This window comes from Paraburkholderia sp. J63 (assembly GCF_905220245.1).
In the GTDB taxonomy this organism is placed as follows: domain Bacteria; phylum Pseudomonadota; class Gammaproteobacteria; order Burkholderiales; family Burkholderiaceae; genus Paraburkholderia.
The window spans coordinates 1-56,812 of sequence record NZ_CAJMZF010000005.1 but is presented as its reverse complement, the minus strand read 5'-3'; the positions used below and the strand labels follow the sequence as shown (position 1 = coordinate 56,812).

Annotated in this window: 51 protein-coding genes and 1 other RNA gene (1 of these 52 cut by a window edge); 29 read left to right on the top strand and 23 right to left on the bottom strand. The window is 65.8% G+C overall.

Features of this window, described 5'->3' with window-relative positions; genetic code table 11:
- The 4 genes from U5775_RS07550 to U5775_RS07535 all read right to left on the bottom strand — a co-directional run.
- On the bottom strand, positions 1-1,139 hold the 5' portion of the coding sequence (locus U5775_RS07550) for a DegT/DnrJ/EryC1/StrS aminotransferase family protein (protein ID WP_322057503.1). 37 nt of this gene lie to the left of the window's left edge; 1,139 of the gene's 1,176 nt are visible here — the first part of the coding sequence; its start codon is at positions 1,137-1,139; its stop codon lies beyond the left edge, outside the window.
- Between the two features lie 107 nt (positions 1,140-1,246).
- Entirely contained in the window at positions 1,247-1,618 is a 372-nt protein-coding gene (locus tag U5775_RS07545; protein ID WP_322057502.1) for an SMR family transporter, read from the bottom strand.
- Positions 1,619-2,000: 382 nt separating this feature from the next.
- Complete coding sequence (locus U5775_RS07540; RefSeq protein ID WP_322057501.1) at positions 2,001-3,692, bottom strand: glycosyltransferase family 39 protein; 1,692 nt, start codon at positions 3,690-3,692, stop codon at positions 2,001-2,003.
- A gap of 159 nt (positions 3,693-3,851) precedes the next feature.
- Positions 3,852-4,226, bottom strand: coding sequence for an Mth938-like domain-containing protein (locus tag U5775_RS07535; protein WP_322057695.1), 375 nt, complete (start codon positions 4,224-4,226; stop codon positions 3,852-3,854).
- 520 nt (positions 4,227-4,746) lie between these two features.
- Here U5775_RS07535 and U5775_RS07530 point away from each other — a divergent pair.
- The 6 genes from U5775_RS07530 (at position 4,747) to U5775_RS07505 (ending at position 11,229) form a co-directional block, all read left to right on the top strand.
- Positions 4,747-5,985 carry a pyridoxal phosphate-dependent aminotransferase gene (locus tag U5775_RS07530; RefSeq protein WP_415913532.1) on the top strand — a complete coding sequence of 413 codons (1,239 nt, stop codon included), beginning with the start codon at positions 4,747-4,749 and terminating at the stop codon, positions 5,983-5,985.
- 99 nt (positions 5,986-6,084) lie between these two features.
- A complete protein-coding gene (locus tag U5775_RS07525; RefSeq protein WP_322057500.1) occupies positions 6,085-7,416 on the top strand; it encodes a homoserine dehydrogenase in 1,332 nt (443 codons plus the stop codon).
- A 21-nt stretch (positions 7,417-7,437) separates the two neighbouring features.
- Positions 7,438-8,889, top strand: coding sequence for a threonine synthase (gene thrC, locus U5775_RS07520; protein ID WP_322057499.1), 1,452 nt, complete (start codon positions 7,438-7,440; stop codon positions 8,887-8,889).
- 293 nt (positions 8,890-9,182) lie between these two features.
- Complete coding sequence (glp, locus tag U5775_RS07515) at positions 9,183-10,451, top strand: gephyrin-like molybdotransferase Glp (protein ID WP_415913540.1); 1,269 nt, start codon at positions 9,183-9,185, stop codon at positions 10,449-10,451.
- 10 nt (positions 10,452-10,461) lie between these two features.
- Entirely contained in the window at positions 10,462-10,719 is a 258-nt protein-coding gene (gene moaD / locus U5775_RS07510; RefSeq protein WP_322057497.1) for a molybdopterin converting factor subunit 1, read from the top strand.
- 30 nt (positions 10,720-10,749) lie between these two features.
- Entirely contained in the window at positions 10,750-11,229 is a 480-nt protein-coding gene (locus U5775_RS07505; protein ID WP_322057496.1) for a molybdenum cofactor biosynthesis protein MoaE, read from the top strand.
- Positions 11,230-11,347: 118 nt separating this feature from the next.
- Here the strand turns inward: U5775_RS07505 and U5775_RS07500 are convergent, their stop codons facing one another.
- Complete coding sequence (locus U5775_RS07500) at positions 11,348-11,908, bottom strand: group III truncated hemoglobin (RefSeq protein ID WP_322057495.1); 561 nt, start codon at positions 11,906-11,908, stop codon at positions 11,348-11,350.
- Between the two features lie 216 nt (positions 11,909-12,124).
- Here U5775_RS07500 and U5775_RS07495 point away from each other — a divergent pair, with 216 nt between their 5' ends.
- The gene (locus tag U5775_RS07495; RefSeq protein WP_322057494.1) at positions 12,125-12,619 is read left to right on the top strand and encodes an Rrf2 family transcriptional regulator; all 495 of its coding nucleotides are present in this window, start codon (positions 12,125-12,127) and stop codon (positions 12,617-12,619) included.
- A gap of 277 nt (positions 12,620-12,896) precedes the next feature.
- Positions 12,897-15,494, top strand: coding sequence for an ATP-dependent chaperone ClpB (clpB, locus tag U5775_RS07490; protein ID WP_322057493.1), 2,598 nt, complete (start codon positions 12,897-12,899; stop codon positions 15,492-15,494).
- An 87-nt stretch (positions 15,495-15,581) separates the two neighbouring features.
- Here clpB and U5775_RS07485 read toward each other — a convergent pair whose 3' ends face one another.
- A complete protein-coding gene (locus U5775_RS07485; RefSeq protein WP_322057492.1) occupies positions 15,582-16,196 on the bottom strand; it encodes a GIY-YIG nuclease family protein in 615 nt (204 codons plus the stop codon).
- Between the two features lie 237 nt (positions 16,197-16,433).
- On the opposite strand from U5775_RS07485, the gene U5775_RS07480 reads away from it, so the two are divergent.
- Positions 16,434-16,742: a type II toxin-antitoxin system RelB/DinJ family antitoxin gene (locus U5775_RS07480; protein ID WP_322057491.1), complete on the top strand. Its 309-nt coding sequence runs from the start codon at positions 16,434-16,436 to the stop codon at positions 16,740-16,742.
- A 5-nt stretch (positions 16,743-16,747) separates the two neighbouring features.
- On the top strand, positions 16,748-17,020 hold the full coding sequence (locus tag U5775_RS07475) for a type II toxin-antitoxin system RelE/ParE family toxin (RefSeq protein ID WP_322057693.1): 273 nt from the start codon (positions 16,748-16,750) through the stop codon (positions 17,018-17,020).
- Between the two features lie 86 nt (positions 17,021-17,106).
- On the opposite strand, the gene U5775_RS07470 is transcribed toward U5775_RS07475, so the two are convergent.
- The 3 genes from U5775_RS07470 to U5775_RS07460 form a co-directional block, all read right to left on the bottom strand.
- Positions 17,107-17,547, bottom strand: a complete 441-nt coding sequence (locus U5775_RS07470) for a YidB family protein (RefSeq protein ID WP_322057490.1) — start codon at positions 17,545-17,547, stop codon at positions 17,107-17,109.
- 146 nt (positions 17,548-17,693) lie between these two features.
- On the bottom strand, positions 17,694-18,299 hold the full coding sequence (locus tag U5775_RS07465) for a helix-hairpin-helix domain-containing protein (RefSeq protein WP_322057489.1): 606 nt from the start codon (positions 18,297-18,299) through the stop codon (positions 17,694-17,696).
- Between the two features lie 257 nt (positions 18,300-18,556).
- Positions 18,557-20,578: a sigma-54-dependent Fis family transcriptional regulator gene (locus U5775_RS07460; RefSeq protein ID WP_322057488.1), complete on the bottom strand. Its 2,022-nt coding sequence runs from the start codon at positions 20,576-20,578 to the stop codon at positions 18,557-18,559.
- Positions 20,579-21,100: 522 nt separating this feature from the next.
- Here U5775_RS07460 and U5775_RS07455 point away from each other — a divergent pair.
- The 5 genes from U5775_RS07455 (at position 21,101) to lipA (ending at position 26,520) form a co-directional block, all read left to right on the top strand.
- Entirely contained in the window at positions 21,101-22,174 is a 1,074-nt protein-coding gene (locus tag U5775_RS07455) for an ATP-NAD kinase family protein (protein ID WP_322057487.1), read from the top strand.
- A gap of 126 nt (positions 22,175-22,300) precedes the next feature.
- Positions 22,301-23,278, top strand: a complete 978-nt coding sequence (locus U5775_RS07450) for a thiamine pyrophosphate-dependent dehydrogenase E1 component subunit alpha (protein WP_322057486.1) — start codon at positions 22,301-22,303, stop codon at positions 23,276-23,278.
- Between the two features lie 46 nt (positions 23,279-23,324).
- The gene (locus tag U5775_RS07445; protein WP_322057485.1) at positions 23,325-24,329 is read left to right on the top strand and encodes an alpha-ketoacid dehydrogenase subunit beta; all 1,005 of its coding nucleotides are present in this window, start codon (positions 23,325-23,327) and stop codon (positions 24,327-24,329) included.
- A gap of 4 nt (positions 24,330-24,333) precedes the next feature.
- Positions 24,334-25,455 carry an acetoin dehydrogenase dihydrolipoyllysine-residue acetyltransferase subunit gene (locus U5775_RS07440; protein ID WP_322057484.1) on the top strand — a complete coding sequence of 374 codons (1,122 nt, stop codon included), beginning with the start codon at positions 24,334-24,336 and terminating at the stop codon, positions 25,453-25,455.
- A gap of 3 nt (positions 25,456-25,458) precedes the next feature.
- A complete protein-coding gene (lipA, locus tag U5775_RS07435) occupies positions 25,459-26,520 on the top strand; it encodes a lipoyl synthase (RefSeq protein ID WP_322057483.1) in 1,062 nt (353 codons plus the stop codon).
- Between the two features lie 93 nt (positions 26,521-26,613).
- Here the strand turns inward: lipA and U5775_RS07430 are convergent, their stop codons facing one another.
- From U5775_RS07430 to trxA, 8 genes are all read right to left on the bottom strand, one after another.
- A complete protein-coding gene (locus U5775_RS07430) occupies positions 26,614-27,981 on the bottom strand; it encodes an MATE family efflux transporter (protein ID WP_322057482.1) in 1,368 nt (455 codons plus the stop codon).
- Positions 27,982-27,988: 7 nt separating this feature from the next.
- Positions 27,989-29,743, bottom strand: a complete 1,755-nt coding sequence (locus U5775_RS07425; RefSeq protein ID WP_322057481.1) for a glycosyltransferase family 39 protein — start codon at positions 29,741-29,743, stop codon at positions 27,989-27,991.
- Between the two features lie 282 nt (positions 29,744-30,025).
- Positions 30,026-30,289 (bottom strand): type B 50S ribosomal protein L31, encoded by a 264-nt coding sequence (locus tag U5775_RS07420; RefSeq protein WP_322057480.1) that lies wholly within the window; start codon positions 30,287-30,289, stop codon positions 30,026-30,028.
- A gap of 165 nt (positions 30,290-30,454) precedes the next feature.
- Positions 30,455-31,300, bottom strand: coding sequence for a M90 family metallopeptidase (locus tag U5775_RS07415; protein ID WP_322057479.1), 846 nt, complete (start codon positions 31,298-31,300; stop codon positions 30,455-30,457).
- 32 nt (positions 31,301-31,332) lie between these two features.
- Positions 31,333-32,889 carry an MFS transporter gene (locus tag U5775_RS07410; protein WP_322057478.1) on the bottom strand — a complete coding sequence of 519 codons (1,557 nt, stop codon included), beginning with the start codon at positions 32,887-32,889 and terminating at the stop codon, positions 31,333-31,335.
- Positions 32,886-33,548 (bottom strand): MerR family transcriptional regulator, encoded by a 663-nt coding sequence (locus tag U5775_RS07405; RefSeq protein ID WP_415913531.1) that lies wholly within the window; start codon positions 33,546-33,548, stop codon positions 32,886-32,888. The genes U5775_RS07410 and U5775_RS07405 overlap by 4 nt, the downstream gene beginning before the upstream one ends.
- A 187-nt stretch (positions 33,549-33,735) precedes the next feature.
- A complete protein-coding gene (gene rho, locus U5775_RS07400) occupies positions 33,736-34,998 on the bottom strand; it encodes a transcription termination factor Rho (protein ID WP_133194006.1) in 1,263 nt (420 codons plus the stop codon).
- A 306-nt stretch (positions 34,999-35,304) separates the two neighbouring features.
- Entirely contained in the window at positions 35,305-35,631 is a 327-nt protein-coding gene (trxA, locus tag U5775_RS07395; protein ID WP_027818380.1) for a thioredoxin TrxA, read from the bottom strand.
- A 395-nt stretch (positions 35,632-36,026) separates the two neighbouring features.
- Between trxA and ffs the strand changes: the two genes are divergently transcribed.
- An RNA gene (gene ffs, locus U5775_RS07390) (signal recognition particle sRNA small type) lies at positions 36,027-36,125 on the top strand.
- Here ffs and U5775_RS07385 read toward each other — a convergent pair.
- The gene (locus U5775_RS07385) at positions 36,121-36,273 is read right to left on the bottom strand and encodes a hypothetical protein (RefSeq protein WP_322057476.1); all 153 of its coding nucleotides are present in this window, start codon (positions 36,271-36,273) and stop codon (positions 36,121-36,123) included. The two genes, ffs and U5775_RS07385, sit on opposite strands and share 5 nt — an antisense overlap.
- Before the next feature lie 163 nt (positions 36,274-36,436).
- On the opposite strand from U5775_RS07385, the gene U5775_RS07380 reads away from it, so the two are divergent.
- From U5775_RS07380 to U5775_RS07365, 4 genes are all read left to right on the top strand, one after another.
- Positions 36,437-38,920 (top strand): DNA polymerase III subunit gamma/tau, encoded by a 2,484-nt coding sequence (locus U5775_RS07380; RefSeq protein ID WP_322057475.1) that lies wholly within the window; start codon positions 36,437-36,439, stop codon positions 38,918-38,920.
- A 90-nt stretch (positions 38,921-39,010) separates the two neighbouring features.
- A complete protein-coding gene (locus U5775_RS07375; protein WP_069267501.1) occupies positions 39,011-39,337 on the top strand; it encodes a YbaB/EbfC family nucleoid-associated protein in 327 nt (108 codons plus the stop codon).
- A 186-nt stretch (positions 39,338-39,523) separates the two neighbouring features.
- Positions 39,524-40,120, top strand: coding sequence for a recombination mediator RecR (recR, locus tag U5775_RS07370; RefSeq protein ID WP_322057474.1), 597 nt, complete (start codon positions 39,524-39,526; stop codon positions 40,118-40,120).
- A gap of 99 nt (positions 40,121-40,219) precedes the next feature.
- On the top strand, positions 40,220-41,473 hold the full coding sequence (locus tag U5775_RS07365; RefSeq protein ID WP_322057473.1) for a CaiB/BaiF CoA-transferase family protein: 1,254 nt from the start codon (positions 40,220-40,222) through the stop codon (positions 41,471-41,473).
- A gap of 94 nt (positions 41,474-41,567) precedes the next feature.
- On the opposite strand, the gene U5775_RS07360 is transcribed toward U5775_RS07365, so the two are convergent.
- The gene (locus tag U5775_RS07360) at positions 41,568-42,539 is read right to left on the bottom strand and encodes an NADPH:quinone oxidoreductase family protein (protein WP_322057472.1); all 972 of its coding nucleotides are present in this window, start codon (positions 42,537-42,539) and stop codon (positions 41,568-41,570) included.
- 345 nt (positions 42,540-42,884) lie between these two features.
- Here U5775_RS07360 and surE point away from each other — a divergent pair, with 345 nt between their 5' ends.
- Genes surE through U5775_RS07335 form a run of 5 tightly spaced genes read left to right on the top strand, consistent with a single transcriptional unit; the run spans position 42,885 to position 47,596 of the window.
- Positions 42,885-43,646, top strand: coding sequence for a 5'/3'-nucleotidase SurE (surE, locus tag U5775_RS07355; protein ID WP_322057471.1), 762 nt, complete (start codon positions 42,885-42,887; stop codon positions 43,644-43,646).
- The gene (locus tag U5775_RS07350) at positions 43,643-44,785 is read left to right on the top strand and encodes a protein-L-isoaspartate(D-aspartate) O-methyltransferase (RefSeq protein WP_322057692.1); all 1,143 of its coding nucleotides are present in this window, start codon (positions 43,643-43,645) and stop codon (positions 44,783-44,785) included. The genes surE and U5775_RS07350 overlap by 4 nt, the downstream gene beginning before the upstream one ends.
- A 5-nt stretch (positions 44,786-44,790) precedes the next feature.
- On the top strand, positions 44,791-45,684 hold the full coding sequence (locus U5775_RS07345) for a peptidoglycan DD-metalloendopeptidase family protein (RefSeq protein ID WP_322057691.1): 894 nt from the start codon (positions 44,791-44,793) through the stop codon (positions 45,682-45,684).
- A 12-nt stretch (positions 45,685-45,696) separates the two neighbouring features.
- Positions 45,697-46,773 carry an RNA polymerase sigma factor RpoS gene (rpoS, locus tag U5775_RS07340; RefSeq protein ID WP_322057470.1) on the top strand — a complete coding sequence of 359 codons (1,077 nt, stop codon included), beginning with the start codon at positions 45,697-45,699 and terminating at the stop codon, positions 46,771-46,773.
- Between the two features lie 43 nt (positions 46,774-46,816).
- The gene (locus U5775_RS07335; RefSeq protein WP_322057469.1) at positions 46,817-47,596 is read left to right on the top strand and encodes a 3'-5' exonuclease; all 780 of its coding nucleotides are present in this window, start codon (positions 46,817-46,819) and stop codon (positions 47,594-47,596) included.
- A gap of 51 nt (positions 47,597-47,647) precedes the next feature.
- On the opposite strand, the gene U5775_RS07330 is transcribed toward U5775_RS07335, so the two are convergent.
- The 3 genes from U5775_RS07330 to U5775_RS07320 all read right to left on the bottom strand — a co-directional run bounded on the left by U5775_RS07330 (position 47,648) and on the right by U5775_RS07320 (position 49,289).
- On the bottom strand, positions 47,648-48,547 hold the full coding sequence (locus U5775_RS07330; protein ID WP_322057468.1) for an endonuclease/exonuclease/phosphatase family protein: 900 nt from the start codon (positions 48,545-48,547) through the stop codon (positions 47,648-47,650).
- 82 nt (positions 48,548-48,629) lie between these two features.
- Positions 48,630-48,977: a hypothetical protein gene (locus U5775_RS07325; RefSeq protein WP_322057467.1), complete on the bottom strand. Its 348-nt coding sequence runs from the start codon at positions 48,975-48,977 to the stop codon at positions 48,630-48,632.
- A 105-nt stretch (positions 48,978-49,082) separates the two neighbouring features.
- Entirely contained in the window at positions 49,083-49,289 is a 207-nt protein-coding gene (locus U5775_RS07320; RefSeq protein ID WP_322057466.1) for a hypothetical protein, read from the bottom strand.
- Between the two features lie 388 nt (positions 49,290-49,677).
- On the opposite strand from U5775_RS07320, the gene rlmD reads away from it, so the two are divergent.
- Positions 49,678-51,033, top strand: a complete 1,356-nt coding sequence (gene rlmD / locus U5775_RS07315) for a 23S rRNA (uracil(1939)-C(5))-methyltransferase RlmD (protein WP_322057690.1) — start codon at positions 49,678-49,680, stop codon at positions 51,031-51,033.
- A 122-nt stretch (positions 51,034-51,155) separates the two neighbouring features.
- Here the strand turns inward: rlmD and U5775_RS07310 are convergent, their stop codons facing one another.
- Positions 51,156-51,995, bottom strand: a complete 840-nt coding sequence (locus U5775_RS07310) for an outer membrane protein assembly factor BamD (RefSeq protein WP_415913530.1) — start codon at positions 51,993-51,995, stop codon at positions 51,156-51,158.
- Positions 51,996-52,093: 98 nt separating this feature from the next.
- Here U5775_RS07310 and U5775_RS07305 point away from each other — a divergent pair, with 98 nt between their 5' ends.
- The 3 genes from U5775_RS07305 (at position 52,094) to phaC (ending at position 56,656) form a co-directional block, all read left to right on the top strand.
- Positions 52,094-53,398 (top strand): RluA family pseudouridine synthase, encoded by a 1,305-nt coding sequence (locus U5775_RS07305; protein WP_322057464.1) that lies wholly within the window; start codon positions 52,094-52,096, stop codon positions 53,396-53,398.
- Positions 53,395-54,285, top strand: a complete 891-nt coding sequence (gene pgeF, locus U5775_RS07300) for a peptidoglycan editing factor PgeF (RefSeq protein ID WP_322057463.1) — start codon at positions 53,395-53,397, stop codon at positions 54,283-54,285. Before U5775_RS07305 ends, pgeF begins: the two co-directional genes overlap by 4 nt.
- Positions 54,286-54,811: 526 nt before the next feature.
- A complete protein-coding gene (gene phaC, locus U5775_RS07295) occupies positions 54,812-56,656 on the top strand; it encodes a class I poly(R)-hydroxyalkanoic acid synthase (RefSeq protein ID WP_415913529.1) in 1,845 nt (614 codons plus the stop codon).
- Positions 56,657-56,812 lie beyond the last annotated feature (156 nt).

Genomic DNA, 56,812 nt, shown 5'->3' with positions numbered 1-56,812 from the left:
TCGTCGATGGCGCGGCACACGCGGGCCACGTCGGCGACGCTCATCTGCGTGAAGAGCGGCAGCGTGACCGTGGTCGCGCCGAACCGCTCGGCGTGCGGGAACATGCCCGCGGTAAAACCGCGCTCGCGATAGAGCGTGAAGAGGTGGATGGCCGGGTAGTGCACGCCCGAGCCGATGCCGCGCTCCTTGAGCTGCTCCATGAAGCCCGCGCGGTCGAGCGTGAGCTTCTCGAGCGGCAGCGTGATCTGGAACATGTGCCAGTTGCTGTTGGTGAAGTCGGCGACCGGCAGGCCCATGCCGAGCTTCACCGCGGCGCTGCCCTCGAAGCCCGTGAAATAGGCGTGCGCGAGCTTGCGGCGCTGCTCGGTGAAGCGCTCGATGTGCTTGAGCTGGCCGAGGCCCACGCGCGCCGCCACGTCCGTGAGATTGTACTTGCCGCCGAGCAGGTCGCAGTCCATGCCGTCGAAGCCCGTGCGCGTGATGCCCTGCAGGCGGTACTTGCGGGCGAGTTCGGCTTCGTCCTCGTTGTTGAGCACGAGCGCGCCGCCCTCGATCGACGTGAGGTTCTTGTTGGCGTGGAAGCTGAACGAGACGATATCGCCGATCGCGCCGATGCGCTTGCCGTTCCAGGTCGAGCCGAACGCCTGCGCGGCGTCTTCGATCACGCGCAGCTTGTGCTGGCGCGCGATGGCGTAGAGCCGGTCCATGTCGACGGGCAGGCCCGCGAGGTAGACGGGAATGATCGCCTTGGTGCGCGGCGTGATGGCGGCTTCGAGCTTGTCGAGGTCGATGTTGCGCGTGACGGGGTCGATGTCGGCGAACACGGGCGTCGCGCCTACTTCGTAGACCACGTTGCTCGTGGCCACCCACGAGGCGGGCGTCGTGATGACCTCGTCGCCGGGGCCCACGCCCGCGATGCGCAGGCCGATCTCGAGCGTCGCGGTGCCCGAGTTGAAGGTGCGCACCGGGCGCCCGCCGCAATATTCGGAGAGCGCCGCCTCGAACGCCTGGTTTTGCGGACCGGTCGTGATCCAGCCCGAGCGCAGCACGTCGGCGACGCCCGCGATGGTTTCTTCGTCGATCTCGGGCTTGACGAACGGCAGGAACGAAACGGGGGTGTGCGCGGATGACTCGGTCATAGGGGCTTGGCTCGTGAGAACGTCAGAAAAAGTCAGAATTCGGCTGCGGTGGCGCGAAAGGCAAGAAAGCGCGCCTCGATGCGTGCCCGGCTGGGCGGCGGCGTGCCCTAGCTGCGCGCGAGCACGTACACGCCGATCAGAATGATGCCGATGCCGACGAGGCGCTGCACGCTCAGTGCCTCGCCGAACAGATACCATGCCGCAAACGCGTTGACCACGTAGCCGAGCGAGAGCATCGGGTAGGCGATCGAGACGTCCACGCGCGAGAGTCCCACGATCCACACGACCACGCTGAACACGTAGCAGGTGAGCCCGCCGATGATCGGCAGTTGCGTCGCGAGCTTCCAGCCGATGGGCAAGATGTTCGCACGGGTGAATTCGAAGTGTCCAACGGCATTGACACCGGCTTTCAGCAACAGTTGCGCGCAGGCATTGAGGCTGACGCCGGCGAGGATGCAGATGAGGGAAATCGGATTCATCGTGTCGGATGGCTAATGGGTGGCTAAGTGAATTTGGGGTGGGATTGCGGCGCGCTTGGCCGGACGCTGGCGGGGCGGGCGCGCGGCTCCGGCGGGTTGGCTCCGGTCAGCCGGCGTTGCGGTTTCGACTCTCGTCTGCGGCGCGCGCTTGAGCCAGCCGGTGCCGGTTCATGGGTGCGCTCTCCGGGTCCTGGCCCTGAACCGCTGCGAACAGGCAGGCGTCCCACCGGGACCCGTTGCCTGCGCCGGTTGTCCGTGAGGGCGGCCTTCGCAGCCACAGTCGCAAGACCGGTCTCACAAAATGGCCCGCCACGCGCTCACGCTTTCGGCGCCCAGCATTATCGCTCATGCGCGGAGCATGGCCGCCGCAAACCCTGAATCGTCAGGATTGCGGCTTCTCGACGATCACGCGGCGCGTATCGCGCGCGATCACCTGCATCGGGAAGCCCTGCGCGGCCAGTTCGTCGTAGCGCTGCACCGGCATCAGCGCGAGGGCGTAGCGCTCGGCCTTCCAGCGCTGCTCCCAGTCGGCAATGGTCGGCACCCATTTTTGCGGCTCCTCGGAGATGCCGAAGGCCAGCTCGTCGGTGACCTGCACCATCGTCATCGTGTGGCGCACGTAGAACGGCATCGTATGGTCGAGCACGCCCACCGAATAGAACGGCGTATCGGGTGGCAGTTTGGCGATGGCCGCGCGCACGGCGGGCGCGAGCGGCGCGCCCGAGCTGAGCGTGCCGAACACGTCGTGCCCCGTGCCCGCGATGGTCGCGAGCAGCAGCCACGCGGTGCCGAGCGCCACGGCCGGCGCGCTCGCGCCCGTCTCGGGCGTGCGTTTCGCGCGGGCGAGGCGCAATCCGATCATGGTGGCGATGAAGGCGACCGCGGCGGCGGCGAACACCCAGACCTGGAATTCGCGATAGAGCGCGTTGGGGTTGCGCGAGTCGCCGAGGCGCGTGAGCACGAAGGAGCCTGCCATCAGCACGACGGCGAGGAGCGCGTAGCCCGCCAGGTGGCGGTTCCACTGCTTGCGCGTCATGAGCGGCAGATACAGGCCGATGACGAGCGCAAGCGGCGGCGCGATCGGCAGCGTGTACGAAATCAGCTTCGAGTGCGAGGCGCTGAAGAACAGGAAGATGAACGCGCTCCAGATCAGCATCAGCGTGACGGGGGCGAAGCCGTTGGGCTGTTTCGGCGCGCGCAGCGCATGGCGCACGCTTTGCACGCTCACCGAGAGCCACGGCAGGAAGCCCACGAGGATCACGGGCACGAAGTACCAGAACGCGCCGGGGCGGTTCTGCGCCGGCGTCAAATAGCGCTGGAACTGCTGGACGATGAAGAAGAAGTTGAAGAATTCCGGATTGCGCTGCTGCACCAGCACGAACCACGGCGCGACGATCGCGAAAAAGACAATCAGGCCGCTCACGAGATACAGCCGCTTCCAGAGCGCCCAGTCGCGCGCGAGCACGGTGTAGAGCACCAGCACGGCGCCGGGCAGGATCAGGCCGATCAGGCCCTTCGAGAGCACGGCGAGCGCCATCGAGCCCCAGCAGACCCACATCCACAGGCGCGCCGAGCGCGTGGACAGGTTCGGGCGCTGGGCGAGCAGCAGCGCGCAGAGCGTGAGCTCCATCCAGAACGACAGGGCCATGTCGAGCGTGTTGAAATGGCCCATCAGGTTCCAGTAGGGCGCGCAGGCGAGCACGAGCGCGGCGAAGAAGCCCGTGGCGGCGTTGAAGACGCGCGCACCGGTGAAGCCGATCAGCAGCACGCCCGCGAAGCCCGTGAGGGCCGTGTAGAGGCGCGCCTGCCATTCGCCGAGACCGAACCATGCGAACGTGAGCGCGTTCATCCAGGTTTGCAGCGGCGGCTTCTCGAAATACTTGTAGCCGTTGTAGCGCGGGGTGATCCAGTCGCCGCTGGCGAGCATCTCGCGCGCCATTTCAGCGTAGCGGCCTTCGTCGCTCGGCAGCAGATGGCGCCAGCCAAGCGGCACGAACCAGATCACAGCGAAAGCGACGATCAGGAGCAGGATCGCGCTGCGATTGAGCGGCAGCCTCGAGGGCGTATCGTTCATGTTTCCAGCCTGTTCTTGTTGATGTTGCGGTCGGTCAGGCAGCGCGGCGCCCGCGGGTGGCGGGCGCGCGCAACGCCTGCGCGGCGCGCAAGTGTACTACGGCGCGCGAGGCTTACCTGAAGGCGAGCTTAAGGCGGACTTGAAGCGGCGCGAGGCAGGTCAGCTTTCGATCAGAAGCGCGGCGGCCACGCGCCGGCCTTCGGCCATCAGGATGTTGTAAGTGCGGCAGGCGGCCTTGAAGTCCATCGCCTCGACGCCGATGCGCTTCGCGCTCAGCGCCGCGGTCAGGCGCGGATGCGGAAACTGCAGCCGCTCGCCGCTGCCGAACACCACCACCTCGGGGTTGAGCGGCAGCAGCATCGCGAAGAGTTCGGGGGTCAGGGCGTCGAACGCATTGACCGGCCAGGGCACGACGGGCGAGTCGGGCATCACGATGATGCTGCCGGTGTGGCGCTGGAGATTGATTTCGACATAGTCGGCGCCGTAACCGGTGACGGTGTTCAGCGCGCCGCTGGAGTCCTGGTGTAGTTTCAAAACTCGGTTCCGGAAGGTCTCGGTTCGGGAGAGGCGCAGCCAGGGTGCATGGCGCATCCTGGCCGCCCGGCCGGGCAATCTGCGCGTGTCGAGGGCATCGACAGTATCGGGACGGCCTCGCGGCGGTCGCGCCCCGATTTCGTCTCCTCCGCGGCGGGACGGGCTCGCGCGGCGGATTGCGCATTGCGGAAGTCGGCCAAAATCCGCTAAATTATAGCTTTTTAGCGGCTGCGACGCCGGACCCCGCCCCAAAGTGCCCCGGAGCCGGCCGCGAGCCCTCCGTGTGCGCCTGCTGCATCCGCATCACGCCATCCGCCCGCATCATCCACCGAAGGGCGAACGCAGTCACAAGCTGCAGGCAGGCTGCCAACCCGTACAATCCGTGCAACTCGTGCATGGCGTGCCGCTCCTGCAAGGCTCGCGGCCCCGCGCGCCGTCTGTTCTGCACCGATCCACCCCGTCGCAGCCCGATTCAGCTTTTAGACTGCTCTTAGACCCGCTTCTGGACCCACCGCCCGCCGTGAAACCGATCCTCAAATCCAACAAGCTGCAGAACGTTTGCTACGACATCCGGGGGCCGGTGCTCGAGCATGCCAAGCGCCTCGAAGAAGAAGGCCATCGCATCATCAAGCTGAATATCGGCAATCTCGCGCCGTTTGGTTTCGATGCGCCCGACGAAGTCATTCAGGACATGATCCTGAACCTGCCGGGCTCCTCGGGGTATTCGGACTCGAAGGGCGTGTTCGCCGCGCGCAAGGCGATCATGCATTACGCGCAGCAAAAGGGCGTCAAGGGCGTCGAGCTCGACGACATCTACATCGGCAATGGTGCGTCCGAGCTGATCGTGATGGCGATGCAGGCGCTCCTGAACGACGAGGACGAAGTGCTGCTGCCGGCGCCCGACTATCCGCTCTGGACCGCGGCGGTGAGCCTCTCGGGCGGCACGCCGGTGCACTACATCTGCGACGAATCGAACGCCTGGATGCCCGATCTCGACGACATCCGCGCGAAGATCACGCCGAACACGCGCGCACTCGTGGTCATCAACCCGAACAACCCCACGGGGGCGCTGTATTCGGACGAATTGCTGCGCGGCCTCGTGGCCATCGCGCGCGAGCACGGCCTGATCATTTTCGCCGACGAGGTCTACGACAAGATCATCTACGACGGCAAGAGCCACACGGCGCTCGGCTCGCTCTCCGAAGACGTCATCACGGTCACGCTCAACAGCCTGTCGAAGAGCTATCGCGCGTGCGGCTACCGCGCGGGCTGGATGTTCATCTCGGGCCTGACGGCCGAGAACCGCCGCCGCTCGAAGGACTACACCGAAGGCCTGGGCATTCTGGCGTCGATGCGCCTGTGCGCGAACGTGCCCGGCCAGTATGCGATCCAGACGGCGCTGGGCGGCTACCAGAGCATCAACGAGCTGATCCAGCCGGGCGGGCGCCTGTATCGCCAGCGCGAGCTCGCCTACAACATGCTCACGGCCATTCCCGGCGTGACCTGCGTGAAGCCCGAGGCCGCGCTCTACATGTTCCCGCGCCTCGACCCGAAGCTCTATCCGATCCAGGACGATCAGCAGTTCATCCTCGACCTGCTGCTCGCGGAGCGCGTCCTGCTGGTGCAGGGCACGGGTTTCAACTGGAAGCAGCCGGACCACTTCCGCGTGGTGTTCCTGCCGAACGTCGACGACCTGACCGATTCGATCAACCGCATCGCGCGCTTCCTCGACGGCTATCGCCAGAGGCACGGCACCTGAGCGGGCACTGAGGCACACGACATGCGCGCCGCCCGGTTGACGTTTCAGGCGCGGCGCAACCGCTTTTCCCTTTTACACACTTAGACGAACACACGCTGCATGGAACCGATCAAAGTAGGTCTCTTGGGCTTCGGCACGGTGGGCAGCGGCACCTTCACGGTACTGCGCCGCAACCAGGAAGAAATCAAACGCCGCGCGGGCCGCGGCATCGAGGTCGCGCGCATCGCCGTGCGCAACCCGGCCAAGGCCACGGCGGCGCTCGGCGCCGATGCCGGCACCGTCGAGTTGACGAGCGACTTCAACGCGGTCGTCGACGACCCGTCGATTTCGATCGTCGCCGAAATGATCGGCGGCACCGGCGTCGCGAAGGAGCTCGTGCTGCGCGCCATCGCCAACGGCAAGCACGTGGTCACCGCGAACAAGGCGCTGCTGGCGGTCCACGGCACCGAGATCTTCGAAGCGGCGCGCGCCCGGGGCGTGATGGTCGCGTTCGAGGCGGCGGTCGCGGGTGGCATTCCCATCATCAAGGCGCTGCGCGAAGGCCTCACGGCCAACCGCATCGAGTACATCGCCGGCATCATCAACGGCACCACGAACTACATCCTGTCGGAGATGCGCGAGCGCGGCCTCGACTTCGCGACCGCGCTCAAGGGCGCGCAGGAGCTCGGCTACGCCGAAGCCGATCCGACCTTCGACATCGAAGGCGTGGACGCCGCGCACAAGGCCACGATCATGAGCGCGATCGCGTTCGGCGTGCCCGTGCAGTTCGACAAGGCCTACGTGGAAGGCATCAGCAAGCTCGACGCCATCGACATCAAGTACGCGGAAGAACTCGGCTATCGCATCAAGCTGCTCGGCATCGCGCGCCGCACGGAGAAGGGCATCGAGTTGCGCACGCACCCGACGCTGATTCCGGCCAAGCGCCTGCTCGCGAACGTGGAAGGCGCGATGAACGCAGTGGTCGTGCACGGCGACGCCGTGGGCACGACGCTCTATTACGGCAAGGGTGCGGGCGCGGAGCCGACGGCCTCGGCCGTGGTGGCCGATCTCGTCGACGTCACGCGCCTGCATACGGCCGACCCCGAGCACCGCGTGCCGCATCTGGCGTTCCAGCCAGAGAGCCTCTCGAACACGCCGATCCTGCCGATCGACGAAGTCACGAGCGGCTATTACCTGCGCCTGCGCGTGGCCGACCAGACCGGCGTGATGGCCGACATCACGCGCATCCTCGCCGACAGCGGCATTTCGATCGACGCGCTGCTGCAAAAGGAATCGGAGCAGATCGACGCGCAGGGCAAGGCGGAAACCGACATCATCCTGATCACGCACGAGACCGTCGAAAAGCGCGTCAACGCGGCGATCGCGCAGATCGAGAAGCTGGCGACCGTGAAGTCGTCGGTGACGAAGCTGCGCATGGAAGGACTGAACTAAGGCAACGGCAAGGGCAACGCAATGAATTACCTATCGACGCGCGGCGCGGGCGCCGGCGAGCATCACTCGTTTTCCGACATCCTGCTGGGCGGCCTCGCGCGCGACGGCGGCCTCTATCTGCCGGCCGAATATCCGAAGATCGGCAAGGACGAGCTCGCGCGCTGGCGCGGCCTCTCGTACGCGGACCTCGCGTTCGAGATTCTCTCGAAGTTCAGCGACGACATTCCCGCCGAGGACCTGCGCGATCTGACGCGCCGCACCTACACGGCGCAAACGTACTGCAACGTGCGCCACGGCGAGGACGCGAGCAAGATCACGCCACTCACGACGCTCGGCGAGGAAAACGGTGCGCCGCTCTCGCTGCTCGAGCTCTCGAACGGCCCGACGCTCGCGTTCAAGGACATGGCGATGCAGCTGCTCGGCAACCTGTTCGAGTACGCGCTCGCGAAGGCGGGGCAGCAGCTGAACATCCTCGGCGCGACTTCCGGTGATACCGGCAGCGCCGCCGAATACGCGATGCGCGGCAAGAAGGGCGTGCGCGTGTTCATGCTCTCGCCGCACAAGAAGATGAGCGCGTTCCAGACCGCGCAGATGTTCAGCCTGCAGGACCCGAACATCTTCAATCTCGCGGTGGAAGGCGTGTTCGACGACTGCCAGGACATCGTCAAGGCCGTCTCGAACGATCACGCATACAAGGCGCAGCAGAAGATCGGCACGGTCAACTCGATCAACTGGGCGCGCGTCGTGGCCCAGGTCGTCTACTACTTCGCGGGCTATTTCGCCGCGACGAAGAGCAACGACGAGCGCGTCTCGTTCACGGTGCCCTCGGGCAACTTCGGCAACGTCTGCGCGGGCCATATCGCGCGCATGATGGGCCTGCCGATTGAAAAGCTCGTGGTCGCCACCAACGAGAACGACGTGCTCGACGAGTTCTTCCGCACGGGCGTCTACCGCGTGCGCGCCTCGGCCGAGACCTATCACACGACCAGCCCGAGTATGGACATCTCGAAGGCGTCGAATTTCGAGCGCTTCGTCTACGACCTGCTCGGCCGCGATCCGGCGCGCGTCACGCAACTGTTCCGCGACGTCGAGGAAAAGGGCGGTTTCGATCTCGCGGCCAGCGGCGACTTCGTGCGCGTGCAGCAGTTCGGTTTCGTCTCGGGGCGCAGCAGCCACGAGGACCGCATCGCCACGATCCGCGACGTCTACTCGCGCTACCAGACCATGATCGACACCCATACGGCAGACGGCGTGAAGGTCGCGCGCGAGCATCTGCAGCCCGGCGTGCCGATGATCGTGCTCGAAACTGCGCAGCCGGTAAAGTTCGGCGAGACGATCCGCGAAGCGCTCGCGCGCGAGCCCGAGCGTCCGGCCGCGTTCGAGGGTCTCGAGGCGCTGCCGCAGCGTTTCGAAGTCGTGCCGGCCGATGCGCAGCGCGTGAAGGACTACATCGCCGCGCATACGGGGCTTTGAGGGTGCTTTGGCGGCGTCTTGATGACGCCGAACCCCGGCCGCGGGCGTCTTGCGCGCCACGGCCGGGGTGATGCAAAACCGCTGCGGCAGGGTTCCGGTCGTCGCAGTCGGGTTGCAGCGAATGTGCGGCATAAGGGGTGGCGGCGCAATGCCGCGTCCCCGCCGCTACAATACCGACAGACCATCTCTGTCGAAGGCGCCGCAAGCGGCGTCCAGTCCAGCCCAACAGTCCGCCAATGTCCACGCCTCAATCCCCATCTTCCGCTGCCACCGCGCCCGCGCCGCGCGCGCCGATGCTTTCGACCGCCGATGCGCTCGCCACGCTGCTCGCCGCCGCGAAGCCGCTGACCGGCGCAGCAAGCGCTGACGCAACCGAGACCGTCTCGACCTTCGACGCGCTGAACCGCGTGCTGGCGGTCGAAGTCGTCTCGCCGCTCGACGTGCCGCCGATGCACACGAGCGCGATGGACGGTTACGCGGTGCGCGTGGCCGATCTCGCGCAAGGCAGCCGCCGGCTGCCGGTCTCGCAGCGCATCCCCGCCGGGCATGCGCCGCAGCCGCTCGCGGCGGGTACGGCGGCGCGCATCTTCACGGGCGCGACGGTGCCGCCGGGCGCCGATGCCGTGGTGATGCAGGAGCAGACCGAGACCGCCGACGGCGAGGTGACGATCCTGCACACGCCCAAGGCGGGCGAGTGGATCACGGCACAGGGCGCCGACATCAAGAAGGGCTCGGTGATCCTGCCCGCGGGCACGCGGCTGACGCCGGCAGCGCTCGGGCTGGCGGCGTCGGTGGGTTGCGCGACGCTCACGGTGGCGCGCCGCGTGAAAGTGGCGGTGTTCTTCACCGGCGACGAATTGACCATGCCGGGTGAGCCGCTCAAGCCGGGCGCGATCTACAACTCGAACCGCTTCACGCTGACGGGCCTGCTGCGCAACCTGGGCTGCGAGGTGACCGACTACGGCATCGTCCCGGACCGGCTCGACGTCACGCGCGCGACGCTGCGCGAGGCCGCCGCGAAGCACGACCTGATCCTGACCTCGGGCGGCGTTTCCGTGGGCGAGGAAGACCACGTGAGGCCCGCGGTGGAGGCCGAAGGGCGCATCAACATGTGGCAGATCGCGATGAAGCCGGGCAAGCCGCTCGCGTTCGGCGCGGTGCGCCGGGCGCAGGCCGACGCAGGGACGGATTCGGGCAAAGATGGAGGTAATGGCGCCGACGAGGCCTTTTTCATCGGTCTGCCCGGCAATCCGGTGTCGAGCTTCGTCACCTTCCTGCTGTTCGTGCGCCCGTTCCTGCTGCGTCTCGCCGGCGCGACGCACGTGAGCCCGCGCGCACTCTCGCTGCGCGCCGACTTCACGCAGGCCAAAGCCGACCGCCGCAACGAGTTCCTGCGCGCGCGCGTGAATCCGGCGGGCGGCCTCGAACTGTTCTCGAACCAGAGCTCGGCGGTGCTGACCTCGACCGTATGGGGCGACGGCGTCATCGACAATCCGCCCAATCATGCGATCAGCGCGGGCGAGACCGTGCGTTTCATTCCTTTCACCGAACTGCTGTATTGAGCGTCATCCGATGAAGATCCAGTTGAAATTTTTTGCGAGCGTGCGCGAGGCGCTGGGCGTGGCCGACGAAACGGTCACGCTGCCCGAGGGCATCGTCACGGTGGGCGACGTGCGCGGCTGGCTGCGCGCGCGCGGCGGCGCCTGGGCGGAAACGCTGGCGGAGGGGCGCGCGCTGCGCATGGCCTGCAACCATGTGATGACCGAGCCGGCCACGCGCATTACCGAGGGCTGCGAAGTGGCGTTTTTCCCGCCGGTCACGGGCGGTTGACCCCCCATCAGAACGACGAGGAGAGCGGCCATGCCCGTGCGTGTCCAGACCGAAGATTTCGACCTGACGACCGAGGTGGCGCAATTGCGCGCGCACAATCCGGCGATTGGCGCGGTGGCGTGCTTCGTCGGGACCGTGCGCGACCTCAACGACGGCAGGGCCGTCGCGGGGATGGAGCTCGAGCACTATCCGGGCATGACGGAGAAGGCGCTGGAGGGCATCGTCGTCGAGGCGCAGCGGCGCTGGCCAGGCATCGAGGTGCTGATCATCCATCGGGTGGGCAAACTCGCGCCGCTCGACCAGATCGTGCTGGTCGCGACCACGTCGAAGCATCGTGGCGACGCGTTCGCCTCGTGCGAGTTCGTCATGGACTATCTGAAGTCCGAAGCGCCGTTCTGGAAGAAGGAAGAGACCGAGCATGGGGCGCGCTGGGTGGACGCGCGCGAGAGCGACGACGCGGCGCTAGCGCGCTGGGGCGTGACATCGACGAATGCGGCGAAAGAAAGCTGAGCGCGACGCCTGCGGCAAATCCGGATAGTTCCGATATTTCAGGCTTTATGGGATTCTTGCCGGGTTTTGGTTTATGCAACTAACAGTCTGTCGCCTCCCCACGCCCAAGGCTGGCGGTTCAGTGCGGGCGAGCGGCTTCGTCCTCGTCCATCGAGCGGCCGATGAACTTGGCCGGAAACGGCTCTCCAGTCGGGCGGGTCGGGAGATCGTGGCCGTGACCCGCAGGGCGCCGCCGCGGCGCCACCGAGTCCAGCAGCGCCTGCTGCTCGGGCGGAATCGTGTAATCCCAGCCGAAACGGCTTAGCTGCAGGCTTTGCGCGATGCGCAACGCGGGCTCCATGAACTGCACCGCCGCGGCGGGCTCGTAACGCGCCTGAACCGTATCGAGAAAGAGATAGAGCCAGTGGCTGAAATGCTGGGGCTCGACGCCCGGCACGGGGTCGTGCGCCTGTTGCACATTGCCGCGGTAAGTCTTCGTGCCGAGCACGAGACTCGACCAGAAGCGGCACATCTTCGGCAGATGCTCGTCCCAACGACCGGCCAGCACGTTATCGAAAACCGGGCCGAGCAGGGCGTCTGCGCGCACACGGTCGTAAAACGCGTAGACGAGCTCGCGGATGTTGTCTTCGGTGGGCGTGGCGTGCCGCACGGGGGCGGCGCTGGCGTCGGGGTGAGTCATGTCGGAAGCCTTCGGGCGATGCGCTGAGCCGCCAGGCGGCTCATGGGGCGTGCAAACGGCGTGCAAACTGCAACAAACTACGTAATGAACCAATCAACAATAGCGAAGTGCGAAGCAACGCAGCCATAATACCCAGGCGATCAAAAACTTGCATGCAGCTTGCATGTTATTGTATGGACTCCCGCGCCTGTGTGCGCCCACCGACCTCCCGGCACCATGAGACTGACCGACTACACCGATTATTCGCTGCGTGTGATGCTTTATCTCGCGCTGCGTCGTGACGGGCTCTCGACGATCCAGGAGATCTCCGACGCCTACGGCATCTCGAAGAACCATCTGATGAAGGTGGTGCAGCGCCTGGGCGAGCTGGGCTGGGTCGATACCATCCGCGGGCGCAATGGCGGCCTGCGTCTCGGGCCGAACTCGCTCGAATTGAGCATCGGCACGGTCGTGCGGGAGACCGAGAGCGATTTCGCGCTGGTCGGGTGCTTCCCCGACGAACATGGTGAGCGCCGAAGCTGCGTCATTGAGCCGCAATGCCGCCTCAAACATGCGCTGGCGGCGGCGCGCGACGCGTTCCTGGCCGAGCTCGACCGGCACACCATCGGCGAGCTGGCGCAACCCGCGGGCGAGCTGACCGGCTTGCTGGGCCTTGCCCCCATTACGTTCGTGCCGCGCGCGCGGGCCGTGCGCCACGCGCCATCGCGCTAGCGAGCACGGAAGCGCGGCGCACCCAGCGTCCGCTCCTTCCGCCTTTCCCCGTCCCGCCTATCCTTCCTCACAGAGGTGCCTTTGTGCGCCTGTGGGGCTCGCTCCCCGTTTTGTGGCAGCGGGTGTGGCCACTCGCCCGGACATATCCGCGTGCTGGGGGCCGGCCATCGGCGCCTCGACCTCGAAAATCGGAAAAAATGACGCGGTGAGCGCTTGAAAATGGCGCAGTCCCCCTTAGATTTGGTGACAGTCAAGAAAACTGGAGGTCTCGTTTTAAATGAGAATCGACAAACTCACCACCAAGTTCCAGGAAGCACTCGCCGACGCCCAAAGCCTTGCCGTCGGCCACGACAATCAATACATCGAACCAGTCCACCTGCTGGCGGCGCTCGTCGCGCAGCAGGACGGCTCGGCGCGCTCGCTCATGTCGCGCGCGGGCGTGCAGGTGCAGGCGCTGCAGAACGCACTGAACGACGCCATCAACCGCTTGCCGCAGGTGCAGGGCACCGACGGCAACGTGCAGGTCGGCCGCGAGCTCACGGGCCTGCTCAATCAGGCCGACAAGGAAGCGCAGAAGCTCAACGACACCTACATCGCGAGCGAGATGTTCCTGCTGGCCGTCGCCGACGATAAAGGCGACGCGGGTCAAATCGCGCGCAAGAACGGCTTGACGCGCAAGGCGCTCGAAGCCGCGATCGTCGCGGTGCGCGGCGGCGCGCAAGTCCATAGCCAGGACGCCGAGAGCCAGCGCGAAGCGCTCAAGAAGTACACCGTCGATCTGACCGAGCGCGCGCGCGCGGGCAAGCTCGATCCCGTGATCGGCCGCGACGACGAAATCCGCCGCTCAATCCAGATCCTGCAGCGCCGCACCAAGAACAACCCGGTGCTGATCGGCGAGCCGGGCGTGGGCAAGACGGCCATCGTCGAAGGCCTCGCGCAGCGCATCGTCAACGGCGAAGTGCCGGAAACGCTCAAGGGCAAGCGCGTGCTTTCGCTCGACATGGCCGCGCTGCTCGCGGGCGCGAAGTATCGCGGCGAGTTCGAGGAGCGCCTGAAGTCCGTGCTCAACGACATCGCGAAGGACGAAGGCCAGACTATCGTCTTCATCGACGAAATCCACACGATGGTGGGCGCGGGCAAGGCCGAAGGCGCGATGGATGCGGGCAACATGCTCAAGCCGGCGCTCTCGCGCGGCGAACTGCATTGCATCGGCGCGACCACGCTCGACGAATACCGCAAGTACATCGAAAAGGATGCCGCGCTCGAGCGCCGCTTCCAGAAGGTGCTCATCGACGAACCGGCGGTCGAGGCGACTATCGCGATCCTGCGTGGCTTGCAGGAGAAGTACGAGCTGCACCACGGCGTGGAGATCACCGATCCGGCGATCGTCGCGGCGGCGGAACTCTCGCATCGCTACATCACCGATCGCTTCCTGCCCGACAAGGCCATCGACCTGATCGATGAAGCGGCTTCGAAGATCAAGATGGAAATTGATTCGAAGCCCGAAGAGATGGACAAGCTCGACCGTCGTCTGATCCAGTTGAAAATCGAGCGCGAAGCCGTCAAGAAGGAAAAGGACGAAGCGTCGCAAAAGCGTCTGCAACTGATCGAGGAAGAGATCGACCGGCTGAGCCTCGAATATAAGGACCTCGAAGAGATCTGGACCGCCGAGAAAGCGGCGGTGCAGGGTAGCGCGCAGCTCAAGGAAGAGATCGACCGCGTGCGCGCCGAGATCACGAAGCTTCAGCGCGAGGGCAAGCTCGAGAAGGTGGCCGAACTGCAGTACGGCAAGCTGCCGCAACTCGAATCGCAACTGAAGCAGGTCACGCAGGCCGAGGCGAGCGAGCAGAACAACCCGACGCGCCATCGTCTGCTGCGCACCCAGGTGGGCGCCGAGGAAATCGCCGAAGTCGTGTCGCGTTCGACCGGCATTCCGGTCTCGCGCATGATGCAGGGCGAGCGCGAAAAGCTGCTGCTGATCGAAGACAAGCTGCACGAGCGTGTGGTCGGCCAGGACGAAGCGATCAACGCCGTGGCCGATGCGATCCGCCGCTCGCGCGCCGGTCTCGCGGACCCGAACAAGCCCTATGGCTCGTTCCTGTTCCTCGGGCCGACGGGCGTGGGCAAGACCGAGCTCTGCAAGGTGCTGGCGGGCTTCCTGTTCGATTCGGAGGATCACCTCATCCGCATCGACATGAGCGAGTTCATGGAGAAGCACAGCGTCGCGCGTCTGATCGGCGCGCCGCCGGGATACGTGGGCTACGAGGAGGGCGGCTATCTGACCGAGGCCGTGCGCCGCAAGCCGTACAGCGTGATCCTGCTCGACGAAGTCGAGAAGGCGCACCCGGACGTGTTCAACGTGCTGCTGCAGGTGCTCGACGACGGCCGCATGACCGATGGCCAGGGGCGCACGGTCGACTTCAAGAACACGGTGATCGTGATGACGTCTAACCTCGGTTCGCACCTGATCCAGGCGATGGCGGGCGAGCCGCAGGAAGCGGTCAAGGACGCGGTGTGGAACGAAGTGAAGCAGCAGTTCCGGCCTGAGTTCCTGAACCGGATCGACGAAGTCGTGGTGTTCCATGCGCTCGACCGCTCGAACATCGAGTCGATCGCGAAGATCCAGTTGCAGCGTCTGCGCGAGCGTCTGGAGAAGCTCGACATGGAGCTGATGGTGTCGGACGAAGCGCTCGGCCAGATCGCCAAGGTCGGCTACGATCCGCTGTTCGGTGCGCGGCCGCTCAAGCGCGCGATCCAGCAGGAGATCGAGAATCCGGTCGCCAAGCTGATCCTCGCGGGCAAGTTCGGGCCGAAGGATGTGATTCCGGTCGACATCCACGACGGGAAGTTTGTGTTTGAACGCGTCGTGCACTGATCATGCATTAGGCTGCGATGCCGCTGCGTGCCGCGAGGCGCGCATCTCCAACGAAAAGGGCAACGGAATTGATTCGTTGCCCTTTTTTTATATGTAGCTCCCATATGTCTCGTCATAGATATCCCGAAGCAGCCTACCGTCGCAGGTCCAGTTTGGTCCTGGCGCCACGCTGTATTCCAGGGCTTGGTCCTTACGGGTTGCAGCAGTCAGTGACATTTCCTTGCCGTCAAATCGCACCGTGCGGTTGCCAGCCACTATAGCGATAGCGCCGGTATGGACCGATTGCAGCTCGGTGCCTACCGGAAGCCCCATTTCCTCAAAATTCAAATTGGGGCGACGCGATTTCAACTGGTTGGCGGCGCTCTTCGATTGTTCGTCTACCGGCGACGGCTGGCTCTCCACTTCTGCCGTTGCGTCCTCCACATGCAACAGCCTGAGAATCGCGATGGCCTGGTTCGGATCAATCTGGAAGAACTCGCGTTTGGGGTTGATCCGATTCGGAGCAAAAGCCAGGTGTAGCGCCTTTTCGACTTCTTCCGGATTGGGCACTTTGCAAGCAAATTCCAGTTTGAAGGGTACAGGTACCCATGTCGTGTAAAGCTGGCCGAGACGCGTATTGGCATCTTCTTGTGCCGTGCAGCCAATCTTCACCAGACCCGGCATGGCTGGATTGCTCAGCACATAAACAACGCACAACGTCATTTCGATTCCTAAAGTCTTGTTGCAACGACGCCCGATGGCTACGCAGGACATGTATCTAGGGAACGGATTCTAAGGTTGGGACAGAGTAGTGGTTATTGACGACCGTCATGTCTCGAAGTCGATGCTCAACGTTCGCCGGGAATCGTCCTGGAGCGGACGTTGTCTTACCCAGTGAACTCACCGGGGCGTATCGCAATTGAGATACAATGAAGTATTGTCCCCGACGGAGAAGCAAACATGGCCGCGCAAACTTCAATGTTGCACATTCGGATTGATGACCAGCTCAAGGCCGCTGCAAGTGAAAAGCTCGCAGGCGTCGGCTTGACGGTTTCGGATGCCGTGCGGATTCTGCTTACCCGCGTTGTACGCGACGGAGGCCTGCCCGCGGGACTCACGATGGACGAGGCGGCTTATGACGACTGGTTCAGGGCCAAGGTTCAGGAGGCGCTAGATGACCCTCGCCCAAGTGTGAGTAACGATGACGTCAAGGCTCATTTCGCGGCCCGGCGTGAAGCACTTCGAAAACGGATTGGGCCAAAAACTTGAAAATCGTGTGGAATCAGCATGCGCTGGACGATCGCGACGCGAACCTGGAATATGTTGGGCGCGGTAGCCCGGCTGCCGCCATCCAGTTGGACGATGAGGTCGAACAGCAGGTGGATACGCTGATCAACTACCTCATGATCGGACGCATCGGCCGAGTGCCGGGGACTCGGGAACTGGTAATTCTACGTACACCGTATATCGCTGTTTATCAGATCGATGAGCAGCAACAATGCATAGAGGTCCTACGTATTCTTACTAACTGGCAGCAGTGGCCGTGAACGGCCTTTGATCGCTGGCAGAAAAATGGGCAACGGAATTTTCCGTTGCCCATTTTTTTATGCACGCGCGCCTGGCGCGCGCCAACTCACGCCTGCTTGTTCCCACCACCAAACAGCGAAGCAAGACCGCCGAGCGTGCCCAGCACGCTCTCCGAATTGATCTGGCCGCCGTTGGGCACTTCTCCATTCGGCGTGCCGGCGTTGACCACGTGCGGCAGCACCTGGGCGAGCAGGCCGCTCACCTGCTCGGGCTGCATGCCGACCTTCTGCGCGAGACCCGAAACCACGTCGGAGCCCAGCACGTTGTGAAGCTGGTCCGGCGAAACGGCCTGGTTCTCGCCGTTGCCGACCCACGACTGCACGACATCGCCGAGACCGCCTTGCTGGAACTTCTGGATGAGGCCGTTCAGTCCGCCCGGCTGGTTGTTGATGAATTCCATCGCGACAGCGAGGAGTTGGGCTTGGCCGCCGCCTTGTTGCTGCGACGAGGAACCGAGCAGGGAACCGAGGGTATCTAGCAGGCTCATGACATTCTCTCTGGATGATGGCCGCGACAGGGAACGCGGCCGGTAAATCGGACGGCGCACACGAGGTGCGCCGCGTAGTGCTGTCCGGCTGTCCCGCGGCGGCCGGAGCCGCACATGTGGGAGCGGATCAAATCCGGGTGCCGGAATCAGGCGCCCGATGCAGCCGCATCGGAAGCGGCCTTGCTCTTCTTCGACTTTTTGGACTTCTTCGCCTTGGTGTCCGAAGCGGCACCCGGAGCCGCTGCGGCGGATCCCGCCTCAGGCGCGCTCGCGGCGGCGGCCGCCTTGTCCTTCTTGCTCTTGTGCTTCGACTTGCTCGTGCTCGTCTCCGACGCCGCTTGCGGTGCGGTCGTGGCCGCGGGTGTCTGGGACGTCGTCATGGGGTTGGGCGCGGTTCCGGTGGTCCCGGTCGCTGCGGTAGCAGCGGGAGTGGCGCTCTTGCTGCTCTTGGCCGACGTGGTGCTCTTGCCCGCAGGCGGCGCCGACGAGCCATTGATCGTCAGGCCCGCGGCTTCGAGGTTCTGCACCGACTTCGGACCGATGCCCTTGACGCGGGTCACGAGGTCGTCGGCGTCCTTGAAGGGGCCGTTCTTGCTGCGTTCGTCGATGATCGCCTTGGCGTGGGCCGGGCCAATGCCCTTGACGGTTTCGAGTGCGGCTTGATCGGCCGTGTTGACTTCGACGGCCGCCGCGAGCGCAGCGGACAGCGACAGACCCAGTGCGAGGAACAGCATCAGCAGCTTCTTGAGCATGGCAATCACTCCATTGAGGGCATTTCGGTTAGCCGGGAACGGACGACGCATCCAGTCGGTGGCGCTGCGCTACAAGAATAAGACAGTTGGCGTATCCGTGGATGGAAGCGGTCGATTTATACCCACGGTTTCGCGACAACACAACCGCGCCGCACAATATTTAATACTTCTGTGCAATTCGATGGCGGCGGACGCAACCATGTGGCGCGCGTCGGCACGGTCTGCGCAATGTCTGTGCGGCGCGGCTCGGGCGCGCTTCAGGCGCGATGCGGGCCGACGATACCGAGCTTCGCAATGCGCCGATAGAGGGTCGCGCGCGAGATGCCCAGCGCCGCGGCGGCGGCATTGGGGCGCCAGCGATGCGCGGTGAGCGCGTCGACGATGCGTGAGCGCTCGTCGGCGTTGTCGCACGCGGGATCGCGGGTCATGGCGGCGGAAGCGGTGCGCGATATGCCCGCTGACGTGCCCGCTACGCCCGAAGAAGCGCCGGCTGGCGGCAATTGCGCCGCGAGATCGGCGCTCAGATGCCGCGCCTCGACGCGCACCGTATCGCACACAGCACAGGCATAGCGCATGGCGTTGCGCAACTGGCGCAGGTTGCCGGGCCACGCAAATGCGGCAAGCCGCGTGGCGAGGGCGGCGTCGAGCGCGAGCGGGCGGCCTGCAGCCTGCGCCTCTTCGGCGAACACCGTGTCGATCAGCGTGGCGATGTCGCGACGCTCGCGCAGCGGCGGCAAGGTCAGCACGGCGCCGCAGAGCCGGTAGTACAGGTCTTCGCGGAATGCGCCAGCGCCGGCCATTTGCGCGAGGTCGCGGTGGGTCGCGCAGATCACTTCGAGGTCGACACGCGTGGGCGTTTCGCCGCCGAGCGGCAGCACCTCGCCTTCGGCGAGCACGCGCAGGAGGCGCGTCTGCAGCGCGAGCGGCATGTCGCCGATTTCGTCGAGAAACAGCGTGCCGCCGTCGGCCATGGCGATCTTGCCGCGCGAGCCGTGGCGCCGCGCGCCCGTGAATGCGCCCGGCGTGTAGCCGAACAGCTCGCTCTCGATCAGCGATTCGGGCAGCGCGCCGCAATTCACGGCCACGAATGGCCGGTTGCGGCGCGGTCCCGCATCGTGGATCGCGCGCGCAAACACTTCCTTGCCCGCGCCCGTTTCGCCGAGCAGCAAAACCGGCAGGCGCTTGCCCGCCACGCGCTGCGCAATGCGGGCGTTTTCGGCGACGCGCGTATCGGCGCTGCGCAAGAACGGGCCCAGCGCGCTGCGATCGTACGAGTCCTCGGCGCGCGTGTCGCGCAGCGGCGTCGCGCCGTGTACGCCAGGGGATTGCGCGCGTGGCGCGCCCGGGAACCCCGTGCGTCCGAGCGGTGCGCGAATGCGCGCGTAGAGCATCGTGCCGTTCGCGCGCAGCCGCAGCGCCGCGATCGCTTCGATACGGCCAATATCGCGCAACTGCACATGCGATGAGTCGAAGATCTCGTCGATATGGCGCGGGCCATCGAGGCACGGAATGCACTCGCGCGCGCGGCGATTCGCGGCGGCCACGTTGCCGTTCTCGTCGAACGCGATCAGCAGCTCGGGCTGCGCCTCGACGTAGTTGCGATTCTGGTGGCCGAACAGAATCCAGCACGCCGCGGTGCGATGCAGGAAATAACCGTCTTCGATGAGCGTCGCGCTCTGGCGCACGAGCTGATTGACGATGCGCTGGCTATCGCGGTTATCGGGCGACTGCACGGCGGAGGCGTCGAGCACGCCGATCAGCTCGCCACCCGGTGCGAAGATCGGCGCGGCGCTGCAGGTGAGCGTCGTGAAGGCGGCGCGAAAGTGATCGGTCTTGTGCACCGTGATGGGCGCGAGATCGGTGAGCACGCTCGCGATGCCGCAGGTGCCTTCCTCGCTCTCCGACCAGCACGAGCCCATATAGAGCCCCGCGTGCTTGAAGTCGTTGCGGCGCTCGCGGTCGATGCGGTAGTCGATGGTGACGCCGTGGGCGTCGGTGAGCATCACGCAATAGTCGGCGTCGCGCACGGTCTCGTGCAGGCGCGTGAGGCACTGGCCCGAGGCGCGCAGGAAGGCTTCTTCGCGATCGCGGATCTCGCGCAGCTCGGCGGCGCCCAGCACGCGCGGGCCGATCACCGAGCCGGGATCGAGCCGGTAGCGCTCGAACGAGCGCTGCCACGACGAGGCGAGCCGCGGCGAGTCGTGCGGCGCGGGCAGCCGGCCTTCGACGGCGCCGCGCACGCGTTCGGCGTGGCGGGTGGGCGCGAGTGCGTAGGGCATGGACGGTTCCAGACGATTCCAGACGGGGGCGTCGGCGCCAGGGGCGTTCGGCGGGAGTCTTTTTGTAGCACATCTGCGGCGCGCGATCACACCGCAGCGCAGCATGCGAGACGGCTGAGACGATCGTCTCAGCGCGCCGCGAGACGCGGGTGAGACGCGGCACGAAGCCCGCGCAGGCCCGCTGTGTGGGGCTGAGTGGGGACGGCATAGCCGCGCGCCGCGGGCGGCGTCTCGTGCGCAGCGACCTCAAGCCGGCGGTTGAGACGCTGCGCGAGCCATCACCGGCCGAGCGGGCGCGCCGCCTCGAGTGCCGCGAAGCCCGCAGGCAAGGCGTTCTGCGGCCGATCGGCGGCTTTTCGAGCGCATTGGCACAACGCTTGCAGAGAGTGACGGCAACAGCGGCGCACCCATGCGCCGCAATCACAAACGAGTCCGCACGAGCCCAGGCGCCACGCGGATAGCTTTGCATGGGGTCGCATTAAGCGCTAAAGCGCTAAGTGCGACCGAGAGGAGACAACACCCGTGACGATGCCCGTGACCGTAGGCGTGATCGCGAACCCCGCTTCGGGGCGCGACATCCGCCGTCTTACCACGCACGCCTCGGTCTTTCCGACCGCGGAGAAGGCCAACATGGTCGTGCGCCTGCTCGCGGGTCTCGGCGCGTTGGGCGTGGCGCGCGTGCTCACGCTGCGTGATCGCACCGGCGTAGCCGCGCTCGTGCTGCGCGCGCTCGAAACCCATGCCGCCGTCGCGCGGAACGAACGCTGGCCCGCGGTGGAGTTCGTCGATCTGCCGATCAGCGAGAGCGCGGCCGATACCCATGCGGGCGTCGCCCATATGGTTCGCGAGCAGGTCGCGCTGATCGCCGTGCTAGGCGGTGACGGCACGCACCGCGCCGTCGCTGCGCATTGCGGCGACACGCCCTTGCTCGCGCTTTCCACCGGCACCAACAACGCGTTTCCCGAGTTGCGCGAAGCCACGGTCGCGGGTCTTGCGGGCGCGCTCGTCGCCACGGGCGCCGTGCCGGCCGAAACGGCGCTCGTGCGCAACAAGCGTCTCGTCGCGCGCTGCGTCGAGGGACCGAATCGAGGACGCGAGGAGATCGCGCTGGTCGACATCTGCGTATCGCGCCAGCCGTTCATCGGCGCGCGGGCGATTTCGGATAGTTCGGATATCGAAACATTATTTCTGGCGTTCGCGCCGCCCGACGGCATCGGGCTCGCGTCGATTGGCGGCGCCTGGGCGCCGGTCGGGCGCGACGCCGGGCACGGTTTGCACATGACGTTTGCGAATGCGCCCACGCGAGGCGGCGAGGGCGAAGGGGTGCCGCTCATCGCGCCCATCGCGCCGGGGCGGATCGAGCGCGTGACGATGCGGACCTGCCAGCGACTCGAAGTGGGCATGGCGCTGCCGCTCGAAGCCGATCACGGCACGCTCGCCTTCGACGGCGAGCGCGAGATCGAGCCGGCGCGCGGCGACCGCTATGAAATCGCGCTCGACTGGAGCGGGCCGCTGACCGTCGATGTCGCGCGCACGTTGCGCTACGCGGCTTCGCATCAGTTGCTGCGTCAGGCGGCGTATGCCGCGTCGCCCTGACAAGTCCGTTTCGCCGGATGCTTTTCCACTTCACTTCCATCCATAAAGGAGTTTTCCACTCAGTCAGTCATAACCGGTAGCAGCGGAGCAGCAGGCATCACCAGCGTCTATACACAGGAGACAACCATGTCTGTCACGTTGAACAAGGAGCAGTTGCTCGCGGCGTATCGCTCGATGCGCACGATCCGCGAGTTCGAGGAACGCTTGCACGTCGAATTCGCGACCGGCGAGATTCCCGGCTTCGTGCATTTGTATGCGGGCGAAGAGGCATCCGCGGTCGGCACCATGAGCCATCTGAACGATAAGGACTACGTCGCAACCACGCATCGCGGCCACGGCCATTGCATTGCGAAGGGCGTGGACGTGCGCGAGATGATGGCCGAGATCTATGGCCGCGCCACGGGCTCGTGCCGCGGCAAGGGCGGCTCGATGCACATCGCCGACCTCGCGAAGGGGATGCTGGGCGCGAACGGCATCGTCGGCGCGGGCGGTCCGCTCACGTGCGGCGCGGCGCTCGCGGCCAAGCAAAAGAAGACCGGTGGCGTGGGCGTGTGCTTCTTCGGCGACGGCGCGTCGAACCAGGGCGTGATCTTCGAGTCGATGAATCTCGCCTCGGTGTGGCGCCTGCCCGTGATCTTCGTCGCCGAGAACAACGGCTACGCGGAAGCGACCTCGTCGACGTGGTCGGTCGCCGCCGACAACATCGCCGACCGCGCCAACGGCTTCGGCATGCCGGGCGTGATCGTCGACGGTTTCGACTTTTTCGCCGTCTACGAAGCGCTTGGCGAAGCGATCGCACGCGCGCGCAACGGCGGCGGCCCGACGCTCGTGGAAATGAAGCTATCGCGCTATTTCGGCCACTTCGAAGGCGATGCGCAGACCTATCGCGCACCCGGCGAGGTGCAGAAGCTGCGCGAGGAAAAGGACTGCCTCAAGCGTTTCGAAGAACGCGTGGTGCGCGCGGAACTCGCGAGCACCGACGATCTGCGCAAGGTGGACACGGAGGTGAAGGCACTGATCGACGACGCGGTGGCGAAGGCCAAGGCCGCGCCGTTGCCCGCGCCCGAAGCGCTGCTCACCGACGTCTACGTGTCGTATCCCTGAGCGCGGCCTGCTCGGGTAATCAGGATTCCAGATCAAGGAGACGGAAATGGCACGGAAAATCACCTATTCGCAGGCGATCAACGAGGCGCTCGCTCAGGAAATGGCGCGCGACGAGAGCGTGATCGTGATGGGCGAAGACAACGCGGGCGGCGCGGGTTCGCCCGGCGAGCAGGATGCCTGGGGCGGCGTGCTCGGCGTGACGAAGGGCCTCTATGGCAAGTTCCCGGGGCGCGTGCTCGATACGCCGCTCTCGGAAGGCGGCTTCATCGGCACAGCGGTGGGCGCGGCGGCGTGCGGCATGCGCCCGGTGGCGGAGCTGATGTTCATCGACTTCATGGGCGTGTGCTTCGACCAGATCTTCAACCAGGCGGCGAAGTTTCGCTACATGTTCGGCGGCAAGGCGGTCACGCCGGTCGTGATCCGCACGATGTACGGCGCGGGCCTGCGCGCGGCGGCCCAGCACTCGCAGATGCTCACGTCGCTCTTCACGCATATCCCGGGCCTCAAAGTCGTCTGCCCGGCCACGCCTTATGACGCGAAGGGCCTCATGATCGAGGCGATCCGCGACAACGATCCCGTGATCTTCTGCGAGCACAAGCTGCTCTACACGATGGAAGGCGACGTGCCCGAGGAGTCATATTCGATTCCGTTCGGCGAGGCCAATATCGCGCGCGATGGCGACGACGTCACCATCGTCACCTACGGGCGCATGGTCCACTACGCGCTCGACGCCGCACAGCAGCTCGCGAAGGACGGCATCGAAGCCGATGTGATCGATTTGCGCACGACCTCGCCGCTCGACGAGGAGACCATCCTCGAAAGCGTGGGCCGCACGGGCCACGTCGTGGTGGTGGACGAGGCGAACCCGCGTTGCTCGATTGCGACCGATATCGCGGCGCTCGTGGCGAACAAGGCGTTTCGCGACCTGAAGGCGCCGGTCGGCATGGTCACCGCGCCGCATACGCCGGTGCCGTTCGCCGCCTCGCTCGAAGACCTTTACATCCCGACGGCGCAGCAGATCGCCGACGCCGCGCGCGCAGCAAGGAGCTGAAGTCATGCCGATTCACATGATCACGATGCCCAAATGGGGCCTTTCGATGGAGCAGGGCCAGGTGAACGGCTGGCTCAAGTCGCTCGGCGAGAAGGTTTCCAAAGGGGAGGAATTGCTCGACGTCGAGTCCGACAAGATCGCGTCGGGCGTCGAGTGCGCGTTCGACGGCGTGCTGCGGCGGCAGATCGCGCAGGAAGGCGACACGCTGCCGGTGGGCGCGCTGCTCGGCGTGGTGGCCGGCGTAGAAGAAACGGACGCCGAAATAGATGCGGCGGTGACCGAATTCCAGCGCGACTTCGTGCCCGCGAAAGCCGGCGATGCCGATGCCGGCCCGCAGCCCGAGAAAGCGCAGATCGGGGGGCGCACGCTGCGCTATCTGAAGCTGGGCGAGGGCGACGCTACGCCCGTCGTGCTGATCCACGGCTTCGGCGGCGATCTCAACAACTGGCTCTTCAATCACGCCGATCTCGCCGCGGGGCGCACGGTCTGGGCGCTCGATCTGCCGGGGCATGGCGAATCGGGCAAGGCGGTCGAGAGCGGGGCGCTCGACGAACTCGCGCAGAGCGTGATCGATTTTCTCGACGCGCAGAAGATCGAGCGCGCGCATCTCGTCGGCCATTCGCTGGGCGGCGCGGTCGCGATGACGGTGGCCGAGCGCGTGCCCGCACGCGTCGCCTCGCTGTCGTTGATCGCGAGCGCGGGGCTTGGCGACGAGATCGACGGCGCGTATATCGAGGGCTTCGTCGCGGCGGCGAACCGCAACGCGCTCAAACCTCATGTGACGAAGCTGTTCGCCGATCCCGCGCTCGTCACGCGCCAGCTCGTGGAAGACCTCGTGAAGTACAAGCGGCTCGAAGGCGTGCAGGATGCGCTCAGGAAAATCTCGGCGCAGACCTTCGAGGGCGGCGCGCAGCGGCGCGTCTTCCGCGACCGGCTTTCGACGCTGGCGCCGAAGGTGCTGGTGATCTGGGGCGACGCGGACCAGATCATTCCGGCACGGCATGCACAAGGCTTGTCGCCCGATGTGCGCGTCGAGGTGATCGCCGGCAAGGGGCACATGGTGCAGATGGAGGCCGCCGCCGAGGTCAATCGCCTGCTCAAGGCGTTCTTCGAAACGGGAGGCTGAGCCATGGACGCCGTCACGATTAGACCGGCATGGCCGGGCGCGGAATCGTCGGGAGTGCCTGGCGGCGCCTCGCCGGACGCAGCGGTCGAGGCCGGCGCGCCGGGTGATACGGCGCTCGGCCAGCACGGCCTGCGCAGCCGCGAAAAGCTCGCGCGCATCCCGGTGAAGATCGTGCCGGCGGACGACGGCGCGGCGCTGCCCAAGCCGCCCTGGCTGCGCGCGCGTCCGCTCATGAGCGAGACCGTTGCCGGGGTGGCCGCCGTGCTGCGCGAGCACCGGCTGCATTCGGTCTGCGAGGAGGCGATGTGCCCGAACATCGGCGAATGCTTCGCGCAGCGCACGGCCACTTTCATGATCATGGGCGGGCTGTGCACGCGGCGCTGTCCGTTCTGCGATGTCGCGCACGGGCGGCCCGCGCCGCTCGACGCGGACGAACCGGCGCACCTCGCGGCGGCGGTCGCGGCGCTCGGCCTGCGCCATGTCGTGATCACCTCGGTCGATCGCGACGACCTGCGCGATGGCGGTGCGGCTCACTTCGCGCGCTGCATCGCCAGTGTGCGCGAGTGCGTGCCCGGTATCGGCGTGGAGGTGCTGACACCCGACTTTCGCGGGCGCATCGACCGCGCGCTCGATGCGCTTTCGGTGGCCTGGCCCGACGTGTTCAATCACAACGTCGAGACCGTGCCGTCGCTCTACCGGGCGGCGCGGCCCGGCGCCGACTATCGCGGCTCGCTCGCGCTGCTCGCGCGCGCCAAGGCCGCGCATGGGGCGCTCGTCACGAAATCGGGGCTGATGGTGGGGCTCGGCGAGACCGACGCCGAGCTGCTCGAAACCATGCGTGACCTGCGCGAGCATGGCGTGCAAGTGCTGACAATCGGGCAGTATCTCGCGCCGTCGCGCTATCACTTGCCGGTGCGTCGCTATGTGCATCCGGACGAGTTCGCGGCGCTGCGCGAGGCGGGGCTCGCCATGGGGTTCAGCGAAGTGGTGGCCGGGCCGCTCGTGCGTTCCTCGTATCACGCGGCGCAGACCGTGGAGGCCGCGCGGCGTCGCGAGCCGGCATGAAGGAATTGATTATTTGCAACTAACTGGCAAACCGTGCGGCCACCAAAATGACTGCACGGCGGCGATCCTTCACTCCATCACTTCATTACGCCATCACGTCTTTACGCGCAGATGCCGCGTGCTGACGCGCGACAGATAAACCGTGAGCCCCGCGCCCGCCATCGCGAGGCTCGCCGCATTGGCGATCCAGAAGCCGCGCGCGCCCGTGGCCCAGACGGGCAAATTGCCGGACACATTGAAACCCAGCGCATAACCGCCGCCGAGGCCCACGCCCCAGAGCGCGATGGCGTAGATCACCGTGGGCACCACGGCCACCTTGTAGGCGCGCAGCGCGAACGCCGTGGTGATCTGCAGCGCATCGAACACGTGATAGAGCGTGACGATGGCCACGAGCGGCATCGCGGCCACGGCAACGGCCGGATCGGGCGTATAGCCCTCGATCAGCAGCGGCCGCAGCACGAACACGATCACGCCGTAGCAGCAGGCGATCGCCACCGCGGTCATCACGCCGTGCCGCGCGAGCGTGCGCGCTTCGGCGGGGCGCGCGCCGCCCAGCGCCTGCGCGACCAGCGTGGAGGTCGCCACGCCGATCGAGAGCGGCGTCATGTAGAGCACCGCGCCCACATTTCCGGCGATCTGGTGGCCCGCGAGCGTCGTCGTCCCGAGGCGCGCGATGAAGATCGCCATGAACGTATACGACGTCACCTCGATGAGATAGGACAGCCCCATCGGGATGCCGAGCTTGAGCAACTCGGCCTGGCGCTTCCATTCGGGCCAGCAGAAGTGCTTGAAGATTTCGAACGGCGCGAACACGTCGATGCGCGTGAGCGCGAGCACGGCGCACAGCGCGAGCGCCCAGTTGATCGAGGTGCTGGCGAGCGCGCAGCCCGGACCGCCCAGTGCGGGAACGCCAAGGCCGCCGAAGATGAGCCAGGTATTCATCGGCACCTTGATCGCGAGCGCGCCCACCTGCAGGAACATCACGAGGCGCGGCCGGCTCACGGCATTGGCGAGCGAGCTGTAGATGCGGAAGGCGAGGCTCGCGGGCAGCCCGAACGAGAGCAGCCGCAGATAGGCGATGGTGCGCTCGTGCAGCGCTTCGGGCGCGTGAGCGAGGTCCAGCAGCGGGCCAGGGAAATAAAGAATCGTGAAGCCGATCGCCATCAGCACGAGCGCGAGCCAGAACGCCTGGCGCACTTCGAGGCCGATCTCGGCGTCCTTGCGCGCGCCGTAAAGCTGCGCCGCGACGGGCTGCAGCGCCGTGAGGATCCCGGTCAGGCCGATATAGACCGAAATATAGATCGACGACCCGAGCCCGAGCGCGGCAAGATCTAGCGCCGAATAGCGGCCGACCATCGCAGTGTCGATCACGCCGAACGCGATGATCGCGAGCTGGCCGATCAGCACCGGCCAGGCGAGCGCGGCGATGCGCCGGATGTCGCCGAGGAAGGTCGTCGTCACCGGCGCCTCAGTCCGGCCGCTTGCGCCAGATGTGTTTCTTCAGCGGCGGCTGCGGGCGGTCGATGCGCACGTAGAGGCGGAAGCGTTCGTCGCGGTCGGCGGCGCGGCGGCCTTCCCAGACGAGCTTCCAGACGAAGTTCGACATCGAGCTCGGCTCGCCGTAGTCCTGGGTGTCCTGGCGCAGGATCACGTCGCAGTCGTCGTCGAACGAGAAATGCATCTTGCCGAAGTAGGCGAAGGTGGCGATCTGCGCATCGCCGAGACGCACGGGCGAAATGCACTGGTAGTCGGCGGGCAGATGCGCGGCGATCTGCTGCGCAACGTCCTTGTAGGTCCGGCTATAGTTGACGACGGGCAGCCAGAGCGTCATCAGCAGCACCCACATCAGCGTGGTGCCGCCGCTCGAGAGCACGACGCTGCGCCAGAGCACCTTCGGATGCCGCGCCACGCGCCATTGCACGAGCACCATCCAGCACACGGTGACGGCCACCGCGCACACGAACGAGAGAATCTTGAATTGCGGCACGAAGCCGGGCGCGAGGCGCGCGAGATTGCGCGCGAGCGGCGCGGGGAAGCCGGTCACGCCGGCGAGCCAGACGAGCCAGACGAAGGTGCCGAGGATCGTGAAGCTCAGCACAGCGAACCAGTCGATCGCGTTGATCGCGCCGCGCTTGAGCGTGGGCAGCGCGAAAGTGGCGAGCACCGAGAGCGCGGGCAGCACGAGCATGAAGAGCAGGTTCGTCTCGTGGCTTTGCACGACCACGAGAATCAGCAGCGGCACGATCACCGAAAGCGGAATCGCGATATGCGGCGCGCGGCGCAGCCCGGCCCAGCTCACCCAGGCCCAGATCGCGAGCGGCCAGGCCGGCCAGGTGAAGAGCGGCAGGTTCTTCGCGGCGTAGCGCAGCACCGCGCCCGGCGGCCCGGCGAATGCGTTGACGCTCGTGCGCGCCCATTGATCGAGGAACCACACGCCGTCGTCGGGATAAAGATGCAGCGTGAGGAGCGGCCAGGAGAGCGAGACCGCGAGCGCCACCGGCAGGCCGGCCACGAGGAGCCATCGCGAGCGCGTCTCGGGTGCGATGGCGAGCATGACGAGCGTGCCGACGAGCAGCGCGCCCACCAGCACGGGCCCGCTCGAGAGCATCACGACGCCGAGCGCGAGGCCCCACCAGAGCGCGCCCTGGATCGGCTTGTCGATGGCGCGCACGAGGCCGTAGACGAGCATCGCGACGCCGACGAACTGCATCAGCTGCGGCGTGGTTTCGTGGCCGCGCTCGGCCAGGCCGAAGCAGGCGAGCAGGACGAGCAGGGCGCCGTCGCCGAGCGTGCGGCCGTAGTCGCGCGGCTCGGGCTCACCGCCAAAGGCGTATTTGAACGGCTGGACTTCTGGACGCCTGCCGAGCAGATAGGCGCTGTACCAGACGAAGGCACAGGCGCAGCAGAACAGCACGCCGGTGGCGATGCGCGACGCATTGCTCGCGTCCACCCAGGGCGCGAAAACGCGAATGCAGAGGGCGCCGAGCCAGTAGCCGAGCGGGCCGTTCGCGGTGACGTATTTGCCGACGAGATTGGGCAGCAGCCAGTCGTGCGCGGTGCCGCCCGCCATTGTCCACATCACGCCGAAGCCGGCTGCATCCTCGTTCTTCCACGGGTCGCGGCCGAACAGGCCGAACGAAGCGAAGACGATACAGATGGTCAGCAGCAGCCAGCGCGGCAAGGCGCTGGTGGCGGAGGCGGTCAGGCGAATGGCTGGCTTCATGCAGTACGAAGGAACTCGGGTAAGCGGACCGGGCGCGGCCGGGTGCGGCGGTTGCCTCAGTGCGCGACCTCAGGCAGTGGCGTGATGGCTGCGGCACGATCGTCGTGCGCCGCCGGTCGGGAGCATCCGGCATTCTAGCTGGCTGCGCCGGCGCGCGTCACGGCGCAGGCTGGATGCCAATGCAAGGAAACGGAGGAAACGAACAACAAAAAAGGGCAGCGTACGCTGCCCTTTTTCTGCGGGACCGGCTGCGAAGCCGGCGTGCGAAGTTCGCCCGAAAGCTTACTTCGTGACCTTGCCCGTGGCGCGCGCGCCGAACTTCTTGTTGAACTTCTCGACACGGCCGGCCGTGTCCATGATCTTTTGCGTGCCCGTGTAGAACGGATGCGATTCCGACGACACTTCGATCTTCGCGAGCGGGTAGGTCTTGCCGTTGAATTCGGCAGTTTCGCGCGTCTGGATCGTCGAGCGGGTCACGAAACGGAAGTCGTTCGAAACGTCGATGAACAGGACTTCGCGGTAATCCGGGTGAATGCCTTCTTTCATGGTTATTCCTCAAATCTGGCGGTAGCCAACCCGCGTGCCTTCAGCAGGAAGCGAAGGTCAATTCGGCGCGAGCCACTTGCCCAAGGTCGAAAAACGGCGATTATGCCAGAAAATCAGCCGGTTGGCGAATTTTTGCCGCCCCTTTTTCCACCCCGTGCGGCGGACTTACGCGGGCGGGGCGGCGAGTGCGTCCAGTGCGCCCACGCGGGCCGGATCCTGCCGGTAATAGCGCGCGAGCAGCCGGTAGAGCTCGGGATATTCGGCTTCGAACGCCTTGGGCTTGACGAACAGCGCCTCGCTGCATACGGCGAAGAATTCCGAAGGGTGATCGGCGGCATAGGGATCGATCAGCGAGTCGCGCTCGAAGCGCGCCCAGCGGCGCTCGGGCACGGCGTCCAGCTTGTCGCAGAACTGGTCGTAGGCGTTGTCGAACACGTCGGCCCACGCCTGGGCGTCGAGCGGCGCGTGCCAGCGGCGAAAAAGGGGCGGATGGCCGTCGGCCTCGCCGTTGAGCATGTCGATCTTGTGCGCGAACTCGTGGATCACGACGTTGTAGGCGTCGCTGCCATCGGTCATCTGCGCGTCTTCCCACGAGAGGATCACCGGGCCGCCTTCCCACGCCTCGCCGCTCGCGTCGTGCTCGACTTCGTGCACCACGCCGTCCTCGTCCTCGACGGTCTTGCGGATCACGAATTCGCCGGGGTAGATGGTCACGCCGATCCAGCCCTTGTAGAGATCGAGCGAAAGATTGAGCACCGGCAGCGACGCCTGCGCGGCGATCGCCACCGCGATCTGGTCCGTGAGCTCGAGCTCATGCGCCGTGGAGAATTCCTTTTGCGCGAGAAAGAGACTCGTGAGCTCGCGCAGGCGCACGAGATCGGCGGCGTCGAGGTGCGCGAGGAACGGCAGGCCGGCGAGCGTCGCCTTCCAGAGCGCGTCGTCGATCGCATGCGTGCGCAGCGCCTTTTCACGGCGGCGCTCGCCGAACCACTGGGTCAGTTTCGAAAGCATCGCTCGGTTGCGTGTTCAGTTGCGTCTTCGGCTCAGTCGATCTGCTTTTGCAAGGCGGCGAAAATCCCGCCGCACACGGCCACGCCGATCAGGAAATAGAACCCGTCGAGCGAGCTCAGAAAGCTCGCCTGCTGCGCGACCATCCGGCTCATTTGCACGAGCGCAAGCCCGTGCGCCTCGCCGGGCGTCCGGCCGAGCGCTTCGAAGGCATGCGTGAGCGTCGCGTAGGTGCTCTGGAAGATCGGATTGAGCGGGTTCACGAATTCCGCGAGCCGCGTCTGGTGCAGCGCAAGCCGGTGTTGCTCGACGATGATAATCGTTGCGGTCGCGAACGACATCGTCAACTGACGGACGACGTTTTTCAAGCGATATCCGTGCGTGAACTCCTCGATGGCGAAGATGCGGAACGTGAGATTCGCCACCGGCAGCACGATGAAGAGCAGCAGCAGGCCGCGCAGCAGTAGCGGGAAAATGAGCCAGCTCTCGCTCGTGTCGGGCGTGAGGCGCGTCATCCAGAACGAGACGAACGCGGCCAGCACGAAGCCCGGCACGATGATCCACTTCTTGTGCGTGACGAACTTCGAATAGCGGAAATAGAAGTACAGCGCGCCAGCGGATATCAGCGAGGTGATGCCGGTGAGACGCCCCGCATTTTCCACGGGATAGTTGAGGCCGCCTTCGAGGAAACGCGAAACCAGATAGCTGAGCGCCGTGCTCTGGTAGTAATAGACCATATAGAGCAGCAGCCCGACGCGGAACGGCTTTTCGCGTAGCGCGTGCAGGCGCATGAGCGGCTTCGGATGATGCCACTGATGCCAGACGAACCACGCGAGCGCGCCCATGCCGGCGAGCGTCAGCACGATGATGCCGGGCGAGGTGCTGAACAGCTCAAAGCGCACCTGCTGCATGGCGATCTGAAGCGCGCCTTGTGCCAACGCAAAGATGATGTAGGGCCAGAAATGCGACTCGCCGCGCTCCTCGGGCAGCACGTGGCCGGCGTTGGGCAGCGCGAGCAAGGCGAGCACCGCATAGAGCACGCCCGCGGGCGCGGAAAACGCGAAGAGGGCGCGCCAGTCGAAATGCGCGACGAGAAAGCCGCCCGCGAGCGGCGCGAGCGCGCTGGAGAGCACGATCAGGATCAGGAACGCGCGCGTCGCCACGGGGCGCTGCTGCGGCGTGAAGGAAATCTGGATCAGGATGCGGCAGGTGCCCATCATCGGGCCAATGAAATAGCCCTGGAAACCGCGCGCGAAGGCGAGCTCGATCGACGATTCGCAGAGCGCCGCCGCCACGGCGCCCGCCGCATAGAGCAGCAGACAGCCGCTCACATAACGGCGATAACCGATGCGCTCGACCCACCATTGCTGCTGCAGGATGCCGAGCACGGCGCATACGGCGTAGGCGCTGGACGCCCAGACGAGCTCGTCGGGCGACGCGTTGATGCCGCCGGCGATATAGCTCGTGAAAAACGAAAAGATGGCGTTGTCGTAGTAGTCGAGGCCGGTCGCGAGCGCGAGCACCCATGGGAAAAAGTCGCCTCGCAGGCGCGTCGCGCTGAGGATCGGCTCGCGGGTGGGAACGCTGCTCATTCGCGAGCGCTCCCATGCTCGCGCTTACCCGGGCTTTCCTCGTCGTCGCCGGTTTCGGCTGGATCGCTACCTTGCGCCGCGCCGCCTGGATCGCCGCCGCGCTTGTTGCCTTTGACGTTCGCGTTCGCGTGCGAGGTGGCGGGCGCGTGGGATGCCTTCTTCCCGGCGTGCTTCGCCGCCTCCCTGCGCCGGCGCGTAGCGGCGAGCCGCTCGCCGATCAGCGCCTCCTGCGGCTCGCCGGCCAGGCGCCGCCGCAGGTAATCGAGATCGTCGGCGAGCTCGGTGCGCACCGCCTGCGCCTCCTTCAGCTCGCGGCGTACGGCAGCGATGCGCTCGTCGAGCGTGTCGATCTGCTGCGCGAGCGCGTCGGCGATCTGCTGGAGCGAGTCCTGCGAATAGCGCCGGCGGCCGTCGCCGACCGATTCGAGCGGGCGCTTGAGCATCTCGGTAATGCCGTGCAGCGAGAAGCCGAGCGCGCGCAGCCGCAGGATGCGGGCAAATTGCTCGAGATCGTGTTCGTCGTAGAGGCGGTAGCGGCCTTCGCTGCGCGTGGGCGTGACGAGGCCGCGTTCCTCGTAATACTTGAGCGTGCGCGGCGTGACGTTGAGCCGCTGGGCGGCGTCGCGCACCGTCAGCAGCGGGCTGGAATCCCTGGACATGGGCGGGCGGCCGCACGGGGCGGCGGTGGAGACAACGACCGGATTATAGTCCAACGTGAACGTTCACGTACAGGTTGTGCGCCTTCCCGGCCGCAGCGAGGGAGTGCCGAAAAAGGGCGCGAGAAATGACAAACGCCCGCGTGAGCGGGCGTTTGCGGTACATCAAAAGACAGAGACGGGCGAGGCCTTAGCCGCCGCGGCGCATCATGTCGAAGAACTCGGAGTTGTTCTTCGTCTGACGGATCTTGTCGAGCAGGAATTCCATCGCCTCGACTTCGTCCATGTCGTGGATGAACTTGCGCAGCACCCAGATCTTCTGGAGGATGTCCGGCTTGATCAGCAGTTCTTCGCGGCGCGTGCCCGACTTGTTCAGGTTGATCGACGGATAGACGCGCTTTTCCGCGAGGCGGCGCTCGAGGTGCACTTCCATGTTGCCGGTGCCCTTGAACTCTTCGTAGATCACGTCGTCCATGCGGCTGCCGGTTTCGATCAGCGCGGTGCCGATGATGGTGAGCGAGCCGCCTTCTTCGATATTGCGCGCGGCGCCGAAGAAGCGCTTCGGACGTTGCAGCGCGTTGGCGTCCACACCGCCGGTGAGCACCTTGCCCGATGCCGGCACAACGGTGTTGTACGCACGTGCGAGACGCGTGATGGAGTCGAGCAGAATCACGACGTCGTGCTTCATTTCGACGAGGCGCTTGGCCTTCTCGATCACCATTTCGGCCACTTGCACGTGGCGTGCGGCCGGTTCGTCGAAGGTCGAGGCGATCACTTCGCCCGCCACCGAGCGCTGCATTTCGGTCACTTCTTCAGGACGCTCGTCGATCAGCAGCACGAACAAGATGACGTCGGGATGGTTCTGCTTGATCGCATGCGCGATGTGCTGAAGCATCACGGTCTTGCCCGACTTGGGCGACGCGACCAGCAGGCCGCGCTGACCCTTGCCGATGGGCGCGATCATGTCGATGATGCGGCCCGTCACGTTCTCCTCGCCGCGCATCTCGCGCTCGAGCAGCAGCACCTTGTTCGGGTGCAGCGGCGTGAGGTTCTCGAACATGATCTTGTGCTTCGAGGCCTCGGGCGGCTGGCCATTGACCTTGTCCACCTTCACGAGCGCGAAGTAGCGTTCGCCGTCCTTCGGCGTGCGCACTTCACCTTCGATCGTGTCGCCGGTGTGCAGGTTGAAGCGGCGGATCTGCGACGGGCTGATATAGATATCGTCCGTGCTCGCGAGATACGAGGTTTCCGGCGAACGCAGGAAGCCGAAGCCGTCTGGCAGCACTTCGAGCGTGCCGTCGCCGAAGATCGTTTCGCCCGTCTTGGCGCGCTTTTTGAGAATCGCGAACATCAGTTCCTGCTTGCGCAGGCGGTTCGCATTTTCGATCTCGAGGCCATTGGCCATCTCGATCAATTCGGACACGTGCAGAGACTTGAGCTCGGAAAGATGCATACGGAGAACCCGTCGGGGAGGATGCGACGAAAAGAAGTCAGGGGGAAAAGAAGCGAGCGGAACCGCTCAAGGACTTGTATATAAGGGCGCCGGGTAGACGCTTTATGAATTCTAGCATAACACACGCCGGAAGCCGCCAGTGGAGCCCGGCGGCAAGTTTCGGCATGTTTTTCTGGGTGCGTGTTGTCGGTGGACAACACGCACCTTGGATTCGCCCGCCGATTTGCTGTGTGCAGCGGCTCGCTTTCGCGGTTCGGTCTTGATTCGAACGGAATTGGCTCGCGCGGCGGGGCGGCTGAACGCTATTTACAGGTGGCTATCCAGGAACGCGGTGAGCTGCGACTTCGAGAGCGCGCCGACCTTCTGCGCCGCGACGGCGCCGTTCTTGAAGAGGATCAGCGTGGGGATGCCGCGCACGCCGAACTTGACGGGCGTCGATTGATGCTCGTCAACATTGATCTTCGCGACCTGGAGGCGATCGCCATAGTCTTTCGCGACCTCGTCGAGAATCGGCGCGATCATCTTGCAGGGGCCGCACCATTCGGCCCAGAAGTCCAGCAGCACGGGCTTGTCGGATTTCACGACGTCCTGTTCGAACGATGCGTCGCTGATGTGCTTGATTTGTTCGCTCATTGTATGAATACCTCTTTCGGATCGAGGCTGATTGAATTGCTCGCCACGATACACCAAAACTCAAAATATATCCGGGGACGCCAGGACCTTGCCAGGCGGCCCTGGACACGGTCGCCAAGGCTGCTCCGGCAACAGTCGACGCCAGTGTAGCCTAAATCCCTATGCGCTGCCGACGGTGATAGTACGCATATCGGCAGCAGGGTTTCCCGACGTTTGTAGGCCGTTGGACTTCGTGCAACCTGTAACTGCATGTACTCGATGATGCGGATATGGCGATACTGCGGGCGTTTGCAAGAGCGTCTCGCACATGCTCGTGTATGTCCTGATCCATCGGTTTGATGGCTTTTGCGATGCGGCATTCGCAATGCGGCGCAACCGATGTTAGAATGCTTCGTGACGGGCCTCCTCGCATGGAGGGGCGGTCAACCTGGTCAGGTCGGGAACGAAGCAGCCACAGCCGTTTTCCGCCAGTGCCGAGGGTCGGGCTCGTCACCTTTCTCTTTTTTCCTCGCTGTTTCCGCTGTTTCTTTTCTCCGCTTTCTTCTCTCGTAGTTCATTTCCCTGCTGGGTACGCGGTTCGCGTGTCACCGGGTTTCGTCCGCTGCGTGCTGGTTCGTTGCGCCCGTCTTTTGCGTTCATCATGGCGTTGCGCCTATGCGGATCGCGCACAGGGAAGCGGGGCGTATGGGCCCGCGCGAGATGTCCCGAAGCGATCCAGCGATGGCAGCCCGGCGCGCCCGTCCAGAGGGCGCGCGGCGCTTTTCGATTCATCGGAGCGCGCGGGCGTTGCTGATACAATTTCCGGATGACCTATCAAGTTCTCGCACGCAAATGGCGACCGAAGGATTTCGCTTCGCTCGTCGGACAGGAGCACGTGGTGCGCGCGCTCACGCATGCGCTCGACGGCGGGCGTCTCCATCACGCGTATCTCTTCACGGGCACGCGCGGCGTGGGCAAGACGACGCTCTCGCGCATCTTCGCCAAGGCGCTCAATTGTGAGACCGGCGTGACGTCCAAGCCGTGCGGCGTCTGTCGCGCGTGCCGGGAAATCGACGAAGGCCGCTTCGTCGACTATGTCGAGATGGACGCGGCGAGCAATCGCGGCGTCGACGAAATGGCCGCGCTGCTCGAGCGCGCGGTCTATGCGCCGGTCGATGCGCGCTTCAAGGTCTACATGATCGACGAAGTGCACATGCTCACGAACCACGCCTTCAACGCGATGCTGAAGACGCTGGAGGAGCCGCCGCCGCACGTGAAGTTCATCCTCGCGACCACCGATCCGCAGAAGATTCCGGTCACGGTGCTCTCGCGCTGCCTGCAGTTCAATCTGAAGCAGATGCCGGCCGCCAACATCGTCGAGCATCTCACGCATATTCTCGGCGAGGAGAAGGTCGAGTTCGAGCCGCAGGCGCTGCGCCTGCTCGCGCGCGCCGCGGACGGCTCGATGCGCGACGCGCTCTCGCTCACCGACCAGGCCATCGCCTATTCGGCCAATCAGGTAACGGAGGAGGCCGTGCGCGGCATGCTCGGCGCGCTCGACCAGAGCTATCTGATCCGCCTGATCGACGCGCTGGTCGCCGGTGACGGCGCACAGGTGCTCGCGATTGCCGATGAAATGTCGCTGCGCAGCCTGTCGTTCTCGACCGCGCTGCAGGATCTCGCGAGCCTGTTCCATCGCGTGGCGTGGGCGCAGTTCGCGCCGGCTTCGGTGCTCGACGAATGGCCCGAGGCCGACGATCTGCGCCGCTTCGCCGATGCGCTGAGCGCGGAGCAGGTCCAGCTTTTCTATCAGATCGCCACGCTGGGTCGCAGCGAGCTCGGCCTCGCACCCGACGAGTACGCGGGCTTCACCATGACGCTGCTGCGCATGCTGGCATTCGAGCCTTCGGTGAGCGCGGGCGGTGTCGGCAGCGCGCCCGCGACGAAGCCGGCTGCGGCGGGCACCGGTGTGCGCGCGGCTGCATCGGCGGTCGCTTCGGCGGCGGGTGCGTCGCCGGGGGGCGTTGCTTGCGCCGAGCGGGCCGTTGCGCGGCCGGTGGCCGCTGCACCGCGTGTTGAGCAACCGAAGGCTGAAGTCGTGAGCACGCCGCTTCCTGCTGCTGGGGCGGAAGACGCGAAGCAGGGCGCCGCTGCTCCGTCGCAGCGCGCCGACGACGCACAGGCCACGCTCGCGGACGACCAGGCGGCCACTGAGTCCGTGGCGAAGAACGCTGCGCAAGCGCGCGTCGTACCGCCTTGGGAGGATGAGAACACCGTCGCCCCGGGCGACGATGTGAAGCCCGAAGCGCAGGTTGCACCGACACCGGTTGCTGCGCCCACCATCGAAGCACAGCCAGCGCCGACACCGGTCGCTGCGCCCGCCATCGAGACGCCAGCAGCGCCCGTGACGCACGAAGCACCGGCCATGGAGGCACCTGCGGCTCGCGGCGCCGGCGGTGCGAGCGCGGCACTCGACTTGCTGCGCAGTAAGGGCATGCGCGCTTCGACGGAGCGCGGCTCGCGGGGAGGCGCTAACGCCGCATCCCCAGCAGCCACCGCGAAGCCCACCGCGCCGCGCGCTGAAGTGAAGGTGCCGACACCCGATCCCGCGCGCCGTGCCGCGGCCGCACAGGAAGCCCAGGCGCGCCGGCCCGCGCGCGAGACCCGCGCCCAGCAGGACACGGGGGGCAATCAGCCGCCGTGGGACGACATCCCGCCGGACGACTACGTGCCGCTCAGCGCCGACGACGCTTACTTCGCGAGTCCCGACGACAGCTTCGCGCCCGCATACGAGAGCGAGTCCGCAGCCCCGCGAGCCTCGCAGCCTGCGCAATCGGCCCCGTCCGTGACCGTGGTCGACGTGAGCAAGCTGCCGCCGGGCATCCCGCTCGACGCCATCGGCTTCACGGGCGACTGGCCCGCGCTCGCCGCGACGCTGCCGCTCAAGGGCATCTCGTACCAGCTCGCGTTCAACAGCGAGCTGACCGCGCTCGAAGGCGGCGTCCTCAAGCTCAGCGTGCCGGTGCCGCAGTACGCGGAGGCCTCGCAGGTCGCCAGGCTCAAGACGGCGCTGGCCGAAAGCCTCGGCAAGCCCGTGGAAGTCGACGTGACGGTCGGCCCCGCGCGCCGCACGGCGGCCGCGCTCGATGCCGCCGCGCGTGCCGAGCGTCAGCGCGATGCCGAGCGCGAAATTGGCGCCGATCCGTTCGTGCAGCAACTGATTCGCGACTTCGGCGCGAGCATCGTGCCGGGCTCGATCCGGCCGATCGCGCCCGAGGCCGCGCCGGGCGGCAGCCAGGCCGCCCACTGAATTGCGCCGCGTGGCGCGCGAGCAAGAACATGCGCGCCGCGCGTGCGATCGAACTACATTTGAATCACCCGATCCAGAAGGAGCAGTGAAATGTTGAAAGGTCAACTCGCAGGGCTCATGAAGCAAGCCCAGCAGATGCAGGAAAACATGAAGAAGATGCAGGAGCAGCTTGCCCAGATCGAAGTCGAGGGTCAGGCGGGCGCCGGTCTCGTGAAGGTGACGATGACGTGCCGCAATGACGTGCGCCGCGTGTCGATCGACCCGAGCCTGCTCACCGACGACAAGGACATGCTCGAAGACCTCGTCGCCGCCGCGTTCAATGACGCCGTGCGCAAGGCCGAAGCCACGTCGCAGGAAAAGATGGGCGGCATGACCGCCGGTCTGCCGCTGCCGCCGGGCTTCAAGATGCCGTTCTAAAGCAGGCGCCGCGCTGCCCCGTGGCTGCGTGCCGCCTTGCGCGCGGCGGTCTTTGCGGCCCCCGCGCATGTATTCGATGTCGGCGCGCCTGAGCGCACGCCGCTTGTGTGCGCGTATTTTGTTATTTTCGACCCCATCCAGCCGCGCGCTGTCACGCTCGACTATGCCTTGCCACGCTGAATCCGCATGAAACAACCTTCCGCCCTGGCGGCGCTCGTCGAGGCGCTGCGCGTGTTGCCCGGCGTCGGGCCGAAGTCGGCGCAGCGCATGGCCTATCACCTGATGCAGCACGACCGCGACGGTGCTGAAAAGCTCGGCCGCGCGCTCCTGTTCGCGACCGATCACCTGAAGCATTGCGAGAAGTGCAATACCTTCACCGAAGCTCAGGTCTGCGAAACATGTCTCGACGAAGAGCGCGATCCCACGCTGCTGTGCGTCGTGGAGACGCCCGCCGACCAGATCATGCTCGAGCAGACCATGACCTATCGCGGGCTGTATTTCGTGCTGATGGGCCATCTGAGTCCGCTCGACGGCATCGGCCCGAAAGAGATTCACTTCGACCGCCTCGTGAAGCGCGCTTCGGATGGCGTCGTCAAGGAGGTTGTGCTCGCAACCAATTTCACGAATGAAGGCGAGGCTACCGCGCATTACCTCGGCCAGACGCTCAAGGCGCGCGGCCTGAGCGTCACGCGGCTCGCGCGCGGCGTGCCCGTGGGCGGCGAGCTCGAATACGTCGACGCGGGCACCATTGCGCGTGCGATGCTCGACCGGCGCTCGATGTAGCGCAGCGCCGTTTCGTGTCGATGAGCGTGGCCGCTCGATAGCAACAGGCAAGACGCGCATCTTGTCGCGCACAGCTTCGAAGAACATGGAAGGAGACCCATGAACGCAGCCCCTTTCCCTGAATCCGGCACGAAAAGCGCCGGCCCGCTGGCGGGCGTCAAAGTGCTCGAACTCGGCACGCTGATCGCGGGCCCGTTCGCGGCGCGCTTTCTCGGCGAATTCGGTGCCGAGGTCATCAAGATCGAAGACCCCAAGGGCGGCGACCCGCTGCGCAAGTGGCGCAAGCTCTATCCCGAAGTGGGCGGCACCTCGCTCTGGTGGGCAGTGCAGGCGCGCAACAAGAAGTCGGTGACCGTCAATCTCAAGGCCGAAGAGGGCAAGGAGATCGTGCGGCGCCTCGCCAAAGAGGCCGACATCGTCATCGAGAACTTCCGGCCCGGCCTGCTCGAAAAGCTCGGGCTCGGCTATGACGTGCTCTCAAAGGAGAATCCCGGGCTCGTGATGGTGCGGCTCTCCGGTTACGGCCAGACCGGTCCGTATCGCGACCGTCCGGGTTTCGGTGCAATTGCCGAGTCGATGGGCGGCCTGCGCCACATCACCGGCTATCCCGAGCTGCCGCCGCCGCGTATCGGCATCTCGATCGGCGATTCGATCGCGGCGTTGCACGGCGTGATCGGCGCGATGATGGCGCTCCATCATCGCAACATGAACGGCGGCAGTGGCCAGATCGTCGACGTCGCGCTCTACGAGGCCGTGTTCAACATGATGGAGAGCGTGGTGCCCGAGTACGGCGTCTACGGCATGGTGCGCGAGCGCACGGGCGCTTCGCTGCCGGGCATTGTGCCGTCGAACACGTATCCGTGCCGCGACGGCAGCATCGTGATCGGCGGCAACAGCGATCCGATCTTCAAGCGTCTCATGACGGCGATCGGGCGCGACGACCTCGCGAACGATCCGGGTCTCGCGCATAACGACGGCCGCGTGCCGCGCACCGCGGAGATCGACGGCGCCATTGCGGCGTGGCTTTCGACGCGCACCATCGACGAAGCGCTCGACGTGCTCAATGCCGCCGACGTGCCCGTGGGCCGCATCTACACGGTGGCCGACATGTTCGCCGATCCGCAGTTCGCCGCGCGCCAGATGATCCAGCAGTTCCACTGGCAGAAGAAGGACGCGCGGGAAGGCGAGGGCGTCGATATCGCGCTGCCCGCGGTCACGCCCAAGCTCTCGGCGACGCCGGGCGATACGCGCTGGCTCGGCCCCGAACTGGGCGAGCATACCGACGAAGTGCTGCGGTCACTCGGTTACGACGCAGACAGCATCGCACAGTTGCGCGCGCAACAAATCGTGTAGCGGCGCGCGCATTGTCGTCGCGCTGAAAACGTGAAAAAGGCTCGCCGCGCGCGAGCCTTTTTATTGCCTGCACGAGTAACGCGCGGCTTGCCGCTCAGGGCTCGATCACGATCTTGCCTGTTACCTTGCGCGAGGCCATGTCCTTGAGCGCCTGCGGGACATCGGCGAGCGCATAGCGCTTCGAGACATAGGGCTTGAGCTTGCCTTCGCCGATCCAGCCGACCATCTGCGCGAACGCCGCCGCGTTGTGCTGCGGCTCGCGCCGCGCGAAATCCCCCCAGAACACGCCGACGATGCTCGCGCCCTTGAGCAGCGTAAGGTTCAGCGGCAGCTTCGGAATCTCGCCATTGGCGAAGCCAACCACGAGATAGCGGCCACGCCAGCCGATGCTGCGGAACGCCGGCTCCGCATAGACGCCGCCGACCGGGTCGTAGATCACGTCGGGACCTTTGCCGTCGGTGAGCGCCTTGATGCGCTCGCGCAGATCCTCGGTGCTGTAGTTGATGGTGGCGTCGGCGCCGAAGCGGCGGCAGACCTCGAGCTTTTCGTCGCTCGATGCGGCGGCGATCACGCGCGCGCCGAGCACCTTGCCGATCTCCACGGCCGCGAGCCCCACGCCGCCCGCCGCGCCGAGCACGAGCATCGTCTCGCCGGCGCGCAGCGCGGCGCGGTCGACCACGGCGTGATGCGAGGTGCCGTAAGCGAGCGTGAAGGCGGCCGCGGTGGCGAAGTCGGCGCCTTCGGGCAGCGGCACGCACGCGGCGGCATCGGCAAGTGCCTGCTGGGCGAACCCGCCATTGCCCACATAGGCGACCACGCGCGTGCCCGGCGCGAGCTTCACGCCCTCGCCGGCGGCACGCACGATGCCCGCGACTTCGGCGCCGGGTGTAAAGGGCAGCGGCGGCTTGACCTGATACTTGTTCTCGATGATCAGCACGTCCGGAAAATTGACCGCGGCCGCCTTCACGTCGATCACGACCTGGCCCGCGCCGGGCACGAGATCGGGCAGGTCTTCGAGAGTGAGCGTCTCGGGCGGGCCGTACTGGTTGCAGCGGATTGCGCGCATCGTGTCTCCTGTCTTCGGGGTAGGTCGATATGGATTCGGCACAGCGTCACAGTGTACGGCAATCCGGAGATGTGCGAACGACCGTGCGTTTATTTTTCAGGACGGGAGAAAAATCCGGCACATAGCGGGTAGAGGCGTGGCAAATGCGCGGCAAACGCGCGGAAAAAAACGGCCGGAAAAGACGAACGAAAAGCGCATGCAAGGGCGGCGAAAACGGTGCGAAAGGCGGTGTGCGCGAGATTCCCGGCGCGCGTCGGAATGCGCCGTACATCGAGACCTGCGCGGCGGCGCGGCGTGCACCGGCCTGTCGTTCGCCTGCCTTCTTTCCTCGGTTACAATCGGCGGATGCGAATACTACTCAGCAACGACGACGGTTATCTCGCCCCAGGCCTTGCCGCGCTCTACGAAGCGCTCAAGCCGCTCGGCGAGGTCACGGTGATGGCGCCCGAGCAGAACTGCAGCGCCGCTTCGAACTCGCTCACGCTGTGGCGCCCGCTCTCGGTGCTGCGCTCGGCGAGCACGGGCTTCTACTACGTCAACGGCACGCCCACCGACTCGGTGCATATCGCGCTCACGGGCATGCTCGACCACAAGCCCGATCTCGTGGTGTCCGGCATCAACAACGGCCAGAACATGGGCGAGGACACGCTGTATTCGGGCACGGTCGCCGCGGCCACCGAAGGCATCATGTTCGGCGTGCCGGCCATTGCGTTCTCGCTCGTCGACAAGGACTGGGTGCATCTCGACTCCGCCGCGCGCGTGGCCGCCGAGATCGTCGCGCATTTTCTTGCGAACCCGCTGCCGGGCAACCCGCTGCTCAACGTCAACATTCCGAATCTGCCGTACGAAGCGTTCGGCGAATGGCGCGTCACGCGCCTCGGCAAACGCCATCCCTCGCAGCCCGTGATCCGCCAGACCAACCCGCGCGGCGAGCCGATCTACTGGATCGGCCCTTCCGGCGGCGCGCTCGACGCGAGCGAGGGCACGGACTTTCATGCGGTGTCGCACGGCCACGTGTCGATTACGCCGCTGCAACTCGACCTGACTCATACGCAGATGTTGCCAGCGACGCACGAATGGGTGCGTCAAGGCGGCAGCGCTTCATGACGGGCGAGCGCACGAAGCGTTTCCCGCTCGGTCTCGCGGATCTCGTGCGCGAGCCGCGACGCCACGACGGCCAGGATCGTCATGACGGTCGTCTGGGCGACGCGCGTGCGCCGCTCGGCCGCGCGAATGCGCCCGGTGCATCGAAGCGGGCGATCAATCCCGTCGCGAAAGCCGCGCCGGCGAACAGCGCGGGGGTGAAAGCGGTGACGGGCGCGTCGTCGGCGGCGCCCGGTGCGCATGCCGCGGGCAAGGCGGGCGGCATTCAGCCAGCCAAGGCGCCCGGCGCGCTGCATGCCGCGGCGTCGCCCGCGCGCAAGTCCGACGCGCGCCGCAACGAACCGGCGCTGCGTTCCGCTTCGTCCTTTTCCGCTGCGGCAACGCCCGCGCCCAAGGCCGCCCAGAAGACTAACCAGGCGCGGCCCGCCGCCAATAATGCGCGCGCGGGCGTGGCGCCCAGTTCGGGGGCGCCCGGCGTCGCGCTGAACGGCGCGCACGCGCTGACTTCGGAACGGGTTCGCGAACGCATGGTCGAACGCCTGCGTGCGAATGGCATTGCCGATCCGCGCGTACTCCAGGCGCTCGCGGGCGTGCCGCGCCACATGTTCGTCGACCCCGGCCTCGCGACCCAGGCCTACGAAGATGCGGCGTTGCCGATCGGTCATCACCAGACCATCTCGAAGCCTTCGGTCGTCGCCCGCATGCTCGAACTCGCGGGTGCGGGCCGCAACCTCGAGCGCGTGCTCGAAATAGGCACGGGCTGCGGCTACCAGGCCGCCGTGCTGAGCCGGATTGCACGCGACGTGTATTCGATTGAACGCATCAAGCCGTTATACGAACGCGCGAAGACGAACCTGCGCCCGCTGCGCATCCCGAACATCCGCTTGCACTATGGCGACGGACGGCTCGGCTTGCCGGCGGCAGCGCCGTTCGACGCGATCGTGATCGCCGCCGCCGGCTTCGACGTGCCGCAGGCGCTGCTGGAGCAGCTCGCCATTGGCGGGCGGCTCGTTGCGCCGGTCGCGGAGCAGGGCGAGGCCACCCAGGTGCTCACGCTCGTCGAGCGTACGGGCCTGGCGCACTGGCGCGAGTCGCGGCTTGATCGTGTTTTCTTTGTCCCCTTAAAATCCGGAGTGATTTGAAACCGATGAGTATGTTGCGCGCGATGCAAAGAAAACGTTTGAATATCGACCTGACCGCGGCCCGTAACGGCGCCTCGGTCATCGCGCTCTGCCTGCTGACGGCCTGCGCGACGCGCCTCGACAACGCGCCCGTCGTGGACCGTACCGCGCCGCTCGGCACCGCGGCCGCGCAGCCGCCGGTGCCGCTCGGGCCGCCGCCTGCGGGATACTACCGGGTGAAGCCGGGCGACACTCTCTATAGGATTGCGCTCGAAAACGGTCAGAACTTCCGCGACATCGCGACCTGGAACAATCTCACCAATCCGAATCAGATCGAGGTGGATCAATTGTTGCGCGTCGTACCGCCGGGGGCGAGCAATGGCGTGGCCAGCACGCCGGGCGTCATTGCGGCACCCGTGCCGGGCGCGGCCGCGCCGGGATCGCCCGCGATGCCGCCGATGTACGGCTCGGGCGCGAACGCGACGTCGGCGCCCCCGGTTGCCGCCGTGCCGCCGCCGCAGGCGAGCGGTGGCGACATGGCCGCGGTGCCCGGCAGCCTTGCGCTCGCGTGGCCAGTGCGCGGCCCTGTGCTCAACAGCTTCGACGATTCGAAGAACAAGGGCATCAATATCGGCGGCGCGGCTGGCGATCCGATCAAGGCGGCCGCCGATGGGCGGGTGGTTTATGCCGGAAATGGGCTGCGCGGTTACGGCAATCTCATTATCATCAAGCATAACGCCACGTTTTTGACAGCGTACGCACACAACCGGGCTTTGATGGTAAAAGAAGGAGATGCGGTCACGAAGGGTCAGAAAATCGCCGAAATGGGCAACACTGATTCGGACCGCGTGATGCTGCATTTCGAAGTACGCCGTGAGGGCAAGCCCGTCGACCCCCTGAAGTATTTGCCGCCGCAATAAAGCGAGCCGACCATGCCGAAATCGAAGCGCCGTCTGCAGCAGTCCGAGTCTGACAGTCAAGCCGCCCAGGTTTCGGTGGAGGACGGCGCTCGGCAGGGCGACGACGAAGAAGTCGAGAACGCGCGCGAGTTCGAGGAGCGCGAGTCCGCGTCCGAGGAGGGTGGCCGCGAAACCGAAGAGCCCGCGGAAGCGCCGTCCGACGCGGACGACTTTCGCGCGATCCTGCAGGCCGAACTTACGGCCGACACCATCCAGCATTATCTGAACCGGATCAGCGTGAAGCCGCTGCTCACCGTCGAGGAAGAGCAGCGCTATTCGCGCCTCGCCAAGGCCGGCGAGTTCGAGGCGCGGCAGGTGATGATCGAGCGCAATCTGCGCCTGGTCGTCAGCATTGCGAAGGGCTATCTGAACCGTGGCGTGCCGCTGCTCGACCTGATCGAGGAAGGCAATCTCGGCCTGATGCACGCGATCGAGAAGTTCGATCCCACGCGCGGTTTCCGCTTTTCGACCTATGCCACCTGGTGGATCCGCCAGAGCATCGAGCGCGCGATCATGAACCAGGCGCGCACGGTGCGCCTGCCGGTGCACGTGATCCGCGAGCTCAACCAGGTGCTGCGCGCCAAGCGCCATCTGGAGAAGAATTCGCTGAACGCCGATTCGGCCTCCGACCGGCGCGACGCGAGCATCGACGACATCGCCTATCTCACGGGCAAGACCACCGAGGAAGTCACCGACATTCTCGCGCTCAACGAGCACACCGCTTCGCTCGATGCGCCGCTCGACCTCGATCCGGCGAGCAGCCTGCTCGATCTCCTCTCCGACGACCAGAGCCAGTCGCCCGACGCCGAAGTGCAGCACCGCGAGCTCGAGACGCTCACGCGCGCGTGGCTCGGCCGGCTGTCGGACAAGCATCGCCACGTCATCGAGCGGCGCTTTGGACTGAACCATATCGAGCCCGCCACGCTCGAAGAACTGGCCGACGAAATGGGCCTCACCCGCGAGCGCGTGCGGCAGATCCAGCAGGAAGCGCTGGTGCGTCTCAAGCGCTTTTTCGCCTCGAACGGCGTGCGCAAGGACGCCGTTCTATAAAACTCCGCTGCGCAGCTCGCAGCGCATCTTGCCGTTTACTTGAATGACAGTTCCTGTACTCGTATTCGACATCGAGACGATTCCCGATGTCGACGGCATTCGCCGTCTCGAAGACCTGCCCGCTTCGCTCACCGACGCCGAAGTGGCCGAGCACGCGTTCGCCGCGCGCCGCGAGAAAACCGGCAGCGATTTCCTGCCGCATCACCTGCAGCGCGTGGCCGCGATCTCGTGCGTGTTCCGCGACGGCCAGGGCTTTCGCGTGCGCTCGCTCGGCACGCCCGAGGACGGCGAGGCGAAGCTGATCGACTCGTTCTTTCGCACTATCGAGAAGTACACGCCGCAACTGGTCTCGTGGAACGGCGGCGGCTTCGACCTGCCGGTGCTGCACTACCGGGCGCTGGTGCATGGCATTCGCGCCTTGCGCTACTGGGAAATGGGCGAGGAGGACCGCGACTTCAAGTGGAATAACTACATCAGCCGCTACCACGCGCGCCACACGGACCTGATGGACCTGCTCGCGATGTATCAGCCGCGCGCGAATGCGCCGCTCGACGCGCTCGCGAAGCTGTGCGGCTTTCCGGGCAAGCTCGGCATGGACGGCGGCCAGGTGTGGACGGCGTTCCAGCAGGGCCGCATCGAGGAAATCCGCAACTACTGCGAAACCGACGTGGTCAACACGTATCTGCTCTATTGCCGCTTCCAGAAGATGCGCGGCGGCTTCACCGAGCGCGAATACGACGATGAGATCGAGTTCGTGAAGCAATCGCTCGCGGCCGAGCCCGCGCCGCACTGGAAGGAATATCTGGAGGCGTTCGGCAACTGAGCCTGCGCGTGCTCGGGGCAGTGTCCGCTGGGTACTTGCGCGAACGCGTCGTCAGTCTAGTTCCAGCACGATTGGCTGATGATCCGAGGCTTGCGTGGCGCCGTCGATTTCGCAGCGCTTGAGTCGGGCGCGCAAGTCCTCGGTCACGAAAACGAAATCGCAGGCGAGCGGCCCGTCGGACCATTGCTCCGTATCGTAGATACCCGCCGTGGGCGGCGGCGTCGCGCCGGGATGCAGCGTCGTCCAGGCATCGATGAATGCCGGGCTGCCAGCAAGCGGCTCGAGCATGCGCGCGTGAGCGGCGCTGTCGAAAGCACTATTGAAATCCCCACAGACGATTGCGCTTACCGGTCGCGCGGTCCGTGCGAACGGTCCCTCGGCATTTTCGGCGGGGGCCGGATGCGCGGCGTGGGCCGCGGCTTCCTGCTGCAGTTGCCGTAGCGCATCTATCTGCGCGAGCCGCTGGTGCTCGGAATAGAACTCGAGGTGCGTCACGAGCACGCGCAGTGCGCCGCCCGATGAGGTCACCCCGGACACGTCGATTACCGCTTCGAGCGCGACACGCTGCATCGACGGCGCGGCAGGGTCGGCGGGCCAGGGCAGCAGATGGCGGAAGATCTGGGCGACGGGCAGCCGGGTGGCGAGCGCATTGCCGAACTGCCGGCGCGGCGTGGGGCCCGTGCGCGACGCGGTGCTCAGGTCGGCGCCTGGATCGACACCCAGATCGGCCCCGATGGCCTCGATCACCGTGAAGCCGGGCAGAAGCGCTGCCAGTTCGGCGAACTGATCGTCGCTGGGGCCGCCCGGCAGCGCGTGGAAGCCCCGGGTGACCTCCTGCAGGCACAGGATGTCGAAATCGGCGAGGCGGCGTGCCTCGCGTACCGTGCGCGCGAGGTCCACGACGCCTGAGGCATCGCGCCCCCACTGCACGTTCCAGCTAACGAGTTTCATGACTGGCTCCGGCTCACGCAACGTTGAGCGGCGGATAACGCCGGACGCCAGGGCGGCTCCGCGAAGGCAGGCCGCGAGCGGATTATCGGCGCATGACCGCGTAGTCCGATGAATGATAGGCCACGGCTGGTCCGGCTGCCGCGCGTACCACCGACAGATTGCAATTCGCGCGGGTTGTCGCCGCGACGACGCGCTGCTTGAAGTACACGGCGAACGGCACGTCGTCGTCTTTGCCGAGCGCATACTGGTAGCACTCGTTGCCGTTTTCGCCAACCATGCGGTCGGGCGGCCCGATGCGCTTGATGACGTCGGTTTGCGTCATGCCTCGCGTGATGGAGGAAATCGTCACGTCAGGTGCGGGAGTCGGCGACGTGCAGGCGCTCGCGCCAAGAAGGGCTGCGACCAGCGTCGCATAAAGCAGTTTGTTCATGTCAAACCCGAAGATCATGATGGGTGCGCTATCTGTACGCCGTCGGCGCGCAGCTTCCTATCGGACTCGTCTCAAATCAATGCGTCAGAGTCCCGGGCGTTCCGCTCAATCGAGCAGCAAACGAACGATGAGGTAGAGGACGCCGATCATCAGCGCCGGACTGCCTAGCACGGCGGCGGCGATGAAATACGACTCGCGCCGCGTGCCCGCGCGTCTGGGCTGCGACTCCAGGTAGGGGGCGAGCAGGACGACCGCAGCGCAAAGCACGGCGAGCGGAATTGCAAAATCGTGAGTGGAGATGAAGGTATTCATGATGTCGGGCCTCGGCTTGATATGGCACGTCGCTAGAAACATCGTACGGACCGGGGTGGACATCGAATATCGGAATAGTTTGAAAGCGCATAGTGCGAATGCACGGATTCAGACGGCAGGGCGATGCGCCCGAATGCCAGCGTGAACGTGCCGCACCACGGCGCGCGTAGGGGCGCCGACGCCGAATCGACTACAATCTCGCCTTCGCCTGAAAAATTCACCCCCACTGTCTGTCAGGAACCCGCTGGTGTCCCAAGCTGCCCCCGACCCTCAAACCGAAACGGCCCACGCCGAGACCGGCCGTGCCGAGTCCGCCACTGCTGCGCCCATGCCTGTGCCCGCGAAGAAGCTCAGCAAACGCGAACGCCGCGCCGAGAAACGCGCGGCCATGGAAGCGTCGGTTGCTCATGCCCCGATTCTGGAAATCGAGTCTCTCGACATGGAGGCGCGTGGCGTAGGCCGCACCGTCACCGAAACGGGCGAGCCCGGCAAGGTGATCTTTGTCGAGGGCGCGTTGCCGGGCGAGCGCGTCACCTATTTGAGCTACCGCAAGAAGCCGACTTTCGAGCAGGCCCAGGTCGTGAACGTGCTGCGCGAGAGCGTGATTCGCACCAAGCCCCAGTGCGCGTTCTTCGGCACCTGTGGCGGCTGCTCGATGCAGCATCTGGACGTGCGCGCGCAGATCGCCGTCAAGCAGCGTGTGCTCGAAGACAATCTCACGCACCTCTCGAAGGTGCGTGCGGAAACGATGTTCCGGCCGATCCACGGGCCGTCGTGGGGCTATCGCTATCGCGCACGTTTGACCGTGCGCAATGTGCCGAAGAAGGGCGGCGTGCTGGTGGGTTTCCACGAACGCAAGAGCAGCTATGTCGCCGACATGACGAGCTGCGAGGTGCTGCCGCCTCACGTGTCGGCCATGCTCGTGCCGCTGCGCCGGCTGGTCGAGGCGCTGTCGATTAGCGACCGCATGCCGCAGATCGAGCTCGCCGTGGGCTCGAGCGTGACGGCGCTCGTGCTGCGCATCCTCGAGCCGCTGACCGCCGCCGACGAAGACCTGCTGCGCGTCTTCGCCGACGAGCACAACGTGCAATTCTGGCTGCAGCCCAAGGGCCCGGATTCGGTGTTTCCGTTCTATCCGCTCGACAAGGCACTCGACTACACGCTGCCCGAGTTCGATATCCGCATGCCGTTCAAGCCGACGGATTTCACCCAGGTCAATCATCAGATCAACCGCGTGCTCGTGGGCCGCGCGCTGCGTCTGCTCGCGCCCGAACAGGGCGACCGCGTGCTCGACCTGTTCTGCGGCATCGGCAACTTCACGCTGCCGCTCGCGCGGCTCGCGCGCGAGGTGGTGGGCATCGAAGGCAGCGATGCGCTGACCGCGCGCGCGCTCGAGAATGCGCGCGCCAACGGCGTGGACGGCCATACGTCGTTCGCGTGCCGCAATCTGTTCGAAGTCACCGCCGACGACATGCGCGCGCTCGGCCACTTCGACAAGTTCCTCGTCGATCCGCCGCGCGAAGGCGCCCTTGCGGTCTCGCAGGCGCTGGCCGAGATTGCGCAGAGCGGGGAAGGCCCGTTGCCCTCGCGTATCGTCTACGTGTCGTGCAGCCCGGCCACGCTGGCCCGCGACGCGGGCGTGCTCGTGAACGAAGCGGGCTACCGGCTCAAGGGCGCGGGCGTGGTCAACATGTTCCCGCATACCTCGCACGTCGAGTCGATCGCGCTGTTCGAACGCGACTGAACGAGCGCGGCGCGCCTTGTGTGCGCCGTCTTTGCTCTCGCTGCTCGATGGCTTAAAGCGCTGAGGCAAAAAAAATCGCCACGGAAAACCGTGGCGATTTTTTTATCGGGCCGAAGCGGCGATCACCAGATCTGCCACCACGACTTGTTTTCCTTGCCGGGACGCGCGTGACCCGTAATGTACGGGCTGTCCGGGAACGTGGCGGCCAGCACGCGGCGCGTATCGTCGGCCATTTGCGGCTGATTGAGCTTCTGATACGAGAGGATCATGATGTGCAGCGCGTCTTCGATCGCCGGCGCGCTCTTGTAGTCCTGAATCGCGAGCTGCGCGCGGTTGATGGCCGCCACATAGGCGCCGCGGCGGTAGTAGTAGTCGGCCGCGTGCACTTCGTGCGAGGCGAGCGCGTTCACGATATAGCGCATGCGCTGCGCCGCGTCGGGTGCGTACTTGCTCTGCGGGTACTTGGTGACGACGACGTTGAACGCGTCGTACGACTCGCGCAGCGACTTCGGATCGCGCTCGCTCATGTCCTGGCCGGAGAAGCGGCCGAACAGACCGAGGTCGTCGTTGAAGTGGATCATGCCCTTGAGGTAGTACGCATAGGCGATGTCCGGATGATCGGGGTGCAGCTGGATGAAGCGGTTGATCGCCTGGTCGGCGGCATCGTTCTCGTTATCCTTCCAGTTGCAGTAGGCGACGTTGATCTGCGCCTGCTGGGCGAAGTGGCCGAACGGGTCGCGGCCTTCGAGTTCCTCGAAGTACTTCGCGCACTTGCCCCAGTCGCCGCCGGAGAGCGCGTCCTGGGCCTCCGTATATAATTTGTTGTTGTTCCACGTTGCCGTTTCGTCGGTTTTTTGCGGCAGGCCGTGGCAGGCCGCGACCGCCGCAAGTGCGACGCCGCAAGCGGCAATGCGAATAACGTTGCCAATCTTGCCGAGCGTCAGCGCTCGCGACGCGCGCATTGCGTTTCGGGCCACTGCATCTTGGGCCAGTTTCGTAATCGTGTTTAAGGCTCGCATTTATCCAGTCCAGCTTCAGGTCCACAGGTGACCCAGACTCAATGACCCGTTCAGTTATTCCGGGGGCCGGCGCTCCCGGCGCCCAAAACAGCATCAGCGATTATAGCCTGGGCGATGAGCGCGATGACGCAGCCGCCGGTGACGCGCTCGATGACGACCTCATTGGCGAGACGTCCGCCGCTTTGTCCAGCGGCGCATCCGGCACGGCTCCGCGTACGCGTCGCGCCCAGGCCGAGCAGGAAGCCCGTCGCGCCGAAGTGCCCGACGAGCTCGCCGGCGAGCGCCTCGACAAGGTGCTCGCCAAAGTCTTTCCCGAATTTTCGCGCAACCGTCTGCAAGGCTGGATCGAGGCGCAGCGCGTGCACGTCGACGGCAAGCCCGCCAAAGTGCGCCAGCCGGTGCCGCTCGGCGCGGTCATCGAGCTCGTGCCCGACCTGCTGCCCGAGCAGCTCGCGTTCACGCCCGAGCCGGTGCCGCTCGACGTCATCTACGAAGACGACGCCATCCTCGTCATCAACAAGCCGGCCGGGCTTGTGGTGCATCCGGCCGCCGGCAACTGGAGCGGCACGATTCTCAATGGCCTCCTGCATCGCTACGGCGAGGCGGCCGCGGGGCTGCCGCGCGCGGGCATCGTACATCGGCTCGACAAGGAGACTTCCGGGCTGATGGTGGTCGCGCGCACGCTCGAAGCGCAGACCGACCTCGTGCGCCAGTTGCAGGCGCGCACGGTGAAGCGCCGCTATCTCGCGCTCGTGTGGGGCAATATTCGCGACGAGGGCACGATCGACGCGCCCATCGGCCGCGATTCACGCGAGCGCACGCGCATGGCGGTGGTGCAGGGCGCCTCGGGCAAGCCTGCGCGCACGCATTTCAGGCGCGTCGACAAGACTCTCTGGCATAACCAGCCCGTGAGCGCGATCCATTGCGACCTGGAGACGGGGCGCACGCACCAGATCCGCGTGCATTGCGCGGCTATCGGCCATCCGCTGCTCGGCGACCCGGTCTACGGGCACGCGCGCGGCAAGCGCTCGGTCGCGGCGCTGCCCGACGGCTTCGCGCGCCAGGCGCTGCACGCCTGGCGCCTCGGCCTGATCCATCCGGTCACGGGCCGCGCGATGCAATGGCGCGCCGAGGTTCCCGACGACATGGATGCGCTCATCGCCGCGCTCGGCTTCGGCAGCGAGGAGGGCGAGGACGAACATGGCTTCGACGACGAGATGTTCGACAGCGCGTACACCGACGAGGGCTACGTCATCGGCAGCGACGAAGAAGATTACGGCGACGAAGACGACGAAGAAGGCGACGACGAGCAGCACGACGAAGGCGAAGAGGACAAGCCCGCATGACGACCTGCCCCGAACTGACTTCCGCCGACTTGCTGCATCCGGACTGGAACGTCGCGCCGCGCGTGCGCGCGATCGTGACGACGCGCAATGGCGGCGTGAGCGCGCCGCCGTTCGGCCGCTGGCAGGCTGCGCACTCGGCACATTCGGTGCACTCGGCGCACTCGGCGCACGAAGGTGGCGAGGAACTGCCGTGCGGCCTGAATCTCGGCCGCCTTTCCGGCGACGACCTCGCGCATGTCGAGGCCAATCGCGCGCGTTTGCTCGCGTATGCGGGCGTGCCGGCAGCGTGGCTGAAGCAGATCCACGGACCCGTGGTGGTGGACGCTGCTGCCGCGCTCGAAGCGGCCCGCGCGGGCACGCCGCTCGAAGCCGACGCGAGCGTGACTAACCAGCCCGGCATCGCCTGCACGGTGATGGTCGCCGACTGCATGCCGGTGCTGCTCTGCGACGGCGCGGGCCGGGCGGTCGGCGCGGCGCATGCGGGATGGCGCGGGCTCGCCGCGGGCGTCATCGAGAAAACCGCGCGGCGCGTGGCCGAGCTTGCGGGCTGCGCCGCGAGCGAACTGCACGCGTACCTTGGACCGGCGATCGGCCCGCAGGCATTCGAAGTGGGTGAGGACGTGCGTGACGCGTTCCTTCATCACGTGGAAGCGGCAGGCGATGCGCTGCGTGTAGATACTGTTGCCGCGTTCGTTCCGCGCCCCGAAGCGCCCGGAAAATATCTCGCCGATCTCGGCAAGCTCGCGCGTCTGCGTTTCGCCGAAATCGGCGTCACGCACATCAGCGGCGGAGGGATGTGCACGTTCACGGATCGCGAACGGTTCTACTCGTATCGCCGCGAGCGCGTGACCGGCCGCATGGCCGCGCTCATCTGGCTCGCGCCCTGAGGCCTCGCCGTGCCGGGTTTGAGCATTCAAACCCGGCATTTCAAACGCCGATTTTAAGCTTGGCTTCGGCGAATTTTCCGCACTGCACCATCGGTGCGAAGCGCGGCATTTCATGCAATGCGGATCGAATCGGCGATTCGCGCATTGCACTGCAAGCACCTGCACGCAAGGCGCTTTTTCTCGCACTGTGATGGGCCGCGCACTGTGACAGCCAATTTAAGACCGGCTTACATCGGGAAAACGATAATAAAAAAATTATCGCAGTGCGGCAAAATCGGGACCAAGCATTGACACGCTTTGCAGTGGGGAGCAAGAATGTCCCTCACCCACGGGACAGGACGCGGCAAGGCGCACGTTAAGCAGTGCGCCTCGCGCGGACCACCTGCCTCTCAACCAGTCCTCCGGGACACATCGGTCAAAAGCGGGCATGACGGCATCTCAACGTTCCTCGACAACCCCGGGCGCGGGCGCTTCAACCGACGGTGCACAGTCTTTCATTCCGAAATTCACACCGGACGCCGCGGGCATGCAACAGATGCTCGACGCGTGGACACAGGCATGGCGCAGCGCCATGGATGCTGCGCAGCAATCGGGCGCGCAGCACTGGGGCCAGGTGGCGGGGCAACCCGGCGCATTCTGGCCCGGCGCGGTGAATGGCGCGGCTGCGTCGAATCCCGCGTTCAATCCGGCCCAGGCGGCGTTTGGCGCCGCGATGAATCCTGCCGCGATGCGTTCGGCTTTTGGCGCGTTCGAGGCGTTCAAGCTTCCCGCGGCCTCGATCGAGCCTTCGCGTCTGCAGCACCTTCAGGCCGATTATTCGCGCGAGGCGCTCGAGCTTTTGCGCGAGGCGTCCGCCGCTTCGCCGAAGGCCCCCGAACTCAAGGACCGCCGCTTCAGCACGGACGCATGGAAGGCCACGCCGGCCTATGCGTTCACGGCGGCGTGGTACCTGCTCAATGCGCGTTACCTGCATGAAATGGTCGACGCCATCGAGACCGATGCCAAAACGCGCGAGCGCATCCGCTTCGCGGTTCAGCAATGGACGGCGGCCGCGTCGCCCAGCAATTTCCTCGCGCTCAATCCCGACGCGCAGCACGCGCTGCTGGAGAGCCACGGCGAGAGCCTGCGCCAGGGCGTGATGAATCTGCTCGGCGACATGTCGCGCGGCAAGATTTCGCAAACTGACGAGTCGCGCTTCGTGGTGGGCCGCAATCTCGCGACCACCGAAGGTGCGGTGGTGTTCGAGAACGCGCTGTTCCAGCTCATCCAGTACACGCCGCGCACGGCGACCGTGCGCGAGCGGCCGCTCTTGATCGTGCCGCCGTGCATCAACAAGTACTACATCCTCGACCTGCAGCCCGAGAATTCGCTCGTCGCCTATGCGCTCGAGCAGGGCCAGCAGGTGTTCCTCGTGTCCTGGCACAACGGCGACGCGTCGATCGCCCATAAGGGCTGGGACGATTACGTCGAGGAAGGCGTGCTGACCGCCATCGAGACGGTGCGCAGCATCAGTGGGCGCGAGCAGATCAACACGCTCGGCTTCTGCGTGGGCGGCACGCTGCTCGCTACGGCGCTGGCCGTCGCGGCGGCGCGCGGCGAGCATCCCGCTTCGTCGATGACGCTGCTCACGGCGATGCTCGACTTCTGCGATACGGGCGTGCTCGACGTGTTCGTCGACGAGGCGCACGTGCAGATGCGCGAGCAGACCATCGGCGGCAAGAACGGCGGGACGCCGGGCCTGATGCGCGGCGTCGAGTTCGCGAACACGTTTTCGTTCCTGCGCCCGAACGATCTGGTCTGGAACTACGTCGTCGACAATTACCTCAAGGGGCGCACGCCCGCCGCGTTCGATCTGCTCTACTGGAACAGCGACTCGACGAGCCTGCCCGGTCCCATGTATGCGTGGTATCTGCGCAATACGTATCTCGAGAACAAGCTGCGCGAGCCCGGCGCGCTCACCGTTTGCGGCGAGCAGGTGGATCTCTCGCGCATCGACGTGCCCACGTTCATCTACGGCTCGCGCGAGGACCATATCGTGCCGTGGCGCACCGCCTATGCGTCGGTGCCGCTGCTTTCGGGGCCGCTCAAGTTCGTGCTGGGCGCGTCGGGGCATATCGCGGGCGTGATCAATCCGGCTTCGAAGAACAAGCGCAGCTACTGGAGTGTCGAAACCGATACGAAGCATCTGCCCGAAGAGGCCGACGAGTGGTTCGGCGAAGCCGAGGAAAAGCCGGGCAGCTGGTGGCCGACCTGGGCCGCGTGGCTCGACCAGTTCGGCGGCAAAAAAGTGAAGCCGCGCGCGCAGGCCGGCTCGGCGGAGTTTCCCGAGATCGAGCCCGCTCCGGGACGCTACGTGCAGCAGCGCGAGTGACGCAAGGCCGGATTTCGCGGCTGTTTCGCCGCCCGGATGAGTTTGAAGCGCGCGCCGCGCATCCCGTGGCGACGCGCGGTGAAGAGTTTTTAACGTGACGGGAAGGCGAGTCTCGCAACTTCTCGCTGCCCGGAGGAACTGAAAATGACGGATATC

Coding starts and splice junctions, on each gene's coding strand:
- U5775_RS07440 (WP_322057484.1), top strand. CDS start 24,334: ATGCCGATTCACATGATCACGATGCCCAAATGGGGCCTTTCGATGGAG.
- moaD (WP_322057497.1), top strand. CDS start 10,462: ATGAAGATCCAGTTGAAATTTTTTGCGAGCGTGCGCGAGGCGCTGGGC.
- U5775_RS07495 (WP_322057494.1), top strand. CDS start 12,125: ATGAGACTGACCGACTACACCGATTATTCGCTGCGTGTGATGCTTTAT.
- U5775_RS07410 (WP_322057478.1), bottom strand. CDS start 32,889: ATGAGCAGCGTTCCCACCCGCGAGCCGATCCTCAGCGCGACGCGCCTG.
- U5775_RS07460 (WP_322057488.1), bottom strand. CDS start 20,578: ATGCCCTACGCACTCGCGCCCACCCGCCACGCCGAACGCGTGCGCGGC.
- U5775_RS07545 (WP_322057502.1), bottom strand. CDS start 1,618: ATGAATCCGATTTCCCTCATCTGCATCCTCGCCGGCGTCAGCCTCAAT.
- U5775_RS07345 (WP_322057691.1), top strand. CDS start 44,791: ATGAGTATGTTGCGCGCGATGCAAAGAAAACGTTTGAATATCGACCTG.
- U5775_RS07360 (WP_322057472.1), bottom strand. CDS start 42,539: ATGCGCGCAATCCGCTGCAACCAGTACGGCCCGCCCGAGACGCTCACT.
- U5775_RS07380 (WP_322057475.1), top strand. CDS start 36,437: ATGACCTATCAAGTTCTCGCACGCAAATGGCGACCGAAGGATTTCGCT.
- U5775_RS07500 (WP_322057495.1), bottom strand. CDS start 11,908: ATGACTCACCCCGACGCCAGCGCCGCCCCCGTGCGGCACGCCACGCCC.
- surE (WP_322057471.1), top strand. CDS start 42,885: ATGCGAATACTACTCAGCAACGACGACGGTTATCTCGCCCCAGGCCTT.
- U5775_RS07485 (WP_322057492.1), bottom strand. CDS start 16,196: ATGACGTTGTGCGTTGTTTATGTGCTGAGCAATCCAGCCATGCCGGGT.
- lipA (WP_322057483.1), top strand. CDS start 25,459: ATGGACGCCGTCACGATTAGACCGGCATGGCCGGGCGCGGAATCGTCG.
- U5775_RS07365 (WP_322057473.1), top strand. CDS start 40,220: ATGAACGCAGCCCCTTTCCCTGAATCCGGCACGAAAAGCGCCGGCCCG.
- thrC (WP_322057499.1), top strand. CDS start 7,438: ATGAATTACCTATCGACGCGCGGCGCGGGCGCCGGCGAGCATCACTCG.
- glp (WP_415913540.1), top strand. CDS start 9,183: ATGCTTTCGACCGCCGATGCGCTCGCCACGCTGCTCGCCGCCGCGAAG.
- U5775_RS07505 (WP_322057496.1), top strand. CDS start 10,750: ATGCCCGTGCGTGTCCAGACCGAAGATTTCGACCTGACGACCGAGGTG.
- U5775_RS07470 (WP_322057490.1), bottom strand. CDS start 17,547: ATGAGCCTGCTAGATACCCTCGGTTCCCTGCTCGGTTCCTCGTCGCAG.
- U5775_RS07320 (WP_322057466.1), bottom strand. CDS start 49,289: ATGAATACCTTCATCTCCACTCACGATTTTGCAATTCCGCTCGCCGTG.
- recR (WP_322057474.1), top strand. CDS start 39,524: ATGAAACAACCTTCCGCCCTGGCGGCGCTCGTCGAGGCGCTGCGCGTG.
- U5775_RS07525 (WP_322057500.1), top strand. CDS start 6,085: ATGGAACCGATCAAAGTAGGTCTCTTGGGCTTCGGCACGGTGGGCAGC.
- U5775_RS07325 (WP_322057467.1), bottom strand. CDS start 48,977: ATGAACAAACTGCTTTATGCGACGCTGGTCGCAGCCCTTCTTGGCGCG.
- U5775_RS07445 (WP_322057485.1), top strand. CDS start 23,325: ATGGCACGGAAAATCACCTATTCGCAGGCGATCAACGAGGCGCTCGCT.
- U5775_RS07385 (WP_322057476.1), bottom strand. CDS start 36,273: ATGATGAACGCAAAAGACGGGCGCAACGAACCAGCACGCAGCGGACGA.
- U5775_RS07375 (WP_069267501.1), top strand. CDS start 39,011: ATGTTGAAAGGTCAACTCGCAGGGCTCATGAAGCAAGCCCAGCAGATG.
- phaC (WP_415913529.1), top strand. CDS start 54,812: ATGCAACAGATGCTCGACGCGTGGACACAGGCATGGCGCAGCGCCATG.
- U5775_RS07450 (WP_322057486.1), top strand. CDS start 22,301: ATGTCTGTCACGTTGAACAAGGAGCAGTTGCTCGCGGCGTATCGCTCG.
- U5775_RS07335 (WP_322057469.1), top strand. CDS start 46,817: ATGACAGTTCCTGTACTCGTATTCGACATCGAGACGATTCCCGATGTC.
- U5775_RS07425 (WP_322057481.1), bottom strand. CDS start 29,743: ATGAAGCCAGCCATTCGCCTGACCGCCTCCGCCACCAGCGCCTTGCCG.
- rpoS (WP_322057470.1), top strand. CDS start 45,697: ATGCCGAAATCGAAGCGCCGTCTGCAGCAGTCCGAGTCTGACAGTCAA.
- U5775_RS07405 (WP_415913531.1), bottom strand. CDS start 33,548: ATGTCCAGGGATTCCAGCCCGCTGCTGACGGTGCGCGACGCCGCCCAG.
- rho (WP_133194006.1), bottom strand. CDS start 34,998: ATGCATCTTTCCGAGCTCAAGTCTCTGCACGTGTCCGAATTGATCGAG.
- trxA (WP_027818380.1), bottom strand. CDS start 35,631: ATGAGCGAACAAATCAAGCACATCAGCGACGCATCGTTCGAACAGGAC.
- U5775_RS07540 (WP_322057501.1), bottom strand. CDS start 3,692: ATGAACGATACGCCCTCGAGGCTGCCGCTCAATCGCAGCGCGATCCTG.
- pgeF (WP_322057463.1), top strand. CDS start 53,395: ATGACGACCTGCCCCGAACTGACTTCCGCCGACTTGCTGCATCCGGAC.
- clpB (WP_322057493.1), top strand. CDS start 12,897: ATGAGAATCGACAAACTCACCACCAAGTTCCAGGAAGCACTCGCCGAC.
- U5775_RS07415 (WP_322057479.1), bottom strand. CDS start 31,300: ATGCTTTCGAAACTGACCCAGTGGTTCGGCGAGCGCCGCCGTGAAAAG.
- U5775_RS07420 (WP_322057480.1), bottom strand. CDS start 30,289: ATGAAAGAAGGCATTCACCCGGATTACCGCGAAGTCCTGTTCATCGAC.
- U5775_RS07305 (WP_322057464.1), top strand. CDS start 52,094: ATGACCCGTTCAGTTATTCCGGGGGCCGGCGCTCCCGGCGCCCAAAAC.
- U5775_RS07350 (WP_322057692.1), top strand. CDS start 43,643: ATGACGGGCGAGCGCACGAAGCGTTTCCCGCTCGGTCTCGCGGATCTC.
- rlmD (WP_322057690.1), top strand. CDS start 49,678: ATGGAAGCGTCGGTTGCTCATGCCCCGATTCTGGAAATCGAGTCTCTC.
- U5775_RS07310 (WP_415913530.1), bottom strand. CDS start 51,995: ATGCGCGCGTCGCGAGCGCTGACGCTCGGCAAGATTGGCAACGTTATT.
- U5775_RS07465 (WP_322057489.1), bottom strand. CDS start 18,299: ATGCTCAAGAAGCTGCTGATGCTGTTCCTCGCACTGGGTCTGTCGCTG.
- U5775_RS07330 (WP_322057468.1), bottom strand. CDS start 48,547: ATGAAACTCGTTAGCTGGAACGTGCAGTGGGGGCGCGATGCCTCAGGC.
- U5775_RS07480 (WP_322057491.1), top strand. CDS start 16,434: ATGGCCGCGCAAACTTCAATGTTGCACATTCGGATTGATGACCAGCTC.